Source organism: Streptomyces macrosporus, assembly GCF_039533145.1.
Classification (GTDB): domain Bacteria; phylum Actinomycetota; class Actinomycetes; order Streptomycetales; family Streptomycetaceae; genus Streptomyces; species Streptomyces macrosporus.
The window spans coordinates 104,314-145,889 of record NZ_BAAASZ010000020.1; the positions used below are offsets into that span (position 1 = coordinate 104,314).

Below are 41,576 nucleotides of genomic sequence, written 5' to 3' on the forward strand. Positions count from 1 at the left end.
CGGCCGGCGGACGCCCCCGTGTCCTCTCGATCCGCGGCGGATCACCGGACAGACCACTTGGTATGTCGGGTATGTATCGCGGAGGTCACGGCTTCGGGGAGGCCGGGCGCGAGCTCTTTCACGCCACAGCCTTCCCCTTTAGTCTGATCACCCACTCGGTTGTTACTCGCGGGTTACGCATCACACACAGGCAAGTACGGACAGAACAGACCTCGAACACCCCCCTTCACCACCCCACCACTCCCGGTACACCGAGTCTTGGAGCCACCCCCCTGCACCGTCGCGGGCCCCGGAGGATGTCGTGAGCGACCCACAGACCCTGATCGAGAACCGTCCGCCCTCGGTGGCGAATCTCTTCCTGGAGCGCGTCGAGGCCACGCCGGACGGGGAGGCGTACCGCTATCCCGTGCCTCCCGCCTCCGGCCAGGGCCCCGACGACTGGCGCTCCTACACCTGGGGCGAGGCCGCGCGGAAGGTCTTCGCGACCGCCGCCGGTCTGATGGACCTGGGGGTGAGGCCCGAGGAGCGGGTCGCCATCGCCTCCAACACCCGGGTCGAGTGGATCCTGTGCGATCTCGGCGTGCTGTGCGCCGGAGCGGCCACCACCACGGTCTACCCGAGCACCAACGCGGAGGAGACCGCCTACATCCTCGCCGACTCCGAGAGCCGGGTGCTGATCGCCGAGGACGCCCGGCAGCTCGCCAAGGCGCGCGAGCGCCGCGCCGAACTGCCGAACCTCGCCCACGTGGTCGTCATCGAGTCCAAGGACGCGGTGCCCGCCGAGGGCGACCCGGAGGGCTGGCTGCTCTCGCTGGACGAGCTGCGGCGGCGCGGCGAGGCGTATCTGGAGCAGCACCCCGAGGCGGTCAAGGAGTCCGTCTCCTCCATCCGCGCCGACCAGCTCGCCACGCTGATCTACACCTCCGGCACCACCGGCCGCCCCAAGGGCGTACGGCTGCCGCACGACGCCTGGTCGTACATGGGCAAGGCCATCGCGGCGACCGATCTGGTCCGGCCCGACGACGTGCAGTACCTGTGGCTGCCGCTGGCGCACGTCTTCGGCAAGGTGCTCACCGCGGGCCAGATCGAGGTCGGCCACGTCACCGCCGTGGACGGCCGGGTCGACAAGATCATCGAGAACCTCCCGGTGGTCCGGCCCACCTACATGGCCGCCGTGCCCCGGATCTTCGAGAAGGTCTACAACGGGGTCGCCGCCAAGGCCCGGGCGGGCGGCGGCGTCAAGTACAAGATCTTCCGGTGGGCGGCCGAGGTGGCCCGCGAGTACGCCAAGGTCACCCAGGACAACTTCCGCCGCACCGGGACGGCCTCCGCGCCCGCCGGGCTGAAGCTCAAGCACGGGATCGCCGACAAGCTCGTCTACGCCAAGATCCGCGAGGCCTTCGGCGGCAGGCTGCGCGCCTGCGTCTCCGGCTCCGCCGCCCTCGCCCCGGAGATCGGCTACTTCTTCTCCGGCGCCGGCATCCACATCCTGGAGGGCTACGGCCTCACCGAGTCCAGCGCCGCCAGCTTCGTCAACCCCGGCGAGGCGTACCGCACCGGCACGGTCGGCAAGCCGCTGCCGGGCACCGAGGTGCGCATCGCCGACGACGGCGAGATCCTGCTGCGCGGCCCCGGCATCATGCAGGGCTACCACAAGCTCCCGGAGAAGACCGCCGAGGTCCTGGAGGACGACGGCTGGTTCCACACCGGCGACATCGGCGAGCTGTCGGACGACGGCTACCTGCGGATCACCGACCGCAAGAAGGACCTGATCAAGACCTCCGGCGGCAAGTACATCGCCCCGGCCGAGGTCGAGGGCCAGTTCAAGGCCATCTGCCCGTACGTCTCCAACATCCTGGTGCACGGCGCCGACCGCAACTACTGCACCGCGCTCATCGCGCTCGACGAGCCCTCCATCACGGGCTGGGCGCAGGAGAACGGGCTCGGCGGCCGGAGCTACGCGGAGATCGTCGCCTCCGACGAGGTGCGCGAGCTGATCGACGGCTACGTCCGGCGGCTCAACGCCGGCCTCCAGCGCTGGCAGACGATCAAGAAGTTCCGCATCCTGCCGCGCGACCTGGACGTCGAGCACGGCGACCTCACCCCGAGCCTGAAGCTCAAGCGGCCCGTGGTGGAGAAGGAGTTCGGCCACCTCATCGAGGAGATGTACGAGGGCGCCCGCGAGGCGTAGGACCGGCCCGAAGGGCCGGAGGGGCACCCGCGACCCCGGCGCCCCTCCGGCCCTTCCGCCGTCCGCGGCTCGCTCCGGGGCGTGCCCCCGGCGCCTGCTCTCAGGGCTTGCGCCCCACCCCGCAGAAGGCGTCCACCTCCTCCTCGGGCTCGCCGTCCGGAGCGGGGTCGGGCCGCCACCGGTTGCACGCCACCACACCGGGCTCCACCAGCTCCAGCCCGTCGAAGAAGGCGGCGATCCGCTCGGGGCTGCGCAGGACGAGCGGGGCGTTGCCGGAGGCGTTCCACACCTCCACGATCCGGTCCGACCGCTCGCCGTGGACGACGTTGGTGCCGTCGTACAGCACCAGGTGGCTGCCCGACGGCAGGGGGTCCATCAGGCGGCGCACGATGCCGTACGCCTCCTCGTCGTCGGTGACGAACTCCATGATCCCCATCAGGAGCAGGGCGACGGGCCGGTCGAGGTCCAGGGTCCTGGCGGCCTCGGCCAGGATGGTGTCGGGGTCGCGCAGGTCGGCGTCGAGGTAGGCGGTGGCGCCCTCGGGGGTGGAGGTGAGCAGGGCGCGGGCGTGGGCCAGCACCAGGGGGTCGTTGTCGACGTAGACGATCCGGGACTCCGGGGCGAGGCGCTGGGCGATCTCGTGGGTGTTGTCGGCCGTCGGCAGACCGGTGCCGACGTCCAGGAACTGCCGGATGCCCGCCTCGGTCACCAGGTACCGCACGGCGCGTCCGAGCAGGGCTCGGGAGGCGCGGGCCAGACGGGGCACGTCCGGGAGGATCGACGTGATCTCGTCGCCGACCCGGCGGTCGACCTCGTAGTTGTCCTTCCCGCCCAGCCAGTGGTTCCAGATCCGGGCCACGTGCGACACCGTGGTGTCGATCGCGGGCGGTGCCTGCCGTGCGGAAGCGGGCGATGCGTCACTCACGGGAGAGCCTCCTGTCGGGGCGTCGTGCAGCGGGCCTGCGATGGCCGCCCACCGTAGCCGCGGCCCCACCGTCTTGTGGAGGGGGCGATCGCCGCCGTCCCCGCACCGGGAGCGGCGCGGGAGGGCCGACGGACTCCCGCCCGCCGTTTTCCCGAATGCCGGTGCGCGCGAGGGCGGTCGGGCCCGATGATGAGCCGGTGATCCACCGCATCAGCACGTTGATCTCGGCGTTCGGCGTCCTGGCCGCGACGCTGCTCCTCGCCGGCGCCGTCCGCGAGTACCGGGCGGGCGCGTCGGCCCTCTGGGTGGGGCTCGGCGTCGTGGTCCTCCTCGGCGCCGCCGTCGCCCTCCTGCGGGACGTGGCGCGCGGCCGGAGAGGAGCCCGGACGCGAACCGTCCCGCCGGACCCCGCGCGGCGGGACACCGACGGCGACGACCCCTGGGCCCCGTGGAGAACGCCCTAGCCGTGTCCCTCCGCTCGACCCGTTCGACGTCCGCCGCTCGCCGGCGGGCGGCCGGACCTCGTGGGAGGGGAGGCCGCGGCGCGGCGGCTCGTCGAAGACCGACGGCTCCCGGCTGCGCGGTGCGCCGGCGCACGCGCTCCGAGCCGCGACCGCCGCCGCACTCCTCGGCCGGCTTCCTCCGGCTCCGACCGTGCTCCGTGATCGGGGAGACAGGCCCCGGCCCGCCGGGTCAGTCCACCAGGTCGCGCACCACGGCGTCGGCCAGCAGCCGGCCGCGCAGGGTGAGCGCCGCACGGCCGCGCTCGTACGCCTCCGGGCGCAGCAGGCCGTCGGCCAGCGCCCGCTCGGCGGCCCGCGCCCCCGCCGGGGCGAGGACGTCCAGTGGTACGCCGTCCACCAGGCGCAGCTCCAGCAGGATCCGCTCGACGCGGCGGTCCTCGTCGGTCAGCAGCTCGCGACCCGCCCCCGGCGAGCGCCCCTCGGCGAGCGCCTGGGCGTAGGCGCCGGGGTGCTTGACGTTCCACCAGCGCACCCCGCCGATGTGGCTGTGCGCTCCGGGGCCCGCGCCCCACCAGTCGGCGCCGGTCCAGTACAGCTCGTTGTGGCGGCAGCGGGCGGCGTCCGAGGTGGCCCAGTTGGACACCTCGTACCAGCCGAAACCGGCCTCCGACAGCTTCTCCTCGGCGATCAGGTAGCGGTCGGCGTGCACGTCGTCGTCGGTCGTGGGGATCTCGCCGCGCCGGATGCGGCGGGCCAGCCGCGTGCCCTCCTCGACGATCAGCGCGTACGCCGAGACGTGGTCCGGTCCGGCGCCGATCGCGGCGTCCAGCGAGGCCCGCCAGTCGTCGTCGCTCTCGCCCGGGGTGCCGTAGATCAGGTCCAGGTTGACGTGCTCGAAGCCCGCCGCCCGGGCCTCGGCCACGCACGCCTCCGGACGGCCGGGGGTGTGGGTGCGGTCCAGGACGGCCAGCACGTGCCGCCGGGCGCTCTGCATCCCGAAGGAGACCCGGTTGAAACCCGCCTCGCGCAGTCCGGTCAGGTAGGCCGGGTCGACGGACTCCGGATTGGCCTCCGTGGTGACCTCCGCGCCGTCCGCCAGCCCGAACTCCTCGCGGACCGCGGCGAGCATCCGCCCCAGGTCGGCGGCGGGCAGCAGGGTCGGGGTGCCGCCGCCGACGAAGACCGTCTCCACCGGCCGCGGGTCGTCGCCGAGCACCTTGCGGGCCAGCCGCACCTCCTCGACCAGGACGTCCGCGAAGTTCTCCCGCGAGGCGAGCACGCCGCCCGAGCCGCGCAGCTCGCTCGCGGTGTAGGTGTTGAAGTCGCAGTAGCCGCAGCGCGTCGCGCAGTACGGAACGTGGAGGTAGAAGCCGAGGGGGCGCTCCGCCGCGCCCGCCAGGGCGTGCGCGGGCAGCGTCCCGTCGGCGGGGACGGGCTCGCCGTCGGGCAGTGCGGAAGGCATGGGACCCATTGTCCGACATCGGCCGCCGGTACCGGACGGGCCGGCGCCGGGACCCGGTTCACGGGCCGGTCGGGCCGCCCACCGTGACGTGGTCGATCAGCCGCTCGACCGGCCCCAGCAGGCCCGGCTCCAGGTCCGTGTAGCTCCGCACGCTCCCCAGGATCCGCTTCCACGCCGCGCCGGTGTGCTCCGGCCAGCCCAGCGCCCGGCACACGCCGGTCTTCCAGTCCTGGCCGCGCGGGACGTCGGGCCAGGCGTCGATGCCCAGCGCGGACGGCTTCACCGCCTGCCAGACGTCGACGTAGGGGTGGCCGACCACCAGCACGTTCTCGTCGGTGATCCGCTCGGCGATCCGGGACTCCTTCGAACCGGGCACCAGGTGGTCCACCAGCACCCCCAGCCGTGCCTCGGGGGTGGGGCCGAACGCCTCCACGATCGCCGGGAGGTCGTCGACACCCTCCAGGTACTCCACGACGACGCCCTCGACCCGCAGGTCGTCGCCCCAGACCTTCTCCACCAGCTCCGCGTCGTGGCGCCCCTCCACGTAGATGCGCCCCGCCCGCGCCACCCGCGCACGGGTGTTCGGCACGGCGATCGACCCCGAGGCCGTGCGCCGGGGCGCCGCGGGGGCGGGCGGCGCGACCGCCCGGGGCCGCACCAGGGTGACGACCTTCCCCTCCAGCAGGAAGCCCCGCGGTTCCATGGGGAAGACGCGGTGCTTCCCGAACCGGTCCTCCAGGGTGACGGTGAACCCCTGCGCGGTCTTCTCGCAGCGGACCACGGCCCCGCAGAACCCGGTCGTGATCTCCTCCACCACCAGGTCCGGCTCGGCGGGCACCTCGGGCGCGGGCCGGGTCCGCTTCCACGGCGGGGTCAGGTCGGGGTCGTACCGTCTGCTGCGCATGCGCTCATTGTGGTACGCGGACGCCGTCACGAAACGCCGAAGCGCCGTGCCAGGGCGTCGCGTTGGGCGCGGACGAAGGCGGCGTCCACCACCGCGCCGTGGCCGGGCACGTACAGCGCGTCCTCGCCGCCCAGGGCGAGCAGGCGGTCGACGGCGGCCGGCCAGTGGAGGGGGTGGGCGTCCGGACCGGCCTGCGGCTCGCCGGACTCCTCCACCAGGTCGCCGCAGAAGACGACGTCCCGCCCGCCGGAGACGCCGGGGACGAGGACGGCCAGGTCGTAGGCGGTGTGCGCGGGACCGACGTTGGCCAGGACCGCCTCCCGGTCGCCCAGCGAGACCGTCAGCTCGCCGACCACCCGGTGGTGCGGGTGGACGAGCACGTCGACGGCCTGGGCCGCCTCCTCGGGGTCCGCGCCGTGCCGCACGGCGTCCTTCCACAGCTCGTCCTTGGAGCGCGCCAGCCACGTGTCGGCCCCCACCGCGGCGTAGACCTCCACCCCGGAGAAGGCGGACGTGCCCAGGACGTGGTCGAAGTGCGGGTGGGTGAGCGCCACATGGGTGATGTGCCGGTCGAAGCGCTCGCACAGCTGCCGTCGGATGCGCGCGCCCTCGCCCAGCGAGGAGCCCGTGTCGATCACGAGCACTCCCGAGCCGCCCGCGACGGCCCCGACGGTCTCGTCCCAGCCGGGCATACGGTGACGAACGACTCCCGGTGCGAGCTCTTCCCATCCGGCCTTCATACGGCGACGCTAGCGCCAACGGGCGGGTGATGCCCGCCGGGCGACGGGAGCGGGTTACCTTCGCTCCACGGCCGCCCTTGCCCTGGTCGTGGTCACCGGCCGTACACTGGCACAGGGAAGCTGGCACTCGACTGTCGAGAGTGCCAGGACAGGAACGAAAGGCACGGCCGGACGGGAGGTGCGCCGAAGTGCTCAGCGAACGCAGACTCGAGGTCTTGCGCGCCATCGTCCAGGACTACGTCGGCACGCAGGAGCCGGTGGGCTCCAAGGCCCTGACCGAGCGGCACAACCTCAAGGTCTCCCCGGCCACCGTGCGCAACGACATGGCGGCCCTGGAGGAAGAGGGGTACATCGCCCAGCCGCACACCAGCGCGGGTCGCATCCCCACGGACAAGGGGTACCGCCTGTTCGTGGACAAGCTCGCGGGCGTCAAGCCGCTGTCCAAGCCCGAGCGGCGGGCGATCCAGAACTTCCTGGCGGGCGCCGTCGACCTCGACGACGTCGTCAGCCGCACCGTGCGGCTGCTGGCACAGCTCACCCGACAGGTCGCCATCGTCCAGTACCCCTCGCTGACCCGTTCGACCGTGCGGCACGTCGAACTGCTGCTGCTCGCGCCCACGCGCCTGATGCTCGTGCTGATCACGGACACCGGGCGGGTCGAGCAGCGCGTGGTGGACTGCCCCGCCCCCCTCACCGAGACGACGCTGGCCGACCTGCGCGCCCGGCTCAACGGCCGGGTGGTCGGCGAGCGCTTCTCCGAGGTCCCCAGGCTGGTGCAGGACCTGCCGGAGTCCTTCGAGCAGGACGACCGCAGCACGATCTCGGCCGTGCTCGCCACCCTGCTGGAGACGCTGGTCGAGGAGCCCGAGGAGCGGCTGGTGATCGGCGGTACCGCCAACCTCACCCGCTTCGTCCACGACTTCCCCCTGACCATCCGGCCGGTGCTGGAGGCGCTGGAGGAGCAGGTGGTGCTCCTCAAGCTGCTGGGAGAGGCCAAGGATTCGAGCATGACGGTACGCATCGGGCACGAGAATGCCCACGAGGGGCTGACCTCCACGTCGGTCGTCTCGGTCGGTTACGGTTCGGGCAACGAGGCGGTTGCCAAGCTCGGCGTGGTCGGACCGACCCGCATGGACTACCCCGGAACGATGGGAGCGGTACGCGCAGTGGCACGTTACGTCGGACAGATCCTCGCGGAGTCGTAAGTGGCGACTGACTACTACGCGATCCTGGGCGTGCAGCGCGATGCCTCGCAGGACGAGATCAAGAAGGCATTCCGCCGGCTCGCGCGCGAGCTGCACCCGGACGTGAACCCGGACCCGAAGACGCAGGAGCGGTTCAAGGAGATCAACACCGCCTACGAGGTGCTCTCCGATCCGCAGAAGAAGCAGATGTACGACCTCGGCGGCGACCCGATGGGTGGCGGCGCGAGCCGGGGCGGCGGCTTCGGCGCGGGGTTCGGGAACTTCTCCGACATCATGGACGCCTTCTTCGGCACCGCCTCGCAGCGCGGGCCGAGGTCCCGTACCCGGCGCGGCCAGGACGCGATGATCCGGCTCGACATCGAGCTGGACGAGGCCACCTTCGGCACCACGAAGGACATCCAGGTCGACACGGCCGTCGTCTGCACGACGTGCAACGGCGAGGGCGCCGCCCCGGGGACGTCGGTGCAGACCTGCGACATGTGCCGCGGTCGCGGCGAGGTCTCGCAGGTCACCCGGTCCTTCCTGGGGCAGGTCATGACCTCGCGGCCCTGTCCGCAGTGCCAGGGGTTCGGCACGATCGTGCCGAACCCCTGCCCGGAGTGCGCCGGCGACGGCCGCGTGCGGTCGCGGCGCAGCCTGACGGTGAAGATCCCGGCCGGTGTGGACAACGGCACCCGCATCCAGCTCGCCGGCGAGGGCGAGGTCGGTCCGGGCGGCGGCCCGGCGGGCGACCTGTACGTGGAGATCCACGAGGTTCCGCACCCGGTCTTCCAGCGCCGCGGCGACGACCTGCACTGCACGGTCACCATCCCCATGACGGCGGCGGCCCTGGGCACGAAGGTCCCGCTGGAGACGCTGGACGGGCTGGAGGAGGTCGACATCCGGCCCGGCACCCAGTCCGGCCAGTCCATCCCGCTCCACCAGCGCGGTGTGACGCACCTGCGCGGCGGCGGCCGTGGCGACCTGATCGTCCACGTCGAGGTGCAGACCCCGACCAAGCTGGACCCGGAGCAGGAGGAGCTGCTGCGCCGGCTGGCCAAGCTGCGCGGCGAGGAGAGGCCGATGGGCCAGTTCCAGCCGGGGCAGCAGGGGCTGTTCTCGCGGTTGAAGGACGCGTTCAACGGGCGGTGAGGCCCCGGCCCGTCGGGGTGTGCCGGGGCGCGGCGCCCGCCTCGGCGGGGCGTGGCAGGATGCGGCCATGTCCTCCGCGTTGACCAGGCTCCTCTCCCGGATCGAGCATCCCGTCGTCCAGGCCCCCATGGCCGGGGGCGCGTCCCGTCCCGAACTGGCCGCCGCCGTCGGCGAGGCGGGCGGGCTCGGCTTCCTCGCCGCCGGGTACAAGACCCCGGAGGCGATGCGCGGGGAGATCCGGCGGCTGCGGACGCTGACCGACCGGCCCTTCGGCGTCAACCTCTTCATGCCCCATTCCGCCGCCGACGGCTCGGGGGCCGTGGCGGCCTACCGCGAGCGGCTCGCGGGGGAGTTCGCCCGGTACGGCGTCGAGCCCGGCGATCCCGACCGGGGTGACGACGACGCGTACGACGCCAAGCTGGCGATCCTGCTGGAGGAGCCCGTTCCGCTGGTCTCCTTCACCTTCGGCCGCCCCTCCCGCCGGGTCCTGGCGGACCTGGCCGAGGTGGGCACCGTCACCGCCGTCACCGTCACCTCGGTCGCCGAGGCCCGGGCCGCCGAGGAGGCCGGGGCCGACGCGCTGTGCGTCCAGGGCGTCGAGGCGGGGGGCCACCAGGGCACGCACCACGACGACCCCGTGTCGGACCCCGCGGCGAACGGCGCCGGACTGGGCCTGCTCGCGCTGCTGGGCCAGGTGCGGGAGGCCGTGTCGCTTCCGCTGATCGCCGCGGGCGGGCTGATGCGCGGCGGGCAGATCGCCGCCGTGCTGGCCGCGGGCGCGGTCGCCGCACAGCTCGGCACGGCGTTCCTGGCCTGCCCCGAGTCCGGCGCGCACGAGCTGCACAAGCGGGCGCTGACCGACCCCGCGTTCCCCCGCACCGAGCTGACCCGGGCCTTCTCCGGCCGCCCCGCGCGCGGCCTGGTCAACCGCTTCACGGCCGAGTACGGCCCCCACGCCCCCGCCGCGTACCCGCGGGTGCACCACCTCACCGCCCCGCTGCGCGCGGCCGCCGCGGCGGCCGCCGATCCGCAGGCCATGGCGCTGTGGGCGGGTCAGGGGCACCGGCTGGCGCGCGCCCTGCCCGCCGGGGAGCTGGTCGGGCTGCTGGCCGACGAGCTGGCGGCGGCCCGCGCCGCGCTCGCCCCGGGGAGGGGCGCGTGACCGCCCCCGTCTTCGTCGCCGACTCCCTCGCCGGGGCGGCCCCCGGCGCCACGTTGACGCTGGACGGACCCGAGGGCCGGCACGCCGTCGCGGTGCGGCGGCTGCGGGTGGGCGAGGAGATCGTCCTCACCGACGGCGCGGGCACCGGGGCCCTCGGCACCGTCGCGGCCGTCGAGGGCAAGGAGCGGCTGGAGGTCGCCGTCGCGGAGGTCCGCGTCGAGCCGGAGCCGAGCCCGAGGATCACCGTCGTCCAGGCCCTGCCCAAGGGCGACCGCGGCGAACTGGCCGTGGAGACGATGACCGAGACGGGCGTGGACGCGATCGTGCCCTGGTCGGCCGCGCGCTGCGTGACGCAGTGGCGGGGCGAACGCGGGGCGAAGGCGTTGCGCAAGTGGCGCGCGACGGCGCGCGAGGCGGGCAAGCAGTCCCGCCGGCTGCGCTTTCCGGAGGTCGCCGAACCGGCCGGCACCCGGCAGCTCCTCCCGCTGCTGGCCTCGGCCGCCTTCGCCGCCGTCCTCCACGAGGAGGGCTCCGAGCCGCTGGCCACGGCCGACCTGCCCGCGGACGGCGAGCTGGTGCTCGTCGTCGGCCCGGAGGGCGGGATCGCCCCGGAGGAGCTGGACGCCTTCGCCGGGGTCGGGGCGCGGCCGTACCGGCTGGGCCCGAGCGTGCTGCGCACCTCGACGGCGGGGACGGCCGCGGCGGCGCTGCTGCTGGGGCGGACCGGCCGCTGGTCCTGAGCGGCGTCTCCTCCGGCGGGCACCGGGCCGTGCCCGCCGTGCCCGCCGGGCCGGACCGGTGCCCGAGCGGGTACGATCCGCTGCGTAACCGACGGATCAAGCCCATCCACAGCGGGAGGCGCCACCGTGGCGGGAGAACCACAGGCCGACTGCCTGTTCTGCAAGATCGTCGCGGGCGAGGTCCCGGCGACCGTCGTCCGCGAGTCGGAGACGACCCTCGCCTTCCGGGACATAAACCCCCAGGCGCCCACCCACGTCCTGGTGATCCCCAAGGCGCACTACCCCGACGCCGCGTCGCTGGCCGCCGCCGCCCCGCAGTTGGCCGCCGACGTGCTGCGCGAGGCGGGCGAGGTCGCCGTCCAGGAGAAGATCACCGCCGAGGAGGACGTGCCGAGCAAGGGCTACCGCATCGTGTTCAACACCGGCGCGGGCGCCGGGCAGACCGTCTGGCACGCGCACGCCCACGTGCTCGGCGGCCGCGGTTTCAACTGGCCGCCCGGCTGAGGGCAGGCCGTTGTCCGTCCGTGAACTGGTCGTGCTGGGCACCGCCAGCCAGGTGCCCACACGCCGCCGCAACCACAACGGCTACGTCCTGCGCTGGGACGGCGAGGGCCTCCTCTTCGACCCCGGCGAGGGCACCCAGCGCCAGATGCTCCGCGCCGGCGTGGCCGCCCACGACCTCACCCGGCTGTGCGTGACGCACTTCCACGGCGACCACTCCCTCGGCCTGGCCGGGGTCATCCAGCGCATCAACCTCGACCGGGTGCCGCACCCGGTCACGGCGCACTACCCGGCGAGCGGGCGGCGCTTCTTCGACCGGCTGCGGTACGCCACGGCCTACCGCGAGACGGTCGAGCTGCGCGAGGAGCCGATATCCGGGGACGGCACGCTGGCCGTCACCGCCGCGTTCACCCTCCAGGCGCGCCGGCTCTCCCACCCGGTGGAAGCCTACGGATACCGCCTGGTCGAGCCCGACGGGCGGCGGATGCTGCCCGAGCGGCTCGCCGCCCACGGCATCACCGGCCCGGACGTCGGCCGCATCCAGCGGGAGGGCGAGCTGCGCGGCGTCACCCTCGACGAGGTGAGCGAGCCCAGGCCGGGCCAGCGCTTCGCGTTCGTCATGGACACCCGGCTGTGCGACGGCGTGTACGAGCTCGCCGAGGGCTGCGACATGCTGGTCATCGAGTCCACCTTCCTGGACGCGGAGGCCGAGCTGGCCGAGGAGTACGGCCACCTCACCGCCGGCCAGGCCGCGTCCGTCGCCGTGGAGGCGGGCGTACGGCACCTGGTCCTCACGCACTTCTCGCAGCGCTACGACGACCCGGCCGAGTTCGTCCGGCAGGCGCGGGCGGCGGGGTACACCGGGGAGCTGACCGTGGCCGAGGACCTGGTGCGGGTGCCGATGCCCCGGCGGCGCCGACCGCCCGCGCCCCCCGGCCCCCGACGGACGGGGGCGCCTCCGCCGTACCGGTGAAAGCGCCCCGTTCCGCCCGGTGTGCGCCCGCCGTCGGGCACACTGGCCGCATGCTCGACCCGCTCGCCTCGCTCCGCACCCCCGACGACCCGCCCTGCGACGTCTACCTGACCGGCACGGTCTTCCTGGACATCGTCTTCACGGGCCTGGACTCCGCGCCCGTGCGCGGCACCGAGTCCTGGGCGCGGGGCATGGGGTCGAGCCCCGGCGGCGTCGCCAACATGGCCACCGCCCTGGCCCGGCTCGGCCTGCGCACCTGGCTCGCCGCCGCCTTCGGGGACGACATGTACGGCGAGTACTGCTGGGAGGCCCTCGAACAGGGCGAGGGCATCGACCTGTCGCTGTCGCGCACCGTGCCCGGCTGGCACTCCCCGGTCACCGTCTCGATGGCCTACGAGGGCGAGCGGACGATGGTCTCCCACGGGCACGAGGCCCCGCCGCCGGAGGAGCCCGCCCCCGACGTGCCGCCCCCCTCCCGCGCCTGCGTCGTCTCCCTGCAACCGGGCGTCCGCCAGGAGTGGGTCGAGACGGCGGCCCGCCGCGGCAGCCGGATCTTCGCCGACGTCGGCTGGGACGAGAGCGGCCGCTGGGACCCGGCCGACCTCGCCGACCTGCGGTACTGCGAGGCGTTCCTGCCCAACGCCGAGGAGGCGATGCGCTACACCCGCACCGACTGCCCCCGCGCCGCCGCCCACCGGCTCGCCGACGTGGTGCCGCTGGCCGTGGTCACCCTCGGCTCGGAGGGCGCCTACGCGGTGGACGGGGGCAGCGGCGAGACCGCCGAGGTGCCCGCCATCGCCGTGGAGGCGCTGGACCCCACCGGCGCCGGCGACGTGTTCATGGCCGGCTTCGTCACCGGCACCCTGGCCGGCTGGCCGCTCGCCGACCGGCTCGCCTTCGCGGGACTGACCGCCGCCCTGTCGGTGCAGGAGTTCGGCGGCTCGCTCTCGGCCCCCGGCTGGGCCGAGATAACGGCCTGGTGGCAGCACGTCCGCTCCTTCGACGACCAGGACCGGGAGGCCCTGCGCCGCTACTCCTTCCTGGACGCCCTGCTGCCCGGCACCGCCCGGCCGTGGCCGCTGCGCCGAGCGGTGCCGACCATCGGGTTCCGGCGGGTGTGAACGGCCCGGCGGGGCCGGATCGGCGCGCGGCGGTCCCGCCGCGATCTCGCGGCGGTCCCGCGGTGGCGGCGTGAGGCAAATCCCTACTGACCTGTCGGTCCCACGGCGTACCCTTGGACTCGAAGCGCACGCCAGCCACAGAGAGGGACGCGCAGGCCACAGAGCCGGCCCATGACTGAGACACAGACAGACCAGGCACGTTCGAACCACACGAGTGCCCAGTTCACCGTTCCGGCCAAGCACCCGATGGTGACGGTGCTCGGCTCCGGTGACTCCCTCCTCCGCGTGATCGAGAAGGCCTTCCCGGCGACCGACATCCACGTGCGCGGGAACGAGATCAGCGCCACGGGCGACGCGACGGAGGTCACCCTCGTCCAGCGGCTCTTCGACGAGATGATGCTGGTGCTGCGCACCGGTCAGCCGCTCACGGAGGACGCGGTGGAGCGCTCGATCGCCATGCTCCGCGAGGCGGAGGACGGACACGGTGGAGAGACGCCCGCCCAGGTCCTCACCCAGAACATCCTGTCCAACCGCGGTCGCACGATCCGCCCCAAGACGCTCAACCAGAAGCGCTACGTGGACGCGATCGACAGGCACACCATCGTGTTCGGCATCGGGCCGGCCGGTACGGGCAAGACGTATCTGGCCATGGCCAAGGCCGTGCAGGCACTGCAGTCCAAGCAGGTCAACCGCATCATCCTGACCCGACCCGCGGTCGAGGCGGGGGAGCGGCTGGGCTTCCTGCCGGGCACCCTCTACGAGAAGATCGACCCGTACCTGCGTCCGCTGTACGACGCGCTGCACGACATGCTCGACCCCGACTCGATCCCGCGCCTGATGGCCGCCGGGACGATCGAGGTCGCCCCGCTGGCGTACATGCGCGGTCGGACGCTCAACGACGCGTTCATCATCCTCGACGAGGCGCAGAACACGAACCCCGAGCAGATGAAGATGTTCCTCACCCGGCTCGGCTTCGACTCCAAGATCGTCGTCACCGGCGACATCACCCAGGTGGACCTGCCGGGCGGCACGAAGAGCGGTCTGCGCCAGGTGCAGGAGATCCTCGAAGGGGTGGACGACGTCCACTTCGCGCGACTCAACAGCACCGACGTCGTCCGGCACAAGCTCGTCGGCCGTATCGTCGACGCCTACGACCGTTACGACGACCGCAACGGCACGACCAACGGCAGCGACCGCGGAAAGTAGCGGTCGCGGAGAGCAACGGAGAGCGTCCACCACCCCCATGTCGATCGACGTCAACAACGAGTCCGGGCGGGAGATCGACGAGCGCGCGATCCTCGACATCGCCCGCTACGCCCTCGCCCGGATGCGCATCCATCCGCTCTCGGAGCTGTCGGTGATCGCCGTCGACACCGCCGCCATGGAGCAGCTCCACCGGCAGTGGATGGATCTCCCCGGCCCCACCGACGTGATGTCCTTCCCCATGGACGAGCTGCGGCCGCCCACGAAGGACGACGACGAGCCCCCGCAGGGCCTGCTCGGCGACATCGTCCTCTGCCCGGACGTCGCCGAGAAGCAGGGCGCCGAGGCCCCGACGAAGCACTCCATGGACGAGGAGCTCCAGCTCCTCACCGTCCACGGCGTGCTGCACCTGCTCGGTTACGACCACGAGACCCCTGCCGAGCGGGCCGAGATGTTCGGCCTCCAGGCGGCGATCGTCGACGGCTGGCGCGCCGAGCGCGGCCTGACCGGGCCCTCGCCGGCCCCCACCACGACGTGAGCGCCCAACTGATCGTCGCGGCGGTCGTCCTGGTCGGCGTCGCCTGGCTCGCGGCCTGTGCCGAGGCGGGCCTGGCCAGCACCACCAGCTACCGCGCCGAGGAGGCCGTGCGGTCCGGGCGGCGCGGCAGCACCAAGCTGGCCGCCGTCGCCGCCGACCCCACCCGCTACCTCAACCTGGCCCTGCTGCTGCGCGTCGCCGCCGAGATGGCGGCCGGGGTCCTGGTCACCTACGGCTTCCTCCACACCTTCGACGAGACCTGGCAGGCCCTGGCCGCCGCCATCGGCGTGATGGTGCTCGTCTCCTACGTCGCGGTCGGCGTCTCGCCGCGCACCATCGGCCGCCAGCACCCGCTGAACACCGCCACGGTCGCCGCGTACGTCCTGCTGCCGCTCGCCCGCGTGCTGGGCCCGCTGCCGCAGCTCCTGATCCTCCTGGGCAACGCGCTCACCCCGGGCAAGGGCTTCCGCAAGGGCCCGTTCGCCACCGAGGCCGAGCTGCGGGCGATGGTGGACCTGGCCGGGCGCGAGTCGCTGATCGAGGACGAGGAGCGCCGGATGGTGCACTCCGTCTTCGAGTTGGGCGACACCCTGGTGCGCGAGGTGATGGTGCCGCGCACCGAGCTGGTCTCCATCGAGCGGTTCAAGACCATCCGACAGGCCCTCACCCTGGCGCTGCGCTCCGGCTTCTCCCGCATCCCGGTCACCGGGGAGAGCGAGGACGACGTCGTCGGCATCGTCTACCTCAAGGACCTCTCCCGGAAGGTCCACATCAACCGCGACGCCGAGAACGAGCTGGTCTCCACCGCCATGCGGCCGGCCGTCTTCGTCCCCGACACCAAGAACGCCGGCGACCTGCTGCGCGAGATGCAGCGGGACCGCAACCACGTCGCGGTCGTCATCGACGAGTACGGCGGCACGGCCGGGATCGTCACCATCGAGGACATCCTGGAGGAGATCGTCGGCGAGATCACCGACGAGTACGACCGGGAGCTGCCCCCGGTGGAGGACCTGGGAGGGGGCCGCCACCGCGTCACCGCCCGCCTCGACCTCGGCGACCTGGGCGAGCTGTACGGCCTGGACCTGGAGGACGAGGACGTGGAGACGGTCGGCGGTCTGCTGGCCAAACTGCTGGGCCGGGTCCCCATCGCGGGCGCCACGGCCGTCGTGGACGTCTCCGAGGCCCGCGCCGACCGCAGCGCCGACCCCACGCTGGAGGGACTGCGGCTGACGGCCGAGTCCCCGGCGGGGCGCCGCAACCGCATCGTCACGGTCCTGGTGGAGCCGGTCCGCGCCACCGTCCCCGCGCCGCAGGACGAGCCCGCGGAGAGCGGCGGCTGACTCGCGGCCCGCCGGCCGTGCCCCCACGGCCGGCGGGAGCGCTCCGTGGGACTCCCGTGATCCTCCGTACGGGGAGCGCATATGCTCGGCCCCATGAGCGAAGCCGCCGCCCTGGACCCCGAAGACCGCAAGATCATCACCCTCGCCCGCAGCGCACGGGCCCGCAACGGCGTGCCCGAGGGGGCGGCCGTACGGGACGAGACCGGGCGCACCTACGTGGCCGGAACCGTCGCGCTGAAGTCGCTCAAGCTGAGCGCCCTGCAGACGGCTGTCGCCATGGCGGTGGCGTCCGGCGCCGAGTCCCTGGAGGCCGCGGCCGTGGTCTCCGAGGCGCCCGCCGTGCCCTCCGCCGACCTCGCCGCCGTTCACGACCTGGGCGGACCGGCCACCCCGGTGCTGCTCGCCGGGCCCGACGGCACGCTGCGCTCCACGGTCACCGCGGGCTGAGCCGCCGCCGTACGGCGTTCACCCCGGCTCCGGGGTGAACGCCCCGGCGCTCCCGGCGGTCGCCGGCTCGGCCGGGCTCGGCCGCGTCCCCGGCCGGAGGCACTCGGTCCCCTGGTCCGCGACACCCCGGAGATCGGGGAGAATGGCCCCCATGAGCGACCGTTCCCCCTCCTCCCGGCCCACCACGCGGACGGACTCCGCGCCGCACCGCGCGGGCTTCGCCTGCTTCGTCGGCCGTCCCAACGCGGGCAAGTCCACCCTCACCAACGCCTTGGTGGGAACGAAGGTCGCGATCACCTCCAACCGGCCGCAGACCACCCGCCACACCGTCCGGGGCATCGTCCACCGCCCCGACGCCCAGCTCGTGCTCGTCGACACCCCCGGCCTGCACAAGCCGCGCACCCTGCTCGGCGAGCGGCTCAACGACGTGGTGCGCACCACCTGGGCCGAGGTGGACGTGATCGGCTTCTGCCTGCCCGCCGACCAGAAGATCGGCCCCGGCGACCGGTTCATCGCCAAGGAGCTGGCGGCCCTCAAGCGCACCCCGAAGGTCGCGATCGTCACCAAGACCGATCTGGTGGACTCCAAGGCCCTGGCCGAGCAGCTCCTCGCCGTGGACCGGCTCGGCAACGAACTGGGCATCGAGTGGGCCGAGATCGTGCCCGTCTCGGCCACCGCGGGCACGCAGGTGGACCTGCTGGCCGACCTCCTCGTCCCCCTCCTCCCCGAGGGCCCGGCGCTGTACCCGGACGGCGACCTCACCGACGAGCCCGAGCAGGTCATGGTCGCCGAGCTGATCCGCGAGGCCGCGCTGGAGGGCGTGCGCGACGAACTGCCGCACTCCATCGCCGTCGTGGTCGAGGAGATGGCGCCGCGCGAGGGTCGGCCGGCGGACCGGCCGCTGCTGGACATCCACGCCAACCTCTTCATCGAGCGGCCCAGCCAGAAGGGCATCGTCATCGGCCCCAAGGGCAGCCGGCTGAAGGAGGTGGGCACCAAGTCCCGCAAGCACATCGAGGCCCTGCTCGGCACGCCCGTCTACCTCGACCTCCACGTCAAGGTCGCCAAGGACTGGCAGCGCGACCCCAAGCAGCTGCGCAAACTGGGCTTCTGACCGGCGGTTCTCCGGGGCGGGACGGTCGGGCGCACACCGGCGTTCACTCGTGCGGGTTCTCGCATGGTGATACACGCCGTCGTCCGTGCCCGCCCTCGGCTATGTTTGAGGGGTCATGCGTTTTGGGCTGCTTCTCCTTAGCTGCCGCGGCGAGGGCCTGTAGACATACGGCCGACCCCCTCACCGCGGAGTTCGGTGTTGCCGTCGTCGGCCACCCTCGAAGCCCTCTCACTCCGCGATCAGGAGACCAAGCCCACCATGAGCGATTCCTCTTCCCGCATCGGTCGTCCCACGCCCATCACCGCGGCGACCGTCGCCCAGAAGCCCTCGGGGATGCCGATCCACAAGTACCGCGGCTACGAGGCCGTGGAGCTGCCCGACCGCACCTGGCCGGACAAGCGCATCACCAAGGCCCCCCGCTGGCTGTCCACCGACCTGCGCGACGGCAACCAGGCGCTGATCGACCCGATGTCGCCGGCCCGCAAGCGCGCGATGTTCGACCTGCTGGTCCGCATGGGCTACAAGGAGATCGAGGTCGGCTTCCCCTCCTCCGGCCAGACCGACTACGACTTCGTGCGCTCCATCATCGAAGAGGGCGCCATCCCCGAGGACGTGACGATCTCCGTCCTGACCCAGGCCCGCGAGGAACTGATCGAGCGGACCGTCCAGTCCCTGGTGGGCGCTCCCCGCGCCACCGTCCACCTGTACAACGCCACCGCGCCCGTCTTCCGCCGCGTGGTCTTCCGGGGCACCCGGGAGGACGTCAAGCAGATCGCCGTGGACGGCACCCGCCTGGTGATGGAGTACGCGGAGAAGATCCTGGGCGACGACACCGTCTTCGGCTACCAGTACAGCCCGGAGATCTTCACCGACACCGAGCTGGACTTCGCCCTGGAGGTCTGCGAGTCGGTGATGGACGTCTGGCAGCCCGAGGACGGTCGCGAGATCATCCTCAACCTGCCGGCCACCGTCGAGCGCTCCACGCCCTCCACCCACGCCGACCGCTTCGAGTGGATGTCGCGGAACCTGTCCCGCCGCGAGTTCGTCTGCCTGTCCACCCACCCCCACAACGACCGCGGCACCGCCGTCGCCGCCGCCGAACTGGCCGTCATGGCCGGCGCGGACCGCGTCGAGGGCTGCCTGTTCGGACAGGGCGAGCGGACCGGCAACGTCGACCTGGTCACCCTGGGGATGAACCTGTTCAGCCAGGGCATCGACCCGCAGATCGACTTCAGCCGGATCGACGAGATCCGCCGCACCGCCGAGTACTGCAACCAGATGGAGGTCCACCCGCGCCACCCGTACGCGGGCGACCTGGTCTACACGGCCTTCTCCGGCTCCCACCAGGACGCCATCAAGAAGGGCTTCGAGGCGCTGGAGGCCACCGCCGCCGAGCAGGGCAGGACGGTGGACGAGATCGAGTGGGCGGTACCGTACCTGCCCATCGATCCCAAGGACGTCGGCCGCTCCTACGAGGCCGTCATCCGCGTCAACTCCCAGTCCGGCAAGGGCGGCGTCGCCTACGTGCTGAAGAACGAGCACAAGCTGGACCTGCCGCGCCGGATGCAGATCGAGTTCTCCAGGATCATCCAGGCGAAGACCGACGCCGAGGGCGGCGAGGTCAGCCCGCGGCAGATCTGGGAGGTCTTCCGGGACGAGTACCTGCCCAACCCGGAGAACCCCTGGGGCCGCATCCAGGTCAAGAAGGGCCAGACCACGACCGACACCGACGGCGTGGACAACCTCACCGTCGAGGCCACCGTGGACGGCGAGGAGACCGTGCTGACCGGCAGCGGCAACGGCCCGATCTCCGCCTTCTTCGACGCGCTGGAGAAGATCGGCGTCGACGCCCGGCTCCTGGACTACCAGGAGCACACGATGAGCGAGGGCGCCTCCGCACAGGCCGCCTCGTACATCGAGTGCGCCATCGACGGCAAGGTGCTGTGGGGCATCGGCATCGACCCCAACACCACCCGCGCCTCCCTGAAGGCGATCGTCTCCGCCGTCAACCGCGCCTACCGCTGACGGACGCCCGAACCTGGACGGGAGCGGCCTCGTCGGACCGTCGGTCCGACGAGGCCGTTCGCCTTTCGGTGGAAGACCGCTCAGCCCTTCCCAGTCGGCGCCCCGACGGCGGAACCGAGGGCCGTGTTTACCTCGGGGCCCCTCCAGCCCTCTTGGGACTGCCAGATCATCGAGACGCCGAAGGCGCTGGCGACCGTGTCCACAGCCCATGGCTCGGCCGGAGCCTCGGGGAGCACCAGGAAGAGACGGTCGGCCTTGGCACCGGAGGCGTGGCGGACCTCCATCAGCCGCAGCACACCGTCCCGCATATGCCGATACGACACCATGCCCTCTCCCAGGACTTCGAACAGCAGGGAACCGTGCGGGCTGCCGCAGTGGATGTCCACCAGAGGGGAGTCCGTGGGGCGCAGTCCCTTCCGGAGCAATGCGGCCCTCAACTCAAAGCGCAGCGCTTCGTGGATGTGGCACTCCCGGTCGGACGCCACGGAGGCGGTGAGTTCGTCAAGGAACGACGGCGCCGGGGACTCGGAAGTCGAGGAGCGCACCGGCTGAGCGGGGACGGACGGCTGCGGCATCGGGTGTTCGTTCTCCTCGATGGTGTTCTCGGGGATGTCTTTCTCAGGCGGGTCGTCGACGGCGCCCTCTTCGGCATCGGGATACGAGAGCCTGGAACGAGCATCCGCCAAGGCCCGCTTCCAATCACTCGCGGCGAAGTCGGCGACCAACCGCCGGACGGTCGCACGGTCTTCGGCCACAACGGCCGCTCGTGCTTCCTGCGCGAGATCGCGCAGTTCCGTGAGCCGTTCGGTTGTCGGTTCACCCAGAAGCCGCCAGACCTCCAACCAGTCGGCCTGGTCGTTGCGCAGGCAGCGGTTGGCCATGCCCTTCAGTTCCGACAGACGCTCTTTGACGTCTTCCGGCGGGGCGCCTCCCGTCAGTTCGTCGAAGACGGCGAGAGCGGCGGCATAGCGGGGTGCCATGCTGGCCGAGATCGGCTTCCGGCCGAAATCGCCGACCTTGACGAGATCCGCTCCGGCGGCGTGCCGGAACACCCAGCCCGTGAGTTTCGATCCGACCTCGGGCGCCCGGGTGGACGGACCGAGGCACAGGAGTATCCGCGCGGGGGTTCCGGGTTCCAGCGCCTTCGCGTGCCAACGCCGCTCCGTGGCGCGCCCCAGGACTCGTACCATTACCTCCGTGCCGATGGGCAGGCTCCGGTGTTCCACGGTGGTGTGCTGCTCCTCTATCAGTGCGGGGCTCTCCGCGTCCTTGACGGTCATGCGGTTGCGCTTGATCCGGGAGGGCACTCCGGCTTTGTACTGCGCATGGCTTCTCTCCGCGTGAATCGTCTGGTAGGCGGTGACCGTCGTACCTCGTGGGCTGAGTTCGAACCGGTACCCGTGGTGATCCAGCAGCCAGCAGCCGTTGGCGCGGCGGCTGTGGTGGGCTTCCGCCAGGAAGTCCGCGACGGTCTCCCTCATCTCGTATTCGGCCTCCCGAGGGCTGCCGCCATGGGAGGAGACGAAGTCGTCCAGAGCACGGTGGGAGATCCGCAGCGACCGGAGATCGGCTTCGCTCAGCTCCAGACGCTCCTGCCGGTCGGTGTGCCCGGGGGTTTCGGGGGCGGGGCGCCACGGTTTGGGCGGCATCGGTTCCGCCGTGCGGTAGCCGTCGCACAGCACCTCCCGGCACCAGCCGTCGGGGTGTGTGGTGTGGTTTCCGCAGTGGCTTCCGTCAGCGCGGTACCGGGTGCACTGCCGATGCCCCGTCATCGTGCCTTCGGACACCGAGGTACCTGCGTCTCCTATGAGAACGGCGGGCAGGGGCGCGCAGTGCAGAACGGTCAGGCTCTGGGTGCACCGGGTCAGCGCCACGTAGAGGCTTCGGAGCCCGGCGGCCCCCTGGGATACGACCGTCGCTGGCTCCAGCACGATCACATGGTCGAACTCCATGCCCTTGACCTGGCCTGTCGTCACGACCGAGAGGGTCGACCGGGTCCTGTCGTCCAACTCGTCCGATGCCTGGACTCGTTGCCGGACCTCTTCCTGCCAGCCGGTTCCGTCGGGGACGACCAGCGCGATGGACCTCGGCCTCTCACCATCCGACCCGAAGAGCCGGGAGGCCCGTGTCACGGCCTCGTCGAGCAACCGCCAGGGTTCCACGGGCACCAGGCTCACGGCTTCGGGGCCCGCTCCGCGCACCGCGATCGGGAAGGGCACCGCAGGAGCCACGGCCGTGGCGAGCGGTGCCACGAAATCCATGACCTCCTGGGGGACTCGGTAGCTCGTGCCGAGCTTTGCCAGGTGCCAGCCGTCCTTTCCGGCCAGGATCCGGGCCAGCCTGTCCCAGCTGCCGTACGTGTGGGGACCGGTGGCCTGCGCGAGATCGCCCAGGACGGTCATCGACCCCTTGGGGCAGCGCCGGGCCAGCGACCTGGCCTGCATGGGAGTCAGATCCTGGGCCTCGTCCAGCACGATGTGGCGGTACGTCGCGGGTATCTCGCTGGCGATGAGGAAACGCAACTCCTCCAGCAGGACCAGATCGTCGGGCGTCCAGGGCTCCTCGTCGATCTTCTTGGCCCTCGACCGCCGGATGGCGTCCTGCTCGCCTTCGCCGAGCACGCCGTCCGCGCACTCCCGCAGCCTGTTGGCCGAGTCGAACAGGCTGCGCAGCGCCTCCTCGGGGCTGAGCTGCGGCCAGGTTCGCTCAACTAGCGACACGACCTGCCGGTGGCGTTCGATCCTCGCCCGCGCCGCTTGGTCCAGGCTGCCCCTGGAGGATGAACCGGCCGCCGCGGACACCAGCCGGTCGACCAACAGGGCACGGAACCGGTCACGGTGCTGGCGGTAGGACCCGGCGGTGTCGCGTGCCTGCTCGACGAGGCCGATCACTTCCGAGCGCGGGACGCGGACCGGCCTGCCCTCGACCGTGACGACGAACTCCTTTTCATCCCGTTCGTCGGCGGCTGGGGTGGTGAAGGAGTCGACCGCGTCGGGACGGCAGGTGCCGTGCACCCGCCGTCGCAGGACGATGGCCATGCGCTCGTCCGACTTGATCCGCCGGGCCAGGGGTGAGTCGGTTCCCCTGGCCTCGCCCGCCCACAGCAGCGGCAGCTCCACGGCCGTCACGTCGACGGTCCCCAGAGTGGGCAGGACACGGCCCACGTACTCCAGGAAGCGGCGGTGCGGCCCCACCACCAGGATGTCCTCCGCCCGGAAGTGGTTGTTGTCCACCAACCAGGTCACGCGGTGCAGGCCGACAGCCGACTTGCCGGTGCCCGGACCGCCCTGGATGACCAGGACGCCCTGCGGGGCGTTGGTGACCAACTCCAGTTGGTCACGCTGGATCGTCTCGACGATGTCCCGCATGTTGCCGCTGCGCGAGCGGTTGAGCACCCGGAGGAGGAAGTCGTCGACCTCCGTCTTCCCCTTGGCTCTCCTCGTGGCCTTCTTGGCCACGTCCCCGGGAGTGGGCGAGCGTTTCCGCTGCGGAGGAACGGCAGGAGCATCCTTCTGAGGCAGCAGGGATATCTCGTCCCGATAGTCCCGCACCGTGCGGCCGTCGCACATCAGGGCCCGGCGGAGGCGTACGTCCCCCGGCGCGTCCTGTGAGGCCTTGCGCCACTCGACGGCCATCTTGCTGGTCCAGGAGACTACGACGGTGTCCCGGGTCTTGACGTCGAGGACCGTCCTGCGGCCGATGTACCAGGGGACAGGTCCCTCCGCACCCGGTTCCACCGCGTCGACGCGCATGACGACCAAGGACTCGCCGTTGAGGTCGTACGCGTCCGCAGCTGCCTGGGCGTTCGCCTTGGTGGTGATACTGTCCTTTCCGCTTGCTGCCGCCCGCGCAGCCGAGCCGTCGATCATCTCCCTGAAACGTGCTTCGTAGCAGTCGTAGGCTCGGTCGACGGCCTTCTGCTCGGTGGCGATGACCGATTCTCTGGACAACGTGCTCATGTCGTACCCCTCCCGCCGCTGCTCCCCAGAGCGGCAGTGGGCCCGGAGGCCCACACTCCCATACATGATTCATCAACCGGTGGGATGGTTGCGCTCAGTCGTCCGATCTATCCAGCAGGGTGAGTGCTCTCCGCACCTCGGCCCGCCAGTGCCGCAGCTGGTCGAAGGTGGGAGGAAGCTCGTAGTGGTGGTAGTGGCAGGCCATGGACAGGGCGTGCCAGACGGCCATGGCCGCACGGGCCGCCTCCCTGTCGGCGTACACGGTGAGGCAGATGAACTTGGCGCGCATGGAACAGCGGGCCGCCGCCGGGTACCTGCGGGTGTGGTACTGGTCGATGCGTTTCTCCAGAGCGCTGCGCAGGGCGAAGCAGGCTCCCCGGCGCCACGTACCGCTGCTGGGGGACGAGGCGCTCGCGAGCAGGCGATCAGCAGTAGCAAGGAGGCGGACCGTTTCGGAGGGCGTGGTCACAGGGCACGCACCGCCTCCGCCGCCGTCTTCACCCGCCGGACGAAAGTCCGGGGGTTCACCGTCGGTTCCAGCCCCTCGTGGGCCGCGCGGTTGCAGTCGCTGACGGTTTCACGCACCGACTGCCCACATCGGTGCCCCAGCTGCCTGTAGACCCTCGTCTTGTAGTCGCTGTCCTTGAACAGCTCGGTGGTGTCGGTCCCGAAGAGCGCCAGGGCGGCCAGGTTCACCACGGGACCGGCGTCCCTGATCAGCTTCTCCACATCCTCCTCGGTGCACCCGTCCGCGTACAGCCTCCGGCGGGCCGACTCGGTGAAGGCGGTCTCCAGAGCGGTGCGGCAGATGCCCGGCAGAACGCCCCGCTTGTCCTCGTCGGAGAGCCGCGGCGTGCGGACGAGATCGGACGCGTCCTTGAGGACCTGGCGGACGGGATCCGTTTCCGTCTCCACGGCCACCACCGAGTCGTCCCCGCGCTCCACCTTGAGCACGGTTACCGGAAGGCCCTGGTCCCGGAAGGCACGCGGCAGGCGCGTGTCGTGGGTGAAGACCACCACCTGCCGGGTCCGCCCCAGGCCGTGCAGCACCTTCGCCAGACCGCCGACCTTGGCGGGGTCCATCGACTGCACCGGGTCGTCGATCACCACGAAGTTGAACGGGCTCTCCTCGGCCGTGGCGCGCGGCAGGAAGAGAGCCAGGGCGAGGGAGTGCAGCTCCCCCTGGCTCATGACACTGAGGGCCGAGGCCTCACGGCCGTCCACCGCCACGTCCATGGCGATTTTGCGCATGTGGGCGGCCCCGCTTAGCCGGATGGACTCCAGCGAGACATTGCTCTGCTGCCGCAGCTCGTTCCAGATCTGCTGCGTCTGGTCGGCGAAGGGGCGCCAGCGCTCGGCTCGCAGCTCGTCGGTGGTGGCCTTGAGCCAATCGTGCGCCTGCTTCAGCCGGTTCTTCTGGTCGCGCCCGGCTTCGGCCGTCCGCTTCCGGTGCAGCCAGCCGCCCAGCCGTGCACAAACCTCGCGCCACTGGCCGTCCTGGTCGGCCAGCCGCTTGATCGCCTCGTCGCGCAGGGCCAGGCAGGCGTCGGAGAGCACCCGCGCCGCCTGCTCGGCTCGGTTGGCGAGTTCGACCGGGTCGACCAGTTGCCTGCAGAACGTCCACTCTCGCCACGGATCGGTCAGCGACTCCGGCAGCCAGTCGGGTGCGGAGGTAATGAGGAACCGCAGGGCCTCGGTCGCGTCGGTCAGCTCCTCCCGGGCCTTCCGGGCCATGGCCGCCTCCCGCCGCAGCATCTCCACCTCGTCGGTGGCGCGGGTGAACCACTCCTCGTCCAGACGCCCCCGGGCGCCGCAGACCGGGCAATCCAGAGGCTCGGAGTGCTGCTCGGCGTGGGCCAGGGCACGCTTCAGCAACTCGGCACGCCGATGGGCCGCCTCGGCGTCGGAGTCACGCACGTCCTCCAGCACGGCGATGGCCTCTCGCAGCCGGGCGACCGCCGTCTCCACCGCGGCGAGGTCCGGCCCGGTGAGCTGCTCGGCCACGCGGCGCAGCCGGGCGATCTCCTGGCCGTCGGCCTCCGGCGTCCCGCTCACCAAGTCCGCGATCCGGTCCAGGTGCGGCGTGCCGCCGTCGAGCGCCGCGAGGGCGGCGGAGGCCCGGCTGTCGTCCAGCTCGCCGAGCACCGCCCGGAGCGACTCCAGTTCGGTATCGACCTCCTTCAGCGCGGTGTCGTGCTCCTTCCAGGCCGTCTTGAGCCGTTTGGCGGCGTCCGTGAGCTGCTCAAGGCCCAGGATGCGGGCCACGGCGTCGTACGCCTCGGTCGGCCTGCCCGTGATTATTTGCCCCAGCTCGGCGTAGGACAGGAAGGGACGGTAGAGGGCGAGGGCCTTCTCCCAGCCCAGGTCCGCCACCGTTCCTTGGGCTCGCCCGGGACGAAAGAGCTCGGTGCGCGAGTCGTTCACGCCGTCGCCGTCCCAGGACCGGCGCAGGGTGGTGGTGCCGGCGTCGCCGTCGAGGCACATCTCGACGGCGACCTTCGACTTCCCGTTCCAGTGCAGGTTGCGCCAATTGCGGGTCCACACCGCGGAGCGGTCCCGCCAGCGAGCGTTGTCGCCGGTGAGGGCGATCTCGACCGCCTCGGCGAAGCTGGACTTGCCCGAGCCATTGCGACCCACGATAAGCGTGACGCCGGGCGCGGGCGACAGGTCCAGCCTGGCGGTGTCCCCGATACCCCGGAAACCGCTGACGGTAACCGACCGGAGGTAGGCGCGCGTCGCCGTGGCATGTGCTGCGCTGCTGCCTTCCTCGCCGAGGGTGTCCAGCAGTAGCTCCCGTGCCTCAGGAGTGAGCTGCGAGGAGGCCAACCGTGCCTCCACGTGATCGCGGAGGGTCGCCGGGGGCCGGGACTGGTGCTGTTCCGTCACGGGTGCTCCAGGTGTTCTGGGACTGACAGGAGACCGGGGCGTACTCGGCGACATTGGAGGGAGCGCCGAGTACGGACGACCCGGTGAAAACAGCACCGTAGAGATGTGACACCTCTCGACCAACTCCCCTTTTTGATAAGGGGAGTTATCGATTTCTCGTGACTACTTGTTCCCTCTTCCTGAGACTGAAACAACGGCGGACGACCGGCATGGATCGAGACCGGACGGAGCAGGGGCCGAGCGGATGGCAAGCGACGAAGTGAACTCGCGCAGCAGAAACGGAATTTACGATTCGGGTGAATCGTGGGCTTTAGTCAAACTGTGTGGTTGTTCCGTCTTAATCTTCCCGGTGGCGGCGTTCGATCAGAGGGCTGTTGTGCGGATGCGGCTCGGAGCTGTGCGGCCTGTGCGAAGTGTCGGCCGGGGACGGGCGCCGTTGGGTATCACGTGTACGACAGGAGGCAGTACGCATGAGTGTGAACGGCGCGGGCACGGAACGCAGGAACCATACGACGGACGGTGCGGACGAGTCGTGCTGGGACGAGGACTGGGACGACGAGTACGGCCCAGTGGTCAAGGCCACCGGTCACCAGATCAAACTATGGCGGGAAGCGGCTGGCCTGACACAGACTGAGTTGGGCGACGCCATCGGCTATAGCCTGGGCATGGTCTCAGCCGTGGAGCGCGCCAAGCGCCTGCCGCATCCGGAGTTCCTGGCGAAGGCGGACGAGGCGTTGGGCGCGGGTGGCAAGCTCGTGGCGCTGAGCAAGGATGTGGAGAAGGCCCGGTACCCCAAGAAAGTCCGCGACTTGGCCAAGCTGGAGGCTCAGGCCGTCGAGTTGGGCGCGTACGCCAACCACAACATGCACGGTCTGTTGCAGACGGAGGAGTACACGCGGGCGCTGTTCGAGATGCGGCGCCCGCCGTACAAGGAGGAGGAGGTCGAACGGCAGGTGGCCGCTCGGATGGCTCGGCAGGAGATCCTCAAGCGGCGATCTGCGCCCCTGCTGACCTTTGTCCAGGAAGAGGTGACGCTCCGGCGCCCGCTCGGGGGCAGAATGGTCCTGCGACGCCAGCTCGAACACCTGCTGGAAGTCGGGCAGTTGCGGAACGTCGAGATCCAGGTGATGCCGACGAACCGCGAGGACCACGCCGGGATGGGAGGCCAGCTTCAACTGCTGAAACTCAGCAAGGGCACGGCCGTGGGGCATTGGGAGGGGCAGCTTTCCAGCCGCTTGATCTCCGATCCCAGGGAGGTCCAGATCCTCGAGATGCGGTATGGGATCATCCGAGCCCAGGCTCTCACGCCGCGTGAGTCGTTGGCCTTCATCGAGAAAGTGCTGGGAGAGACATGACCCTCAAGCCCTCTGCCGGAGACGGTTCCGCGCTGGAGTGGACCAAGAGCAGCTACAGCAGCAACGACGGCCCCGAGTGCATCGAGGTCGCGGCCACGCCCGGCACCGTCCACGTGCGGGACTCCAAGGACCTGGGGCGAAAGTCCCTGTCGTTCCCGCCCGCGGCCTGGCATGCGTTCGTCGACCTCGCCGCGGAGGCGACGATCGCGGAGTGAGCTGTGTGGGGCCGCCCGGATGGCCAGGCGACCCCACACACGTCACTCGCTCCAGGCATCGGCGAAGGTCTCCGCCTGACGGAGAACCCGCTCGATCGCCGACGGCTCCGCGTCCGGCGGGTACCCGTGACGCTTCAGCAGCCGCTTGATCTTGCTCCGCATACGGGCCTGCACCTGCTCTTGGCGCTGCCAGTCCACCGTCGCGTCATTTCGTATCTGCTTCACCAGGTCCCGGGCAATCGCCGCGAGTTTGGACTCGCCCATGGTCAGGGCCGACTCGTTCTGCGTCACCGCGTCGTAGAAGGCCAGTTCGTCCTCGGTGAGGCCAAGTTCCTTGGCGCGGCCACGGTCGGCGGAGACCTCCTTCGCCAGCTTGACCAGTTCGGCGATGATCGCCGCAGCGGTGAGACTGCCGTTCTTGTAGCGGTTCATCGTGCGCAGAAGCTTCTCCGTGAAGCTCTCCTGCTTGATCACGTTGTGGGGGTGCACCGAGCGCACCTCCCGTTCGATCGCCCGGCGCAGCGCCTCGATGGCGAGTTGCGGGCGCGTGCTCTCGCGCATACGGCGCACGAAGTCCTCGTCCAGGTGGGACAGATCCGGCTTCTCCAGCCCGGCCGCCTCGTAGATATCCACCACATCGTCGGCGGCCACCGCGCCAGCGGTGAGCTGGCGAATGGCCAGTTCCACGTCGGCGGCGGTGGCGTGTCCGTTCTCCTTCCGTTTCTCGGCGGCGAGCTTTCCCATGTACCGGCGGACGGCCTCGAAGAACTCCAGATCGGGGCGGATGGGCCGGAGCTCGGGCGCGGTCGGGCACAGCGTGTGGGCCCTGGAGAGGTGCCGGGCCTCCTTGACGTAGCGCTCGGTGAGGGTCGGCCTGCCCTCCTCCAGATCCGGCTCGGGCTGTTCCAGGTAATCGATGACGTCCAGTACCGCGTTGACGAAGGCACGCGGCCGGCCGGAGTCGCGGCGCTGCCTCCACGGCACGCCGTGGAGCATGTCGCACAGCTTGCCATGCTGCTCCTGGACAATCTCGACGGCCTCGGCGACGCTCTGGCCGATGGGCTTGGTCGCCTGGTCATCCTTCGTGTACTCGGCCAGGGCCGCGGTGAGCTTGTCGGCGATGCCCAGGAAGTCCACGACGAGGCCGGACGGCTTTTCTCCAAAGCGGCGGTTGACGCGGGCGATGGCCTGCATCAGTGCGGCCCCGCGCATCGGCTTGTCCAGGTAGAGGGTGTGTAGGGGAGGAGAGTCGAAGCCGGTCAGCCACATCGACTGCACGATGACCAGTTCTAGCTTGTCGGCCGGGTCGGTGGCCCTACGCTGGATGGTCTTGATCTCGCCGGGGGAGCGGACGTGCGACTGCACCGGTTCGGGATCGGAGGCGTCGCCGGTGAAGACGCACTTGATGACGCCGTCGGCGTCGTCGTCCGAGTGCCACCCGGGACGGAGGGCGGTGATCTCCCGGTACAGCTCCGCGCACACCTTGCGGCTGATGCACACAATCATGCCCTTACCAGGGACCGGCCTGCCGCCGGTGATGAGCAGCTTGGACATCTCCGCGCGGCGCTGCTCCCAGTGGGCCACGATGTCGGCGGCCAGCTTGCGGAGCCGTTTCGGCGCGCCGACCACGTCCTCGTACGCGGCGAGTGCGCGGCGAGCTTTCTTCTGCTCCTCTTCGTCCAGCTCGGCGGTCAGCTCCTCGGCCACGTCGTCCAGCTCGTCAGGATCGACGTCCTTCGGGATCTCTACGGGAATGTGCCGGTTCTCGTAGTAGACCTTCACGGTTGCCCCGTCTCGGACGGCACGGGTGAGGTCGTAGATGTCAATGTAGTCGCCGAAGACGGCCTGGGTGTTGGCCTTGTCCGTGGAGACCGGGGTACCGGTGAAGGCGATGAAGGCGGCGTTGGGTAGCGCGTCGCGGAGGTTTTTGGCGAACCCCTCCAACAGGCCGTAGTGGCTGCGGTGCGCTTCGTCCACGATGACGATCACGTTGCGCCGGGTGGTCAGCACACGGTGGTCGAGACCAGCCTCCTTCTCCTCCTTGCTGACGCGGAACTTCTGGAGGGTGGAGAAGACGATGCCGCCGGAGGGGCGTTCGAGGAGCTGACGGAGGAGTTCGGTGCGCTCGGCCTTCTTGGGCTCCTCTGGGAGCAGGTCGGACTGGGCGAAGCCGGTGTAGAGCTGGTTGTCCAAGTCCAAGCGGTCGGTGAGGACCACGATGGTGGGGTTGCGCAAGGCGGGGTGCTTCATTGCCTTGGCGCTGTAGAACTCCATCTCCTTGCTCTTGCCAGAGCCCTGCGTGTGCCAGACGACGCCGATCCGGCCGTCGGAGGCGACGGCGGTGACGGTCTTGTCCAGCGCCTTATTGACGGCCGTGTACTGGTGGGCCTTGGCGAGGCGGACAGTGTCGACGGCGTTGCCGTTGTCGCGGGAGAAGGCCAGGAAGTTGGCGAGCAGGTCGAGGAAGCGGACGGGGTCGAAGACGCCCGCGATGAGGATTTCCAGGGCGGTCGGGTGGTCCTCGTCCTCGCGGGTCTCGGCGGGGGAGAGCGGATCGCCGTTCTCGTCCACGTCCCAGGGAGCCATGTGCTCCCAGGGGGTGTGGAGGGTGCCGACGCGGGCGGTTATGCCGTCGGAGGCGACGGCGAACGCGACGGAGGCGAGGGCGGTGGCGCCGTACTCGTCGCGGTAGGTGACGAGCTGGTCGTACGCCTCGCGGGAGCCGTCACCTGAGCCGGCGGCCTTGAGCTCGAAGACGGCGAGGGGGAGGCCATTGACGTAGGCCACGATGTCCAGGCGGCGGGTGCGGTTCCGAGAGCCGGTGGACAGGGGGTCTTTGAGGATGACCTGGCTGGCGACGGTGAAGTCGTTGGCGAGGGGATCGAGGAAGTCCAGCGCCCAGGCGGTCTCGGTCCTCGTCTCCCCGGTGGCGGGGTCAGTGACATCGACCTTCACGCCCCGGGTGAGGAGGGTGTGCAGGCGGTGGAACTCGTGGAAGGCGTCCGCGCTCTCCCGCTTGGAGAACTCCGCCATCACCTCGGTGACGGCGTCGGGGGTGAGGTGCGGGTTGAGCCGGGTGAGCGCGGCCCGGAGGCGGGAGGGGAGGAGGAGCTTGTCCCACGCAGAGCGGCGCTCGCCGGAGTCGTCACCCCGGCGCGGGGCGATCTCCGCGCCGGGGACGTGCTCCCACCCGGCTGGCTCCGCTAGCCACTCCAGAGCCCACTGCTCCCACTGCGTCTCGTCGGGATCGCGGGGATAGGCGGTCGGGTCGGGGCCGGGCGTGGTGTTGTAGGACGAGCTCATATTCCCCCTCCGTTGGATTTCGATGGTGCGATGCACGGTGAGTAACGGTTTCGAATCCCGCCACTCACCTCACACGGCATCTTCCACCTGTTTTTCGGCGTCCTTGATTCGCAGCTCGCCTGAGATCAGCTTGGGTAGCAGAGTGTCGCGCAGTTGGGTGAGGCTACGGTTCTCCAAGCGCGCGATTGCTGCACGTCGAGAAAGTGCCTCCGCTTGACCGCGCTCGTTGTTAAAAGCGCGAGGGTCGACCACTGTTGATGTCATCACTTCTACAGGACGAACACGTTGGTGACTCTTTGACGTGCCAGTTACTTTGGAGGTCAGCGATTCAAGGAAGTCGCGCTGTCTTGTGACTCCCCAAAGCTCGGATGTGCTCACACCCTTACGTGGCTCCAGAACCAAAAATTCAGTCGACGCGAGAGCCGGGATCCCCGGCTCGGGTGTCATGTTCCAGATCCTTGGAATTTCAGGGTTGAGCTTGGAGAGCAAAACAGCAGACGTGTTCACCAAGAACTTTGCGCTCTTGATAGTGCAAGGGGATACGTATTCAGGTGTCCTGTCGGCGTCATATGCTGGAAGGCTGAAGTGAGCTACCACCGGATCGGTCACTTCAGTTGGTTTAACCTGCTCCTTGCGAAGGGTGCACAAGTTTTCCAGTTTTGTTTGTTTGTTTGATCGATCCGGGCTAAATAGTGCTTCGATGAGCTCCTCGGAAGTTCTAGCTACCCGCTCGTTGGCCGCAATTTTTTTGTCTAGTGCGCCTGCGAGTTCTGAGATTCTAATCTGTGCGCCTCGTGGGGCGACGGGAATCCTGATATTTTCGATGTAGTTCCTGTTGAGGGAAGGTTGTGCGCTACCCGAGTTGTATGCGGTGAAATCAATCGTCCTTAGTAGATGGTAAACGTAGTATGGTTCGTTTCCGAGGAAGTCTTCAACGAAAAGCGTGGTGTTGAGGGGCCAGAAATCTCCCGGGCAGTATGTTGCGTTTCCCATCGAAGATCCGCTTCGTCCTAGCGTGACGCCGGGCCCTGAGGCTCGCTTCTCGAAGTGCCAGCCGCTGACGCCAGCGGACCCCACAACCGGATATGGCCCCTCGGATCTTGCTGAGGTAGGCAAGTCAAAACCACGTTTCAAGTGGACTACCTCGCCTAGGGATTTTTTAGGCCAGCGTTCATGGCTCATGAAATCCTCCCCAGTTGCTCCCGCACTGCAGCTTCCAGTCGCGCCGACTCTTCGAAGTGGGCGAATAGTTCCTTCGTTAGTCGGGCGATTTTCTCCTCCACTGGCTCGGCGTCCGGGTCCTCCTCGACCTCCGCAGCGCCCACGTATCGACCCGGGGTGAGGATGAAGTCGTGTTCGCGGATCTCTTCCAATGGCGCCGACTTGCAGAAGCCGGGCACATCCGCGTACTCGATGCCGCGCTTCCGTGCAGACTCCGTGCCGCGCCAGGCGTGGTAGGTGTCCGCGATGCGGGCGACTTCCTCGTCCGTCAGCGCCTTCTCCGTGCGGCTGACCATCTCGCCCAGTTGCCGGGCGTCGATGAACAGCACCTCGCCCCGCCGGTCCGCGAGCTTCTTGGGGCCCTGCGGGGACTTGTCCCGGGCCAGGAACCACAGACACGCCGGGATCTGGGTGGACCGGAACAGCTGACCCGGCAGGGCGACCATGCAGGCCACCAGGTCGTCCTCAACCATCGCCTTGCGGATCTCCCCCTCGCCCGACTGCTGGCTCGCCATCGAGCCGTTGGCCAGGACGATGCCTGCCCGCCCCTTCTTCGGGGACAGCTTGCTTGCCATGTGCTGCAGCCACGCGAAGTTCGCGTTACCCACCGGCGGTTCGCCGTACCGCCAGCGCGGGTCCATGCCGAGCCTGTCACCGCCCCAGTCGGAGATGTTGAACGGCGGGTTGGCCATTACCACGTCGGCACGCAGATCCTTGTGGTGGTCCTCGTGGAAAGTGTCGCCCCATCTGGGACCCAGGTCGGCGCTGATGCCGTGGATGGCGAGGTTCATGTTCGCCAGTCGCCAGGTGTTCTGGTTGAGCTCTTGGCCGTAGACGGCGATGTCGAACATCTTGCCGCCGTGGGACTCCACAAACTTCTCGGCCTGCACGAACATGCCGCCCGAGCCGCATGCAGGGTCGTAGACCCGCTCACCGGGCTGCGGTTCCAACACCTCCACCAGCAACTTCACCACGTGGGCGGGGGTGAAGTACTCGCCGCCGCGCCGCCCCTCCGCCAGTGCGAACTTCGCCAGGCAGTACTCGTACACCTCGCCCAGCACGTCACGGGCGCTGCGGCGACGGCCGTCCTCGCCGAGCTGGTTACCGAAGCCGATGCGGTTGATGAGGTCGACCAGTTCCTTCAGCCGCCGCTCGTCCACGCCACGGGCGTTGAACAGGCCGACCGGCAGGGAGTTCTTCAGCGTCGGGTTGGTGTCGCCGACCGCCTTCATCGCCGCGTCCAGCAGTTGTCCGATCGTCTCGCTCCCGGACTGGCTGCCCGCGCGCTCAGCGATGAATTCCCAGCGCGCGGCTGGCGGCACCCAGAAGACGCCGTAACCGGTGTACTCGTCGCGGTCCTCCAGCAGCTCCAACAAGTCGGTCTCGCTGTAGCCGCCCTCCTCCCGCAGCTCCGCCTCCAGCACCTCACGCCGCTCGGCGAAGGCGTCGGAGACGTACTTGAGGAAGATCAGACCGAGTACGAAGTGCTTGTACTCAGCGGCGTCCATGCTGCCGCGCAGCTTGTCGGCCGCCTTCCACAGCGTGTCCTTGAGGTCCTTGCTGTCGGTCGTGGCCGACTTCTTCCTCCGGCCGCGGGCGGCCGGTACGGTGCCCGCGCGGGTGGTTGCCACGGTGGCAGGTCCCCCTTCTTTGCTTTCTTTAGTGTTCTTGCTGTTATTGGCGTCGCCAGCGTCATCCGGGCCGCCCCCACCGCCGTCCACGGGGAAGGCCAGTTGTTCCTGGGGGCTGTCGTCGGTCGTCATCTCACTCGCAGGGTCAGTGCGCCGTCGGCCACTCCGGCGGCGAGGTCTGTGCCCAACCGCTCGATAGCGGCGAGGCGGCGTTTGAGGTTCTCGGTGTGCAGGGCCAGATCACGCATCACGTGATCCAGTTCGGCGGTCTCCTCGGGGGAGAGCACGGGGATCTCCAACGAATGCAGGTCCACCCGCCGTACCAAGGAGCCGCGTGCGCGTCTCGCGTTGCGGCGAGAGCTGATCATCGCGGCGAGTTGGTGAGGGCGCAGCCTGAGCCGGGCCTCCCGCCCCAGCGCCTGCGCGTTCGGGCCGCGCAGCTCACCGTACGCGCGGATGCGGAGCCCCTGGACGGGGAAGAGGAGCACGCTGCCGCCCGCCTCGTCCACCACCGCCCGCAGGCCGTCCTCGGGGAGGACGACGACATCGCCCGGTTCGGTGACGGACGCTGCCGGGTAGTCGGCCAGGACCAGCGGATCGATGCGGCGGTCTCCCACCGCCCGCTCGCCGGTCAGTTCCTCACGCCCGTACACGCGCTGCCCGCGGGTGCCCAACCGGCCAAGCGGGATGCGGTGGCCGGGCAGCAGGCGGATCTGGCCGCTGCGGATCAGGTTGCCCAGCCGCTCGTGGTGGACGGGCGTGACACGGGGAGCGGTCTCCAGTCGGGACAGCCACTCCGCCACGGAGACGGGCTCGGGTGCAAAGGCGACGGCCGCAGCCTGCCGGGAGATCGCCGTGGTATCCAGGTGGTCGGCGGCTCCGGCGACCGGGGCCAGGCGGAGGGAAGGCAGTAGAGGGCGGTCGTCCAGCAGGTGGTCGGGCCGGAAGTCGCGGCACAGTTCGGGGTGCGCGGCGCGGTCGCGCGCCCGGCCGATCAGCCGCGCCGTCTCGCGCGCCCATGCCGCGATCCAGCCCGCGCGACCGGGCGCTCCGTGCCGTACGGCGATCCGGTCTGCGTCGCACATGGTGATGGTGGGAGCCCCTCCGCCCGGGGTCAGGATGAGCAGGGCCAGCTCTGAACCGGTCAGGAACGGGTGGACACGGCGGGGAAGCTGGATGACGGCCCGCAGGCAGCGCCGACGCAGGAGGGCGTCACGGACGCGCACGACAGCGGGTGTGATGCCACCCCGTGAGGTGGTGTAGAGGGACCACTCGGGCATCACAGCGAAGCCGTAACCGCCGGGGCCAAGACAGTCCACGATCCGTTCCGCCCACCGGAGCGGATGATCATGGCTCTCCGCTTTCTCGGAGGGGTGGAACGGTGGATCCGCGAGGACGACATCCGCGTCGGTGAAGGGCGGCTCCGGCCCCATGGCGTCGGGCACGATCACGGGATCGGTGAACCTGTGACAACGCAGCCGCAGCCGCAGCAGTTCACGCAGCTCCTCCGCCGACTCCGCAGCTTGCACGGCGCGTGGTTTTCCCCCACCGAGGAGCAGCGCGGCCAAGAGGGCGCCGCTGCCGGCAGCCAGGTCGGCGACCACTAGATCGTCGATGCCGTCGGCCAACTCCTGGACGAGCCCGGCCACGAGGGCACACACGGCGGGCGGGGTGACGGTGGAGGCCCAGGAGGTACGGAGCCGCTGAGCTGTACCGAGCAGTTTCTCGGCGGTGGCGGGGACGCCGATCTCGGCGGCGAGACGGGTCAGGTGGAGATGGGCACCTCTTGTATAAGAGGAGGTCTCTTGACGCGGCTTGTCGGACGCGGTGGACGAGACGGCCGACTCGGCCAGTGCGGTCAGGGCGTCGAGGAGGACGGCATCCGACGGGCGTCCGTCAGTGGCGGTGATCGCGCGGAGCCGCAGACCATCCCGGAACACGTCGCCATAGGTGGGGCAAGGCGCGTTTTCCGGTAGGTCCGGAGCTGTAGCGGAGCTTCGAGGGAGGGTGCGACGGTCGAGCCAGGCTGCGACCGCCTCGGCATCGAAGAGGGGGACGGTCGGCGTTCCTCCGACTGGCGGGGGGAAGTCGGCGTGTCGACGGCGCCAGTTGCTCACACTGGGACGTCTGACCCCGGCGAGTTCGGCAATCTCCGCCAAGGTGACGGGGGAGTGCGTCTCCATGGCGACCCCCTCCCTATGTGAATGCTCCCGAGTGGCCTGGCAGTGACGCTCGGTCATGGATCGAGGCGCCAGGGTAGACCGACGCAGTGAATTCTCGCATCGATCCTCTCGTTAAGAGGGCTTATCAACGATTCCAGGTAATTTCCTTGCCTGTTAAGTAGGCGGACGGAACGAGAGCCAAGCTCAGACAGACGGCTCTATCAGGCGGTCCCGGCGCGCTCCAGCAGCGTGCGGAGAATCTCCTCGGCGTGCGTCCACAGCACCGCGCCGCCGATGCCGGGGACGAGGTGGCGGACAGCTCTCGGGATGCGTGACGCCAGGGAGGCGCCCAGGTCCGGGGAGTGGGCGGTGTCCTCCTCGCCGTACCACAGGTCCACCGGCACGGTGATCTCCGACAGGTCCAGTCCCCAGCGGCTCCAGCGGCCCATGGCCAGGGCGGTGTCGCGGGCGTAGCCGTCCGGCCCCTGGGCGAAGCCCTCCTCCAGCGCCCGCCGCCAGGCGGCGGCGAACGCGGGGTGCCGGTAGACCGCGAGGTCGCACTCCGGGCTGCCCGCCGTCACCATGTCCTCCATGGCCCGCGGCGAGAAGCCGGCGAAGATCCGCTCCGCCGCGGCCGGGTCGGCGACGGCGGTGTCGACCAGTCGCCGCAGCTCCTCGGGGAGTGCGTCGGCGAACCGCGGATCGGCGATCTCGTCCGCCCCGGAGACCACCGCGAGCGCGCCGACCACGCCCCGCGCCGCGCAGGCGAGGGCGAAGGGCGCGCCCTGCGAGTTGCCCACCATGGGGGGACGTTCCAGGCCGCGGCGGGCGGCGAACGCGCGGACGTCCTCGGCGAAGTCCGCGAAGGTGCGCCCCGGGGCCGGGGTGGAGGCCCCCAGGCCGGGCCGATCCAGGGCGATCAGCCGCACCCCGAGCGCGGCCGGCGCGTCGGCGCCGAGCCCCAGCCGTCGACTGGTGCCCGCTCCCGGCGAGAGCAGCACGGGGACGCCGTCCTCCGGCCCCCACTCCGCCCAGCCCAGCAGCCTCCCGTCGGGAAGCCGCTCCTCTCCCAGCCGCTCCGGATCGGTGATGTTCACGTCCACGGAAACCATGAGGGCCATCCTGCTGGCCGGGGCGGCCGGTCCGCGACGGAATTCGGCGCGGTGTTCAACGTGGGTTCAGCGCGGCGTCCAGTACGGCGTTCAGCGCGCAGTACGGCGTTCAGCGCGGTGGCGGGGGCAGGCGGCGGGGCTCGACGCGTTCCTCCACCGCCCTGTCGCCCTCGCGCACGACGAGGTAGGCGCCCTTCCCCGGCACCTCGCAGACGGCCTCCACCAGCTCGGTCCCGCGGTAGACCAGGCCCACCCCGTCGTCGGTGCAGTGGGCGGTGGGCAGGGTGCCGTCCGCCACGAGCCGGTGGATCAGCGGACGGCGGCCCTCGTCGCTGTCGTAGTGGACGCCGTTGCCGTAGGGGAGGAAGCCCAACGCGTCGGTGATCGGGCGCAGCTCGGGGCCGTAGGAGTCGGTGGCACCGCCCCGGAACCAGCAGATCGACCCGGCGCTGACGCCGCTGAGCACCACGCCGGCCTCCCAGGCCCGCCGGAACACCGCGTCGAGTCCGTGCACGCGCCACACCGCCAGGAGGTTCGCCACCGAACCGCCCATGACCCACACGACGTCCTGGTCGAGGACGGTGCCCTCGACGTCCTCCAGGTTCGGCATGGGGAAGAGGTGGAGCGGCGTGAGGTCGAATCCGGCCACCCGCGCGGCCTCGTGCATGCGCGCGGTGAAGTGCTCGGCGTCGCCGATCGCCGTGCCGACGTACAGGAGCCGGGGCCGGCGCCCGTGGACCCCCGACAGCTCGACCGCGTGGTGGACGAGGGAGTCGAAGGCGACCATGGTGCGGCCTCCGGCGCGGTGGCCGCCCGAGGTGGCGAGGATGGTGGGCTCCGGTGCGGGCATGGTCGGCGACCCTACCAACCCCCTTGCGGCGCACGGATCTCCGGACGGCGCGGGAAGGACCCGCACCGCCGACGGGCCCTCCGCCCGACCAGTGGGAACACCGTTCCACCCGGTGCGCAAGGGCCGAACGGGTCGGGACGCGTCCCGTCCGGGGTACTGACGACACCTCACGAATGTGGTTAACATCACGCCCACGCGGCAATGGCGCTGAAGCGTGACGGAGGTACGGAGTGGTGCACTCCCGGAACCGGGACGGCCGGACACTGCGCGTGGCGGGCGTCCGTACGGCATGGCGCACGATCGACGACGGCGAGTTCTTCTGCCCGTCGTGTGGCGGGGACCGCAACTACAGGCGCCGCACCGGACGCCGCCGGCTGGTGGTGCTGGGCGTGCCCGTCCTGTCGCGCGGGGACGTCGGACCCGTGCTGGAGTGCGCCGCGTGCCACGAGCACTTCGGCACCGACGCCCTGGACCACCCGACCACCACCCGGCTGGGCGCCATGCTCCGCGACGCCGTGCACGCCGTCGCCCTGGCGGTGCTCGCGGCGGGCGGCTCGGAGTCGCGCACGGCCCGTGAGACGGCCGTGGAGGGGATCAGGGGCGCCGGCTTCACCCACTGCTCCGAGGAGCAGCTCGTCGCCCTGCTCGCGGCGGTCGGCGCCGACAGCGTGACCATGGACATCGAGCTGCACGAGGCCCTGGCCCCGCTCGCCCCGCACCTCGCCGCGCCGGGCCGGGAGAGCCTGCTGCTCCTGGGCGCCCGCATCGCCCTCGCCGACGGCGCCTACACCCCCGCCGAGCGCACGGTGCTGGCGTCCGTCGGACGGACCCTGAACCTGTGCCGGGACGACACCGAACGGCTGCTCGACGTCGCCCGCAGCACCCTCTCCTGATCCCCTCCCGGCCCCGCGGACGGGGGGCGGGTGCGGGAGAATGGGGGAATGAGCCTGTTCCGCGACGACGGTGTGGTCCTGCGAACCCAGAAGCTGGGCGAGGCGGACCGCATCATCACGCTGCTCACGCGCGGACACGGCAGGGTGCGGGCGGTGGCGCGGGGGGTGCGGCGCACCAAGTCCAAGTTCGGGGCGCGGCTGGAGCCCTTCTCGCACGTCGACATCCAGTTCTTCGCGCGCGGCAGCGAGCTGATCGGCCGCGGGCTGCCGCTGTGCACCCAGACCGAGACCATCGCCCCGTACGGGCGGAACATCGTCACCGACTACGCGCGCTACACCGCCGGCACGGCCATGCTGGAGACGGCCGAGCGGTTCACCGACCACGAGGGCGAGCCGAACGTCCAGCAGTACCTGCTGCTGATCGGGGCGCTGCGGACCCTCGCCGCCGGCGAGCACAGCCCGGGGCTGGTGCTGGACGCCTTCCTGCTGCGCTCCCTGGCCGTCGGCGGCTACGCGCCGAGTTTCGACGCCTGCGCCCAGTGCGGGCTGCCCGGCCCCAACCGGTTCTTCTCCGTCGCCGCCGGCGGCGTGGTGTGCGCCGACTGCCGGGTGCCGGGCAGCGTCGTGCCGTCCCCCGAGGCGCTGCGGTTGCTGGGCGCGCTGCTGACGGGCGACTGGGCGACCGCCGACGCCGCCGAGCCCCGGCACGTGCGGGAGGGCAGCGGCCTGGTCTCGGCCTACCTGCACTGGCACCTGGAGCGCGGCCTGCGCTCCCTGCGCTACGTCGAGAAGGGCTGACCGGCTACGCTCGCCGTTGTCCCAGACCCACCGAGTCCGTACCCAGGCGCGGCCCGCCGCGGCCCGCCCGAGTGGAGATGAGAGCCCCATGGCACGGCGCGGAATGCTGTCCCGGCAGCGTCGCGAGTACCTCACGCCCGATCCGCACCCCTCCGGTGCGCGCCCGCCGAGGATTCCCGGCAACCTGGTGCCCAACCACGTGGCGATCGTCATGGACGGCAACGGCCGCTGGGCCAAGCAGCGGGGGCTGCCGCGCACCGAGGGGCACAAGAAGGGCGAGGGCGTCGTCATGGAGGTCCTCAAGGGCTGCCTGGAGATGGGCATCGAGAACCTCTCGCTGTACGCCTTCTCCACCGAGAACTGGAGGCGCTCGCCCGAAGAGGTCCGCTTCCTGATGAACTTCAACCGCGACGTCATCCGCCGCCGCCGCGACGAGATGGACGCCCTGGGCATCCGCATCCGCTGGGTGGGCCGGATGCCCAAGCTGTGGAAGTCGGTCGTCCAGGAGCTCCAGATAGCGCAGGAGCAGACCAAGGACAACGACGCCATGACGCTGTACTTCTGCGTCAACTACGGAGGCCGGGCCGAGATCGCCGACGCGGCGGCGGCCATCGCGGCGGACGTGCGGGCCGGACGGCTGGACCCGTCGAAGGTGACGGAGAAGACCTTCGCGAAGTACCTGTACTACCCGGACATGCCGGACGTGGACCTCTTCGTCCGGCCGTCCGGCGAGCAGCGCACGTCCAACTACCTGATATGGCAGAGCGCCTACGCCGAGATGGTCTTCCAGGACGTGCTCTGGCCGGACTTCGACCGCCGCCACCTGTGGGACGCCTGCCTGGAGTACGCCCGCCGCGACCGCCGCTTCGGCGGGGCGGAGCCCAACCAGGTGCCCGCCCCCGGCGAGGGGCCGGACGGCGTGCCGGGAGAGGCCGCCCCGTCCGGCGCCTGAGCCCGCCGGCCGAGAACGCACGGGACGCGCCGCGGCCCCCGCACGCCCGTGCG

At 70.7% G+C, this 41,576-nt stretch carries 33 protein-coding genes; 20 read left to right on the forward strand and 13 right to left on the reverse strand.

Annotated elements, in window-relative coordinates:
* The first annotated feature begins 301 nt into the window (after positions 1–301).
* Entirely contained in the window at positions 302–2,191 is a 1,890-nt protein-coding gene (locus ABD335_RS12580) for an AMP-dependent synthetase/ligase (RefSeq protein WP_344322357.1), read from the forward strand.
* A gap of 100 nt (positions 2,192–2,291) precedes the next feature.
* On the opposite strand, the gene ABD335_RS12585 is transcribed toward ABD335_RS12580, so the two are convergent.
* A complete protein-coding gene (locus ABD335_RS12585; RefSeq protein WP_344322358.1) occupies positions 2,292–3,116 on the reverse strand; it encodes an SAM-dependent methyltransferase in 825 nt (274 codons plus the stop codon).
* Positions 3,117–3,313: 197 nt separating this feature from the next.
* Here ABD335_RS12585 and ABD335_RS12590 point away from each other — a divergent pair, with 197 nt between their 5' ends.
* Positions 3,314–3,580 (forward strand): hypothetical protein, encoded by a 267-nt coding sequence (locus tag ABD335_RS12590; RefSeq protein ID WP_344322359.1) that lies wholly within the window; start codon positions 3,314–3,316, stop codon positions 3,578–3,580.
* A 229-nt stretch (positions 3,581–3,809) separates the two neighbouring features.
* Here ABD335_RS12590 and hemW read toward each other — a convergent pair whose 3' ends face one another.
* The 3 genes from hemW to ABD335_RS12605 are packed head-to-tail and all read right to left on the reverse strand — an operon-like array spanning position 3,810 to position 6,638.
* Positions 3,810–5,042, reverse strand: a complete 1,233-nt coding sequence (hemW, locus tag ABD335_RS12595) for a radical SAM family heme chaperone HemW (RefSeq protein ID WP_344322360.1) — start codon at positions 5,040–5,042, stop codon at positions 3,810–3,812.
* 58 nt (positions 5,043–5,100) lie between these two features.
* On the reverse strand, positions 5,101–5,946 hold the full coding sequence (locus ABD335_RS12600; protein WP_344322361.1) for a DUF3097 domain-containing protein: 846 nt from the start codon (positions 5,944–5,946) through the stop codon (positions 5,101–5,103).
* Positions 5,947–5,972: 26 nt separating this feature from the next.
* A complete protein-coding gene (locus tag ABD335_RS12605) occupies positions 5,973–6,638 on the reverse strand; it encodes an MBL fold metallo-hydrolase (protein ID WP_344322362.1) in 666 nt (221 codons plus the stop codon).
* A gap of 236 nt (positions 6,639–6,874) precedes the next feature.
* Here ABD335_RS12605 and hrcA point away from each other — a divergent pair, with 236 nt between their 5' ends.
* The 13 genes from hrcA to leuA all read left to right on the forward strand — a co-directional run bounded on the left by hrcA (position 6,875) and on the right by leuA (position 20,186).
* Positions 6,875–7,891 (forward strand): heat-inducible transcriptional repressor HrcA, encoded by a 1,017-nt coding sequence (gene hrcA, locus ABD335_RS12610; protein WP_344322363.1) that lies wholly within the window; start codon positions 6,875–6,877, stop codon positions 7,889–7,891.
* Positions 7,892–9,022: a molecular chaperone DnaJ gene (gene dnaJ, locus ABD335_RS12615; protein WP_344322364.1), complete on the forward strand. Its 1,131-nt coding sequence runs from the start codon at positions 7,892–7,894 to the stop codon at positions 9,020–9,022. It begins immediately after the preceding gene.
* A gap of 67 nt (positions 9,023–9,089) precedes the next feature.
* Positions 9,090–10,184: a nitronate monooxygenase gene (locus tag ABD335_RS12620; RefSeq protein ID WP_344322365.1), complete on the forward strand. Its 1,095-nt coding sequence runs from the start codon at positions 9,090–9,092 to the stop codon at positions 10,182–10,184.
* Positions 10,181–10,924, forward strand: a complete 744-nt coding sequence (locus ABD335_RS12625; protein ID WP_344322366.1) for a 16S rRNA (uracil(1498)-N(3))-methyltransferase — start codon at positions 10,181–10,183, stop codon at positions 10,922–10,924. The genes ABD335_RS12620 and ABD335_RS12625 overlap by 4 nt, the downstream gene beginning before the upstream one ends.
* 126 nt (positions 10,925–11,050) lie before the next feature.
* A complete protein-coding gene (locus ABD335_RS12630) occupies positions 11,051–11,428 on the forward strand; it encodes a histidine triad nucleotide-binding protein (RefSeq protein ID WP_344322367.1) in 378 nt (125 codons plus the stop codon).
* Between the two features lie 10 nt (positions 11,429–11,438).
* The gene (locus ABD335_RS12635) at positions 11,439–12,398 is read left to right on the forward strand and encodes a ribonuclease Z (RefSeq protein WP_344322368.1); all 960 of its coding nucleotides are present in this window, start codon (positions 11,439–11,441) and stop codon (positions 12,396–12,398) included.
* A gap of 50 nt (positions 12,399–12,448) precedes the next feature.
* Complete coding sequence (locus ABD335_RS12640; protein WP_344322369.1) at positions 12,449–13,519, forward strand: carbohydrate kinase family protein; 1,071 nt, start codon at positions 12,449–12,451, stop codon at positions 13,517–13,519.
* 171 nt (positions 13,520–13,690) lie between these two features.
* Positions 13,691–14,725 (forward strand): PhoH family protein, encoded by a 1,035-nt coding sequence (locus tag ABD335_RS12645; RefSeq protein WP_344322370.1) that lies wholly within the window; start codon positions 13,691–13,693, stop codon positions 14,723–14,725.
* Positions 14,726–14,762: 37 nt separating this feature from the next.
* Positions 14,763–15,260 (forward strand): rRNA maturation RNase YbeY, encoded by a 498-nt coding sequence (gene ybeY / locus ABD335_RS12650; RefSeq protein WP_344322371.1) that lies wholly within the window; start codon positions 14,763–14,765, stop codon positions 15,258–15,260.
* Positions 15,257–16,600 carry a hemolysin family protein gene (locus ABD335_RS12655; RefSeq protein WP_344322372.1) on the forward strand — a complete coding sequence of 448 codons (1,344 nt, stop codon included), beginning with the start codon at positions 15,257–15,259 and terminating at the stop codon, positions 16,598–16,600. Before ybeY ends, ABD335_RS12655 begins: the two co-directional genes overlap by 4 nt.
* 81 nt (positions 16,601–16,681) lie before the next feature.
* Entirely contained in the window at positions 16,682–17,047 is a 366-nt protein-coding gene (locus ABD335_RS12660) for a cytidine deaminase (RefSeq protein ID WP_344322373.1), read from the forward strand.
* A gap of 142 nt (positions 17,048–17,189) precedes the next feature.
* A complete protein-coding gene (gene era, locus ABD335_RS12665) occupies positions 17,190–18,161 on the forward strand; it encodes a GTPase Era (protein WP_344322374.1) in 972 nt (323 codons plus the stop codon).
* 258 nt (positions 18,162–18,419) lie between these two features.
* Positions 18,420–20,186, forward strand: a complete 1,767-nt coding sequence (gene leuA, locus ABD335_RS12670; protein WP_344322375.1) for a 2-isopropylmalate synthase — start codon at positions 18,420–18,422, stop codon at positions 20,184–20,186.
* An 80-nt stretch (positions 20,187–20,266) separates the two neighbouring features.
* On the opposite strand, the gene ABD335_RS12675 is transcribed toward leuA, so the two are convergent.
* The 3 genes from ABD335_RS12675 to ABD335_RS12685 all read right to left on the reverse strand — a co-directional run bounded on the left by ABD335_RS12675 (position 20,267) and on the right by ABD335_RS12685 (position 27,031).
* The gene (locus ABD335_RS12675) at positions 20,267–24,145 is read right to left on the reverse strand and encodes a HelD family protein (protein WP_344322376.1); all 3,879 of its coding nucleotides are present in this window, start codon (positions 24,143–24,145) and stop codon (positions 20,267–20,269) included.
* A gap of 94 nt (positions 24,146–24,239) precedes the next feature.
* Complete coding sequence (locus ABD335_RS12680; RefSeq protein WP_344322377.1) at positions 24,240–24,614, reverse strand: hypothetical protein; 375 nt, start codon at positions 24,612–24,614, stop codon at positions 24,240–24,242.
* Positions 24,611–27,031, reverse strand: coding sequence for an AAA family ATPase (locus ABD335_RS12685; protein WP_344322378.1), 2,421 nt, complete (start codon positions 27,029–27,031; stop codon positions 24,611–24,613). The genes ABD335_RS12680 and ABD335_RS12685 overlap by 4 nt, the downstream gene beginning before the upstream one ends.
* A 470-nt stretch (positions 27,032–27,501) precedes the next feature.
* Here ABD335_RS12685 and ABD335_RS12690 point away from each other — a divergent pair, with 470 nt between their 5' ends.
* Both ABD335_RS12690 and ABD335_RS12695 read left to right on the forward strand, forming a co-directional pair.
* Positions 27,502–28,386, forward strand: coding sequence for a helix-turn-helix domain-containing protein (locus tag ABD335_RS12690; RefSeq protein WP_344322379.1), 885 nt, complete (start codon positions 27,502–27,504; stop codon positions 28,384–28,386).
* Positions 28,383–28,601 carry a DUF397 domain-containing protein gene (locus ABD335_RS12695; RefSeq protein WP_344322380.1) on the forward strand — a complete coding sequence of 73 codons (219 nt, stop codon included), beginning with the start codon at positions 28,383–28,385 and terminating at the stop codon, positions 28,599–28,601. The genes ABD335_RS12690 and ABD335_RS12695 overlap by 4 nt, the downstream gene beginning before the upstream one ends.
* A 42-nt stretch (positions 28,602–28,643) precedes the next feature.
* Here ABD335_RS12695 and ABD335_RS12700 read toward each other — a convergent pair whose 3' ends face one another.
* The 6 genes from ABD335_RS12700 to ABD335_RS12725 all read right to left on the reverse strand — a co-directional run bounded on the left by ABD335_RS12700 (position 28,644) and on the right by ABD335_RS12725 (position 38,880).
* Positions 28,644–31,904, reverse strand: a complete 3,261-nt coding sequence (locus ABD335_RS12700) for a type I restriction endonuclease subunit R (RefSeq protein ID WP_344322381.1) — start codon at positions 31,902–31,904, stop codon at positions 28,644–28,646.
* A gap of 69 nt (positions 31,905–31,973) precedes the next feature.
* Positions 31,974–33,086 (reverse strand): restriction endonuclease subunit S, encoded by a 1,113-nt coding sequence (locus ABD335_RS12705; RefSeq protein WP_344322382.1) that lies wholly within the window; start codon positions 33,084–33,086, stop codon positions 31,974–31,976.
* A complete protein-coding gene (locus ABD335_RS12710; protein WP_344322383.1) occupies positions 33,083–34,756 on the reverse strand; it encodes a class I SAM-dependent DNA methyltransferase in 1,674 nt (557 codons plus the stop codon). The genes ABD335_RS12705 and ABD335_RS12710 overlap by 4 nt, the downstream gene beginning before the upstream one ends.
* Positions 34,757–34,884: 128 nt before the next feature.
* Positions 34,885–36,696 carry a hypothetical protein gene (locus tag ABD335_RS12715; RefSeq protein WP_344322384.1) on the reverse strand — a complete coding sequence of 604 codons (1,812 nt, stop codon included), beginning with the start codon at positions 36,694–36,696 and terminating at the stop codon, positions 34,885–34,887.
* A gap of 443 nt (positions 36,697–37,139) precedes the next feature.
* On the reverse strand, positions 37,140–38,030 hold the full coding sequence (locus ABD335_RS12720) for an alpha/beta fold hydrolase (RefSeq protein ID WP_344322385.1): 891 nt from the start codon (positions 38,028–38,030) through the stop codon (positions 37,140–37,142).
* Positions 38,031–38,139: 109 nt separating this feature from the next.
* A complete protein-coding gene (locus ABD335_RS12725) occupies positions 38,140–38,880 on the reverse strand; it encodes a Type 1 glutamine amidotransferase-like domain-containing protein (RefSeq protein ID WP_344322386.1) in 741 nt (246 codons plus the stop codon).
* 230 nt (positions 38,881–39,110) lie between these two features.
* Between ABD335_RS12725 and ABD335_RS12730 the strand changes: the two genes are divergently transcribed.
* From ABD335_RS12730 to ABD335_RS12740, 3 genes are all read left to right on the forward strand, one after another.
* Positions 39,111–39,773 carry a TerB family tellurite resistance protein gene (locus ABD335_RS12730; RefSeq protein ID WP_344322387.1) on the forward strand — a complete coding sequence of 221 codons (663 nt, stop codon included), beginning with the start codon at positions 39,111–39,113 and terminating at the stop codon, positions 39,771–39,773.
* Positions 39,774–39,821: 48 nt separating this feature from the next.
* The gene (gene recO / locus ABD335_RS12735) at positions 39,822–40,571 is read left to right on the forward strand and encodes a DNA repair protein RecO (protein ID WP_344322388.1); all 750 of its coding nucleotides are present in this window, start codon (positions 39,822–39,824) and stop codon (positions 40,569–40,571) included.
* An 88-nt stretch (positions 40,572–40,659) separates the two neighbouring features.
* On the forward strand, positions 40,660–41,523 hold the full coding sequence (locus ABD335_RS12740) for an isoprenyl transferase (RefSeq protein WP_344322389.1): 864 nt from the start codon (positions 40,660–40,662) through the stop codon (positions 41,521–41,523).
* Positions 41,524–41,576 lie beyond the last annotated feature (53 nt).

Excerpts from the sequence above, each read along its gene's own strand:
- ABD335_RS12640 (WP_344322369.1), top strand. The coding sequence starts at position 12,449 with ATGCTCGACCCGCTCGCCTCGCTCCGCACCCCCGACGACCCGCCCTGC.
- ABD335_RS12705 (WP_344322382.1), bottom strand. The coding sequence starts at position 33,086 with ATGAGCCATGAACGCTGGCCTAAAAAATCCCTAGGCGAGGTAGTCCAC.
- ABD335_RS12740 (WP_344322389.1), top strand. The coding sequence starts at position 40,660 with ATGGCACGGCGCGGAATGCTGTCCCGGCAGCGTCGCGAGTACCTCACG.
- ABD335_RS12720 (WP_344322385.1), bottom strand. The coding sequence starts at position 38,030 with ATGGTTTCCGTGGACGTGAACATCACCGATCCGGAGCGGCTGGGAGAG.
- ABD335_RS12620 (WP_344322365.1), top strand. The coding sequence starts at position 9,090 with ATGTCCTCCGCGTTGACCAGGCTCCTCTCCCGGATCGAGCATCCCGTC.
- ABD335_RS12695 (WP_344322380.1), top strand. The coding sequence starts at position 28,383 with ATGACCCTCAAGCCCTCTGCCGGAGACGGTTCCGCGCTGGAGTGGACC.
- ABD335_RS12645 (WP_344322370.1), top strand. The coding sequence starts at position 13,691 with ATGACTGAGACACAGACAGACCAGGCACGTTCGAACCACACGAGTGCC.
- ybeY (WP_344322371.1), top strand. The coding sequence starts at position 14,763 with ATGTCGATCGACGTCAACAACGAGTCCGGGCGGGAGATCGACGAGCGC.
- ABD335_RS12725 (WP_344322386.1), bottom strand. The coding sequence starts at position 38,880 with ATGCCCGCACCGGAGCCCACCATCCTCGCCACCTCGGGCGGCCACCGC.
- ABD335_RS12605 (WP_344322362.1), bottom strand. The coding sequence starts at position 6,638 with ATGCCCGGCTGGGACGAGACCGTCGGGGCCGTCGCGGGCGGCTCGGGA.
- ABD335_RS12690 (WP_344322379.1), top strand. The coding sequence starts at position 27,502 with ATGAGTGTGAACGGCGCGGGCACGGAACGCAGGAACCATACGACGGAC.
- ABD335_RS12600 (WP_344322361.1), bottom strand. The coding sequence starts at position 5,946 with ATGCGCAGCAGACGGTACGACCCCGACCTGACCCCGCCGTGGAAGCGG.
- recO (WP_344322388.1), top strand. The coding sequence starts at position 39,822 with ATGAGCCTGTTCCGCGACGACGGTGTGGTCCTGCGAACCCAGAAGCTG.
- ABD335_RS12660 (WP_344322373.1), top strand. The coding sequence starts at position 16,682 with ATGCTCGGCCCCATGAGCGAAGCCGCCGCCCTGGACCCCGAAGACCGC.
- leuA (WP_344322375.1), top strand. The coding sequence starts at position 18,420 with ATGAGCGATTCCTCTTCCCGCATCGGTCGTCCCACGCCCATCACCGCG.
- era (WP_344322374.1), top strand. The coding sequence starts at position 17,190 with ATGGCCCCCATGAGCGACCGTTCCCCCTCCTCCCGGCCCACCACGCGG.
- ABD335_RS12700 (WP_344322381.1), bottom strand. The coding sequence starts at position 31,904 with ATGAGCTCGTCCTACAACACCACGCCCGGCCCCGACCCGACCGCCTAT.
- hemW (WP_344322360.1), bottom strand. The coding sequence starts at position 5,042 with ATGCCTTCCGCACTGCCCGACGGCGAGCCCGTCCCCGCCGACGGGACG.
- ABD335_RS12675 (WP_344322376.1), bottom strand. The coding sequence starts at position 24,145 with ATGAGCACGTTGTCCAGAGAATCGGTCATCGCCACCGAGCAGAAGGCC.